Genomic DNA, 55,838 nt, shown 5'->3' with positions numbered 1-55,838 from the left:
CCTTGTTCGGGCGGTGGCCACAGCGTTTGGCGCCAACCTGGTCCTCGATATGGATGGCGGCAGCGCCGAACTTGCTCATCGAGCGCACGGTGCGGGCGACGTTGAAGGCTGACGCACCGAAGCCGGTGTCGACATCCACCAGCAACGGCACGTCGCACACGTCGGTAATCCGGCGCACATCGGTGAGCACGTCGTCCAGGCCGGTGATGCCCAGGTCCGGCAGGCCCAGCGAGCCTGCGGCCACACCGCCACCGGACAGGTAGATGGCCTTGAAGCCGGCGCGCTTGGCCAGCAGCGCATGGTTGGCGTTGATGGCGCCAACCACCTGCAGTGGATGCTCGGCGGCAACGGCATCGCGAAAACGCTGACCGGGGGTGCTCTTCACAGTCATTTCTCACCTCGTGGGCTGTTGTTGTGGGCGTCCAGATAGTGACGCTCGATGTTGCGCTTGGACGCGCCGATGTGGCGGCGCATCAGGAGTTCGGCCAGCTCGCCGTCACGGTCGGCGATGGCATCGAGTATGCGGTGGTGTTCGGCAAACGCCTGGCGTGGCCGATTGGGCGTGGCAGAGAACTGGATGCGATACATGCGCACCAATTGGTACAGTTCGCCGCACAGCATCTTGACCAAGGTCTGGTTGCCGCTGCCCTGGATGATCCGGTAATGGAAGTCGTAGTCGCCTTCCTGCTGGTAGTAACCCAGGCCGGCCTGAAACGCAGCATCGCGCTCATGGGTATCGAGCACCCGGCGCAGTTCGTCGATGTCGCCTTGGCTCATGCGCTCGGCAGCCAGGCGGCAGGCCATGCCTTCCAGCGACTCGCGAATTTCGTAGAGCTCGATCAGCTCGGCGTGGTTCAACGACACCACGCGCGCCCCAACATGCGGCACGCGCACTAACAGGCGCTGGCCCTCCAGGCGGTGGATGGCCTCGCGCAGCGGCCCGCGGCTGATGCCGTAGGTGCGCGCCAGCTCCGGCTCGGAAATCTTGCTGCCGGGGGCGATTTCGCCCTTGACGATGGCCGCCTGAATGCGCCTGAAGACGTTTTCAGACAAGGTTTCCGTTTCGTCTGTCAGCACCGGGCTGGGGGTGGAAAGGTCCTGCATATTGTCGACACCTTGAAAATCTATTCGCCAGAAATTAGCGAACTAAAGCGACCCAGTCAAAGAAAAAATGAATATTGTCGACAATCGTCTAAGAACGAACTAACCCCGCCCAGGTGATGTCAGATCGCGCACCGCTGGCGTCAAGACGTCGGCGTGATAGAATGCCGCGCCTCCGTTGGGGTATGGATAGCCTGTCTGTCATACATTCATGCTTGTTGACAGATACAAGAGGAAGGTTGCGCAGTCGTTGCCAGTCGCCTTGACCAGAACCTTGCCTAGAACCTTGCACTGCACCGCGCCAGGATTATGAGACTTACACCCGTTTTATTGCTGCTATGCCTCACCCTGCTGCCGGCCCTTGGCCAAGCTGCGGGCAAGACCGTCTATGGCCTGAACGAATATGCACGGCTGGGCGACCTGGACCTGGAAGTGGCTGCCAAGCTCGACACCGGTGCCAAGACCGCCTCGCTCAGCGCCCGTGACATCAAGCGCTTCAAGCGCAACGGCGAAAGCTGGGTGCGCTTCTACCTGGCCATCGATGCTGCCCATTCGCACCCGATCGAGCGTCCGCTGGCACGCGTGAGCAAGATCAAGCGCCGGGCCGGCGACTATGATGCCGAATCGGGCAAGGCCTACACGGCACGCCCGGTCATCGAACTTGAAATCTGCATGGGCCAGGCCATGCGCACCATCGAAGTCAACCTCACCGACCGCAGCGCCTTCCAGTTCCCGCTGCTGATCGGCTCCGAGGCGCTCAAGCACTTCGACGCGCTGGTCGACCCAAGCCTTAAATATGCGGCCGGCAAACCTGCCTGTGCCACCGACGCTCCCAAAGCAGAGTAATCCCGATGCGCTCTCTTACCCTCCATCTGAAAGTCCTGATCACCGTACTGGTGCTACTGGGCGTGGCGGTCACGGCCTATCAGATCTTCTTCCTCGGCATTCCGGTGACCGAAGACGAAACCGACGACCTGTGGAACATCGACGCCAAGGTCGAGTTTGTGGCCAGCACCAAGGACCCGGTCAAGGTGCAGATGTTCGTGCCACCACTGAACCGCGACTACGTGAGCCTCAACGAGAGCTTCATCTCCAACAATTACGGGGTGAGCGTCAACCGCGCCGACGGCAACCGCAAGGTCACCTGGTCGGCCCGTCGCGCCAGCGGCAACCAGACCCTCTACTACCGCCTGGTGCTTACCAAGCGCTACAGCAACGAAAAGACCACGGTCAAAGGCCCGACCTTCCGGGACAGCCTGGCTATCGAAGGCCCCGAGAAGATCGCCGCCGAAGCCCTGATGGCGCCGATTCGCCAGCACTCCGCCGACGTCGAGACCTTCGTCAGCGAGACCATCAAGCGTGTCAACAACCTCAACGACGACAACGTCAAGCTGCTGCTGGCCGGCGACACCTCACCGATGAAGAAAGCTCAGGTCATCGACCTGCTGTTGTCGATTGCCCACGTGCCGATGGAAAAGGTGCACACCATCCGCCTGGTGGCTGACACCCCGCAAACCCCGGAGCTATGGCTGCGCAGCTTCAACGGTAACGACTGGCTGTACTTCAACCCCGACACCGGTGAACAAGGCCTGCCCAACGATCGCCTGCTGTGGTGGACCGGTGACGACAACCTGATCACCGTCGATGGCGGCAAGAAGGCCAACGTTACCTTCAGCATGAACAACAGCGAGATGAACGCCATCCGCCTGGCCAAGCTGACCGACGAGAACACCGACGCCGACTTCCTCGAGTATTCGCTGTACGGCCTGCCGTTGCAGACCCAGCAAACCTTCATGATCATGGTAATGATCCCGATCGGCGTGCTGGTGATTCTGGTCCTGCGCAACCTGGTCGGCCTGCAGACCCTGGGTACCTTCACCCCGGTGCTGATCGCCCTGGCGTTCCGCGAAACGCAGCTAGGCTTCGGCATCGTGCTGTTCACGGTGATTACCGCCCTTGGCCTGTCGCTACGCTCGTACCTTGAACACCTCAAGCTGCAAATGCTGCCACGCCTGTCGGTGGTGCTGACCTTCGTCGTGGTGCTGATCGCAGCCATCAGCCTGTTCAGCCACAAGCTCGGCCTTGAGCGCGGGCTGTCGGTGGCGCTGTTCCCGATGGTGATCCTGACCATGACCATCGAGCGCCTGTCGATCACCTGGGAAGAGCGTGGCGGTGGCCATGCCATGAAAGTGGCCATTGGCACCCTGTTTGCCGCCTCGGTGGCGCACCTGCTGATGATGGTGCCCGAGCTGGTGTACTTCGTGTTCACGTTCCCGGCCGTGCTGCTGATCCTGGTGGGCTTCATGCTGGCGATGGGCCGCTATCGTGGCTACCGCCTGACCGAACTTCTCCGCTTCAAGGCATTCCTGAAGAAGGCTGACGCCTGATGTTTGGCCTGATCAAGACGTGGAAAGCCCTGGAGGCCCGGGGCATCATGGGTATCAACCGGCGCAACGCGGACTACGTGTTGAAGTACAACAAGCGCAGCCTGTACCCGATCGTCGACGACAAGATCATCACCAAGGAGCGCGCCCTGGCGGCCGGCATCCATGTGCCGGAAATGTACGGCATCATCGAAACCGAGAAAGAAATCGAGAAGCTCGACCAGATCATTGGCGGGCGCAGTGATTTCGTCATCAAGCCGGCGCAAGGCGCCGGCGGTGATGGCATCCTGGTGATCGCCGACCGCTTCGAGGACCGCTACCGCACGGTATCGGGCAAGATCATCAGCCATGAGGAAATCGAGCACCAGATTTCGAGCATCCTCACTGGCCTGTACTCGCTGGGCGGGCACCGCGACCGGGCGCTGATCGAGTACCGGGTTACCCCCGACCAGATCTTCAAAAGCATCAGTTACGAAGGTGTGCCGGACATTCGCATCATTGTACTGATGGGTTATCCGGTAATGGCCATGCTGCGCCTGCCGACCCGCCAGTCCGGCGGCAAGGCCAACCTGCACCAGGGCGCCATCGGCGTAGGCGTTGACCTGGCCACCGGCGTAACCCTGCGCGGTACCTGGCTGAACAACATCATCAGCAAGCACCCGGATACCACCAACGCAGTGGACGGCGTGCAGTTGCCGAACTGGGACGGTTTCATGAAACTGGCCGCCGGCTGCTATGAACTGTGCGGGCTGGGTTACATCGGTGTGGACATGGTACTGGACCAGGAGAAGGGCCCACTGATTCTTGAGCTCAACGCCCGTCCGGGCCTGAACATCCAGATTGCCAACGACTGCGGCCTGACCCAGCGCACACATGCCATCGAGGCGCACATCGAAGCACTGGCCAAGGACGGCATCACCGAAGATGCCGAACAGCGGGTTCGGGTAGCTCAGGGTTTGTTCGGGCACGTGCCTAACCGCTGAAGTGCCGGGGCTGCCTGGCAGCCCTTTCGCAGCACAAGGCTGCTCCTACAGTTACTGCGCAGGTTTCCAGGGCTGCGTTTCACCTGTAGGAGCAGCCTTGTGCTGCGAATGGGCCAAACCCTCTGTTGAATGTCGCGCCCAGTGCTAGGCGCTTTTCCTGCACAGGTCTACAATCGCCCTCCTCGCTTTTACATCGCCGTCCACACTGATGCCGACCTGTACGCTTTACCCCCTGCCCTACCAGCCCGACCCTGCCGCGTATTTCGCCCGCCTGCGCCAGGCCCCTGGGGCGATTCTGCTCGACAGCGCCCGCCCCGGCGCCGAACGCGGCCGCTTCGACCTGCTCAGCGCGTGGCCGCTGCAGCAGCTTCAAGCGCACCCCGGTGAACAAGGCCGCGCCTTCCTCCAACGCTTGCGCGCCGGCCTGGCGCAACTGGGCCATGCGCAACTGCCCGAAGGCAGCGCGCTACCCTTCGCCGGGGGCCTGATCGGCTACCTGAGCTACGATTTCGGCCGCCGTCTGGAACACCTGCCCAGCCTGGCTGTGGACGACCTTGGCCTGCCCGACGCACAACTGGGTCTGTATGCCTGGGCACTGGTCAGTGACCATATGCATGGCACCAGTCAACTGGTGTTCCACCCAAGCCTGGCAGACAGCGAACGTGAACGCCTGATCACGCTTTTCGAAAGCGCCAGCAGCACCGCAATTGGCGACTTCCAGCTGCTCACGCCGATGGCCGGCGACCTGCAGCCTGAACAGTACCGTGCCGCCTTCGACCAGGTACAACGCTACATCCAGGCCGGCGATTGCTACCAGATCAACCTTACCCAACGCTTCCGCGCACCCTGCCAAGGTGACCCCTGGAGGGCCTATCAGGCCCTGCGGCAAGCCTGCCCGACGCCGTTTTCCGGCTACCAGCAACTGGCCGACGGCAGCGCGTTGCTGAGCTTTTCGCCTGAGCGCTTCATCCGTGTCAGCCAAGGCCAGGTTGAGACCCGACCAATCAAGGGCACGCGCCCACGCGCCCACGACCCGGTTGAAGACAAGCGCAATGCCGAAGAGCTGCTGCACAGCCCCAAAGACCGCTCGGAAAACCTGATGATCGTCGACCTGCTGCGCAACGACCTCGGGCGTAGCTGCAAGATCGGTTCGGTGAAGGTACCGGAGCTGTTCAGCCTGGAGAGCTACCCTAACGTCCACCACCTGGTCAGCAGCATCACCGGCCAGTTGGCCAGCGACAAGGATGCCCTGGACCTGATCGGCGACAGCTTCCCCGGCGGCTCGATCACCGGGGCGCCGAAGATTCGCGCCATGCAGATCATCGACGAGCTGGAGCCGGCGCGCCGGGCGCTGTACTGCGGCTCGCTGCTGTATGTGGACGTGCGCGGCGAGATGGACAGCTCGATTGCCATTCGCAGCCTGCTGGTCAAAGACGGCCAGGTCAGTTGCTGGGGCGGCGGTGCCGTGGTGGCCGACTCCGAGTGGCAGGCCGAATATGAAGAGTCGATCGCCAAGGTGCGGGTGCTGATGCAGACCTTGCAGGGCCTGTGAGTCCGTCTAGCCCGCGTTTTTTTGTTACCATCACCTCACTACGAGCGCACAGCGCCACAGCCAAGATGGAAACCGCCTGATGAGCCAACCCTTCGACGTCGCCGCCCTGGCCGCGACCTACGCCAACAAGTCCCCACAGGATATTCTGAAGCTCGCCTTCGAGCATTTTGGTGATGACCTGTGGATTTCCTTCAGCGGCGCCGAGGACGTGGTGCTGGTCGACATGGCCTGGAAGCTGAACAAGCAGGTCAAGGTGTTCAGCCTCGACACCGGCCGCCTGCACCCGGAGACCTACCGGTTCATCGACCAGGTGCGCGAGCAGTACAACCTGCCGATTGAACTGCTCAGCCCCGACCGTGCCAAACTCGACCCGTTCGTCAAGGAAAAGGGCCTGTTCAGCTTCTACAAGGACGGCCACGGCGAGTGCTGCGGTATTCGCAAGATCGAGCCGCTGCGCCGCAAGTTGGCCACCGTGAGCGCCTGGGCTACCGGCCAGCGCCGCGACCAGAGCCCAGGCACCCGCAGCCAGGTGGCGGCACTGGAAATCGACAGCGCTTTCTCCACGCCCGAGCGCACCCTCTACAAATTCAACCCGCTGGCGCAGATGAGCAGTGAAGAAGTGTGGGGTTATATCCGCATGCTTGAGCTGCCATACAACAGCCTGCATGAGCGCGGCTTCATCAGCATCGGCTGCGAGCCATGCACCCGCCCGGTACTGCCAAACCAGCATGAGCGCGAAGGGCGTTGGTGGTGGGAAGAGTCAACGCAGAAGGAATGCGGGTTGCACGCAGGCAACCTGATCAGCAAGGCTTGAGATAGCCGGGGCTGCTTTGCAGCCCCCTGCAATCGTGGATCAGTGCACCGGCAGCTCAACACCGGCAAACAGCTCTTCGAGCTCTTGCTTGTTATGGCACTGAATGGCTTTGGCCATCACTTCGCGAGTCAGGTGCGGGGCAAACTTCTCGATGAAGTCGCACATGAAGCCACGCAGGAAGGTGCCACGGCGGAAGCCGATCTTGGTGATGCTGGCCTCGAACAGCTCGCTGGCATCCAGGGCCACCAGGTCATTGTCGAGTTTGGCGTCCACGGCCATACCCGCGACGATACCCACGCCCAGCCCAAGCCGCACATAGGTCTTGATCACGTCGGCGTCTGCCGCGGTAAACACCACTTTTGGCGTGAGGCCACGGTGGTTGAAGGCTTCGTCCAGCTTCGAGCGCCCGGTGAAACCAAACACGTAGGTCACGATCGGGTATTCGGCAACTGCTTCGAGGGTGAGTTTCGGCAGCTTGGCCAGCGGATGCCCCTGGGGCACCACAACACAGCGGTTCCACTTGTAGCACGGCATCATGATCAGGTCGCCAAACAGCTCCAGCGCCTCGGTGGCGATGGCGAAGTCGACCGTACCGTCCGCAGCCATCTCGGCAATCTGCATGGGCGAACCCTGGTGCATGTGCAGCGACACTTCCGGGTATTGCTTGATGAAACTGCTGATCACCGGCGGCAAGGCATAGCGCGCCTGGGTGTGGGTGGTGGCGATGGACAGCGTCCCCTTCTTCTCGTTAGAGAATTCCTGGGCGATCTGCTTGATGCTCTCGACCTTGCGCAGGATTTCGCCGGCGGTATTGATGATGCGCTCACCGGCCGGCGTGACACGGGTCAGGTGCTTGCCGCTGCGAGCAAAGACTTCAACACCCAGTTCGTCTTCGAGCAGGCGGATCTGCTTGCTGATACCAGGCTGGGAGGTATACAGGCTCTGCGCCGTCGCGGAGACGTTGAGGTCATGGTGCGCCACTTCCCAGATGTAGCGCAGTTGTTGAAGCTTCATAGGTTCCCCTCGGTTCAGCGATGAGTCCGCGGCAGCAGGCAGCGACGATATATAACTATATTAGTGGTTCTGGAAATAAATCTAGAACTATTTTGTTACATGCCCCCGCAAACAGCCTACGGCCATCTTCACACTTTCCTACGCCCCAGATGCTGCGCCAACGGCACCATGTACACCGGCACCGGCGACAGCTGCAGCAGCCGCACCGCCGTACGCCCCAAGGGCACATCCACACCGGCACCGGCGCTGTGGCTGCCGAAAATCAACAGGTCAACGCTCAACCGCTGCGCCTGGTCAAGGATCACCTGCGCGGGGTCACCTTGGCGTACCCGCACCGCTTTGATCACTGCCAGGTCGGCCTCCTCGCCCAGCTCATCGCGGAAGCTCTCCAGCACGCGCTGCTCAATGTTGGCCATCACCGTGCTCACCCCCTGGCTGTGCAACTGGTCAAGCGTCTGCTCATCGAGATAGCTTTGCAGCAGGGATTCGGCGAATTGCCCCATTGGCTCCACCGCATGGATCACATACAGCTCGGCATTGAACGTGCGCGCCAAGGCCAGCGCGTGCTGCATCACAAAAGGGGCGTAGACACCGAGGTCGGTGGCGTACAGCATGGAGCGGATCATTCGACCTCCTCGACTGCCGCAGCGGCAGAGCAAGCTTCAGCTTAGCAGCGCACCGGACACACGCTTTGCCGTCCGGCGCGCTACCGGCACGGGCTGGAGGCCCCGCAAAATCGCGCCATCGGGGTCAAAGCCAGCTCAGCGGGGTCGATCGCTGTCGTCGAGAAAACTCAGTGCCTGGTACAACGTTTCGGTGCGTGGCAAGCTGCAGCCTGCCGCACGTGCACGCGCCAGCGGTTCAGCATAGATAGCCTGCAGTTCCAACGGGCGCATGAGGGCATAGTCGTGATACATGCTTGGCCAGTAGTCGGGCATGCGCTCAGTCATCTGGAACAGGTGCTCGGCATAGCCCTCGGGCAATACGTGCCCGCAGGCGCCAGCGCCTTGCACCACCTCAGCCATCAAGGCCTGTATCAGGGCACGGCTGTGGCTGCTTGCCATCAGCCCGGTGGTGCCTTCACCCAGCAGCACCGACAGGCCGTTATAAGGCACGTTCCATACAAGCTTCTGCCAGCGCGCCAAGTCCAGGTTCGGCATGGCCTGCGAATCGATGCCCGCCGCCTGGAACAACCCGGCACCTTCCCTGACAACTGCGGCACCACCCTCACGGGCCGGCCCACTGTGATAGCCCAGGTTGACCGCCCCCAGGGCCTGGTGACGAATTACACCCGGCGCGTGGCGGTTGACGCAGATGAAGCACAGGCCGCCGAGCAGGTGCATGTCGCCACGTAATGCCGGACGCAGCTGCTCTTCCACACCCAGGCCGTTTTGCAGCAGTAAAACCTTGGCGCCCGGCGCAGCAGCCTGCACGATCACAGGCGCCAGCTGGTCATTGCTGGTGGCCTTGGCACCGACCAGTAACCAGTCGCAAGCCGGCATATCTGCGGCATTGGCATAGGCCTGCACCTTCATCAGCAGCTTGCCGTGCACCGCACTGTCCAGCGCCAACCCCTGTTCGCGTACAACCTGATACTCGCTGCGCAGCAGAAAATGCACGTCGAAACCCGCGCGAGCCAGCATCACACCATAGAAGCCACCGATAGCCCCACTGCCAATGATGCCAATGCGTGGTGTGTGCGGATGCATGCGGACCTCCCGGGAAATATCAGCCTTCTTTTTACACCGCTTGCGCACTGTCAGGTAGCCCATCGACACCAGCGCGCTAAAGGAGCAGGTAAAACAGCACGCTGACGGGACTTGCGCCCATTGTCGCGCCACCCGTAACGCGCTAAGGTTCGGCTCCCCGCTGCGATTATTCTTGCTGCTGGGCCGCACGGGGATAGTTGGCGGCCGGCACCCGTGACCTGACGAGTAACACGATGGCTGATTTACCGATCGATGACTTGAACGTTGCCTCCAACGAGACCCTGATCACCCCCGATCAGCTCAAGAAGGAAATCCCCCTCAGCGCCAAGGCCCTGCAGACCGTGACTGCCGGCCGTGAAGTGGTGCGCAATATTCTCGACGGCAAGGACCATCGCCTGTTCGTCGTGGTCGGCCCTTGCTCCATCCACGACATCAAGGCCGCCCACGAATACGCCGAGCGCCTGAAGGTACTGGCCGAAGAAGTGTCCGATACGCTGTACCTGGTCATGCGTGTGTACTTCGAAAAGCCGCGCACCACCGTCGGCTGGAAAGGCCTGATCAACGACCCGTACCTGGATGACTCGTTCAAGATCCAGGATGGCCTGCACATCGGCCGTCAGTTGCTGCTGGATCTGGCCGAAATGGGCCTGCCGACCGCTACCGAAGCACTGGACCCGATTTCCCCGCAATACCTGCAAGACCTGATCAGCTGGTCGGCCATCGGCGCCCGCACCACCGAATCGCAGACCCACCGCGAAATGGCCTCAGGCCTGTCCTCGGCGGTCGGCTTCAAGAACGGCACTGATGGCGGCCTGACCGTTGCCATCAATGCCCTGCAGTCGGTGTCCAAGCCACACCGCTTCCTCGGCATCAACCAGGAAGGCGGCGTGTCGATCGTCACCACCAAGGGTAATCCGTATGGCCACGTGGTACTGCGCGGCGGTAACGGCAAGCCTAACTACGACTCGGTCAGCGTCGCCCTGTGCGAGCAGGACCTGGCCAAGGCCAAGATCAAGGCCAACATCATGGTCGATTGCAGCCACGCCAACTCCAACAAGGACCCGGCCCTGCAACCACTGGTAATGGAGAACGTTGCCAACCAGATTCTGGAAGGCAACCAGTCGATCATCGGCCTGATGGTCGAAAGCCACCTGAACTGGGGCTGCCAGTCGATTCCGAAAGATTTGAACGAATTGCAGTACGGCGTCTCGATTACCGACTCGTGCATCGACTGGTCGGCGACCGAGAAGACCCTGCGCAGCATGCACGCCAAGCTCAAGGATGTGCTGCCGCAGCGTAAGCGTGGCTGAGTGATGTAGAAAAAGCGGGGCCGCTTCGCGCCCCATCGCGGCACAAGGCCGCTCCCACAGGTCTATGCGATTTCCTGTAGGAGCGGCCTTGTGCCGCGATGGGGCGCGAAGCGGCCCCGCTTTTTTAGGGGTGCGTCAGGCCTTGCTCGAGTGCCGCTGCTGGCGCTCCATGTAGCGTTCCACATATGAGCAGGACGGGATCACCGTGTAGCCCATCTGTTCAGCGTACTCCAGAGCCCGCTCGGTCAGTGCGGCAGCAATGCCGCGGCCCCGCAAGGCGTTGGGCACGAAGGTGCGATAGATGTCCAGCGTCTGCTTGCCCAGATCCATGTACGTAAGATAGGCACGATGACCGTCCACGTTGGTCTCGAACTGATGACCGGCCTGGTCATGGTGGATGGTCAGCGCTTCGCTCATCACTACTCCTCGCAGGTCTTCTCGGCAGACCCATACCTTAACCGATGGTGGTTTATCCGGCGCAAAATCCTCGACGCCACCTGTTGCCCCTTCGACCTCTGGACGATTGTAATCGTTCGAAGCCTCTGGCACTCACAAGATAGTAGGCGCCGCGAATGGGATTGCTCAAGGTGGCGGTGGCTAAAAAAGGGTGAAAATGCTGAGAGAGCGACTCTTCCCTGTACGCTCAATAGCCGCCGGATGTTGTAGGGCTTAAGACGTCCAAAGACAGTTAAAGTCACCGTTAGTTCAACAAAAAAGTTCCTGTACTACAACAGCTTGGGAACCGTGCACGTTTTTTTCACGTGCGCGTCGCAAATCTTGTCGGGACGGCGTCTAGCCACATTTTTTTTGCAGTTCTTGCGCTCAGTCAGTTTACTTACTACAAGTAATGGGTACTATGTACGCCGGCCAGTTTCTCTTTCCTGAGAGATGGCTCTTTAATAGAAAGTCCTTGAAGGGGAACACGATGAACAACGTTCTGAAATTCTCTGCTCTGGCTCTGGCCGCAGTTCTGGCTACCGGTTGCAGCAGCGTATCCAAAGAAACCGAAGCTCGTCTGACTGCGACTGAAGACGCAGCAGCTCGCGCTCAAGCTCGTGCTGACGAAGCCTACCGTAAGGCTGACGACGCACTGGCAGCCGCTCAGAAGGCTCAGCAGACCGCTGACGAAGCCAACGAGCGCGCTCTGCGTATGCTGGACAAAGCCAGCCGCAAGTAATAATCCTCACGGATTGTTAAGAAGCCGACCCACTTGTGGGTCGGCTTTTTTATTGCCTGCCAGCCAGGCAAACACGCCCGACATTCACGAAAAGGCCCGCACTTAGGCGGGCCGTGATGTGTCGCAATTACCTTACTGCAGTTCAGGCGGAATGCTCGACACCATTGGCGCGCCACCCTGGGTCTCGACCGGCACGGCAATTTCTACCGGCATGCCATCTTCTGCAGCCACCACGTCACGCACCATGTCCCAGTTCATGCGCAGGTTATTGGCCAAGTCTTCACGCTTGAGCAGCGCATTGATAACTGCGGTGTGTTTGTCGACCACCGAAGGGTTACCCTGATCGTCCAGCGGCGTGTGCGCCTCCAGATAGACCTTGCCGCCGCTGATACCGAACTTGTAAGGCTCATTGATGATGCGCACCGGAGTGCCCACAGGCACCATCTTCGACAGTTCCAGCACGTTGTTGTTGAGCATCCGGAAGCAGCCGTGGCTGGTACGCATGCCAATGCCGAACTTCTTGTTCGATCCATGGATCAAGTAGCCCGGCACGCCCAAGGTAAACTTGAACGGCCCCAGCGGGTTATCAGGGCCAGCCGGTACCACAGTCGGCAGGATGTCACCGTCCGCCGCGTGCTCTTTGCGGATCGAAGCGGGTGGCGTCCAGGTCGGATTCGGCGTCTTGGCGGTGATCTTGGTGTTGGCGATCGGCGAACCCCAACCCTCACGGCCAATGCCCAGCGGGAAGGTATGCACCACGTTCTGCCCTTTCGGGTAGTAGTACAGGCGGTACTCGGCCAGGTTGATGACAATGCCTTCACGCGGGCCCGGCGGCAGGACGTAGCGGGTCGGCAGGATGATCTCGGTACCGGCGCCCGGCAGCCAAGGGTCGACACCCGGGTTAGCGGCAATCATTTCCAGGTAGCCGAGGTCGTTGGCGGTGCCGATGTCGGCGAACGTGTCCTCGTACTTTGCCTTGATCACATGCACCTGGCCGACGATGTCTTCACCGGGCGGTGGCAGTGGCAGCTCCAGCGCAGCAGCGGGGCCCGCTACCAGCAGGGCGGCCAGGGACAGGCTACGGGTGACGGCAGGAAAGCGCGGCAACATCCGGTAAATCCTTCGAAAGGTGGGTCAAGAGGATCGATTGTACACCCGCACCGATGCAAGCGGGAGGCATTGGCGCGATGCAAGCGTTTCAGATGATGAAAGGTGCGTGCCGTTCAGCTGGCTTGCAGCTCTGGCCAGACCGGGCGCATGCCGCGCCGTTGAGCGTCGAGGATGGCACGGCACAAGTCACACAGGCGGCTGTCGCGGTAGATCGCGCGCGGCACCCCTGACCAACGCGGCTGCGCTGGCAGCAGACCGCCGCACAAGGTACGGTCTACCGGCACGCCCAGCTCAAGCTGGCGGGCCACCAGGTGGACACGGATTTCCTGGCAGGCGAACAGGTCGAGCTGCTCGTCGGGCTCGATCAGTTGATAGGCATACAGGGACCAGGCAGGGCGCGGCATCGGGTGCACTCGAAACGGGGGGCGCAACATTAGCCGAAAGCCCGCCCCGTTTAAAGCATCACAGCAAGGGTTTTATCGCCGGCCAGGCATTTTCCAGCAGGCGCTGCTGGGCACCCTGGGCCGGGTGGATGCCATCGGCCTGCATCAATTCGGGCACCCCTCCTACCCCTTCGAGGAAAAACGGCACCAACGGCACCTGCATGTCCGCGGCCAGCTGCTCATACACCTTGGCAAAAGCGGTGGTATAGCGCACGCCGTAATTGGGTGGCAGGCGCATGCCCAGCAGCAGCACCTTGGCGCCGGCCTGCCGCGCGCTCCCGATCATCGAGGCAAGATTTTGTTGCAATTGCGCGGGCGGCTGCCCCCGCAGGCCATCGTTGCCGCCCAGCTCCAGCACCACCAGGTCCGGTTTATGCGCGGCAAGCAGCGCCGGGAGCCGCGCGTGGCCACCTGCGCTGGTGTCGCCACTGATTGACGCATTGATCACTTTGTCGTCGAAACCTTCGTCCTTGAGACGGGTCTGCAACAGGGTGACCCAACCCTGGCGGGTATCCAGGCCAAAACCGGCGCTGATACTATCGCCAACAACCAGCAGTGTTCCCGCCGCCGCGCTCTGAGCCAGGCAATACAGGGCCAGACCGGCACTCAACCACCACACTCGCATCGGATTCTCCATGGGCCCCAACATACTCGTTGCGCAGAACCTTAGCAAAGTGGTCCCCAGCGCGGAAGGTGACCTTACCATCCTCCACGCACTCTCCCTCGAGCTGGCCAAAGGCGACAGCCTGGCCATCGTCGGCGCCTCGGGCTCGGGCAAGTCGACCCTGCTCGGCCTACTCGCCGGCCTCGACCAGCCCAGCGCGGGCAAAGTCCTCCTCGCCGGCACCGACCTGGGGCCACTGGATGAAGACCAGCGCGCCCGGGTACGTGCCGAACATGTGGGCTTTGTGTTCCAGTCATTCCAGCTGCTCGACAGCCTGAATGCGCTGGAGAACGTGATGCTGCCACTGGAACTGGACGGCCGCCGCGACGCCCGCGAACAGGCGCGCAGCCTGCTGGAACGGGTCGGCCTGGGCAAGCGCCTGAGCCACACCCCGCGCCAACTGTCGGGCGGCGAACAGCAGCGGGTAGCCATCGCCCGCGCCTTCGCCGCGCAGCCTGCGGTGTTGTTTGCCGACGAACCCACCGGCAACCTCGACAGCCACACAGGCGAGCGCATCAGCGACTTGTTGTTTGAACTGAACAAAGAGCGCGGTACTACCCTGGTGCTGGTCACCCATGACGAACGCCTGGCCCGACGCTGCCGCCGCCAGATCCGCCTGGATGCGGGGCGCTTGGTGGCCCCGGTGGAGGCTTGATGAAACATATGCCGTTGTCCCGCCTGTACGGCCTGGCCCTGCGCCAGTTGCTACGCGACCTTCGCGCCAGCGAAGTACGCGTGCTGTTCTTCGCCCTGCTGGTGGCGGTGGCAGCCAGCACCGCCATCGGCTACTTCGGTGCACGCCTGAATGGCGCCATGCAACTGCGCGCCAGCGAATTCCTGGGCGCCGACCTGGTGCTACAGGGCAGTGCCCCCGCTCGCGAGCAACAGATCGCTACCGGCACGGCACTTGGCTTGCGCCACGCGCAGGTGATCGAGTTCACCAGTGTGGTGGGCGGCGACAACGGCATCCAGTTGTCCAGCGTCAAGGCCGCCGACGCTGCCTACCCATTGCGCGGGCAGGTACGCAGCGCACCGGCGCCCTATGCAGAGGAAATACCTGGTGGCGGCCCGGCACCTGGCGAGGCGTGGGTCGAGCCCCGCCTGTTGGCGGCGCTGGGGCTGGCGATTGGCGACAGCATCGACGTAGGCATGAAAACCCTGCGCATGAGCCGTGTGCTTACTTACGAACCGGACCGCGCCAACAACTTCTACAGCCTTACCCCAAGGGTGATGATGAACCTGGCCGACCTGGAAGCCACCGGTGTTATCCAGCCTGGCAGCCGGGTTACCTACCGCGACCTGTGGCGCGGCGATGCCGAGGCACTGGCCCAATACCGCCAGGCCGTGGAAAAAGACCTGGCCGCCAACCAGCGCTTGCGCGACACACGCGATGGCAACCAGCAGATCGGTGGCGCCTTGGGCAAGGCCGAACGCTACCTGAACATGGCGAGTCTGGTGGCGGTGCTGCTGGCCGGGGTCGCCGTGGCCCTGTCGGCCAGCCGTTATGCCGCTCGGCGCCTGGATGCCAGCGCGCTGCTGCGCTGCCTGGGGCTCTCACGCCGCCAGGCACTGGGCCTGTATTGCCTGCAGTTGGCCATGCTCGGCCTGGTCGCCGCCTTTGCCGGCGCCCTGCTCGGCTGGCTGGCACAGCTGGGCCTGTTCCGCCTGCTGCACGGCCTGCTGCCGAGCGTGGTGCCGGCCGGCGGCATCGTCCCTGCCCTGGCTGGCATCGGCACCGGGCTGGTTGCACTGGCCGGCTTCGCCCTGCCGCCGATTGCTGCCTTGGGCCAAGTCCCGCCACTGCGGGTGCTGCGCCGTGATCTGTTGCCGATACCACCGAGCAGCTGGTTGGTGTACGGCGCCGCACTGTTTGCCTTGGGCCTGATCATGTGGCGCCTGAGCCTTGACCTGCTGCTCACCTTCGCCCTGCTCGGTGGCGGGCTGGTCGCCGCGCTACTGCTCGGTGGCTTGCTTTTGCTCGGCTTGCGCAGCCTGCGCCGGCTGTTGGCCGGCGCACCACTGGCCTGGCGCCTGGGGCTGGGCCAGTTGCTGCGCCACCCCACGGCAGCCGCCGGCCAGGCCTTGGCCTTCGGCCTGATCCTGCTCGCCATGGGGTTGGTCGCCCTGCTACGCGCAGAACTGCTCGACACCTGGCAAGCTCAGTTGCCAAAGGATGCCCCCAACCACTTCGCCCTGAACATCCTGCCGGATGACCGTGAACCGTTCGCTGAACGGCTGCATCAGGTCAATGCCACTTCAGCACCGCTATACCCGGTAACGCCCGGGCGCCTGGTGCAAATCAACCAGCAACCGGTACAGCAAATCGTCAGCAAGGATTCGGCGGGTGAGCGCGCCGTGCAGCGCGACCTCAGCCTGACCTGGGCCGCCGAGCTGCCCGAAGGCAATGCACTGACCGCCGGCAACTGGTGGCAAGCCTTGCCCGCCGACGACGAGACCCCTGGCGTTTCGGTGGAGGCCGAGCTGGCCAGCAGCCTGAAGCTTAAAATGGGCGACCTGCTGACCTTCGACATCGGCGGCCAGCAGCGCCAAGCGCGGGTCAGCAGCCTTCGCAGCGTGCACTGGGACAGCTTCCAGCCAAACTTCTACATGATCTTCCAACCCGGCACGCTGCAGGGGCTACCGACCACCTACCTGACCAGCTTCTATCTGGCGCCGGGCCACGACCTGGACGTGGTGGCGCTGTCACGGGCATTCCCGGCAGTGACCATCTTGCAGGTGGATGCCTTGCTCGACCAACTGCGCAGCATCCTCGCCCAGGTGACCCTGGCAGTGGAGTATGTACTGGTCTTTGTGCTGGCTGCCGGGCTGGCGGTGCTGTTTGCCGGTTTGCAGGCAACGCTGGATGAACGCATTCGCCAGGGTGCCTTGCTCCGTGCGCTGGGGGCCGGGCGGCCATTGCTGGTCAAGGCACGGCGTATCGAGTTCGGCTTGCTGGGGGCAACCAGCGGATTGTTGGCCGCAGTGGGCTGTGAACTGATTACCCTGGTGCTGTACCGCTATGCCTTCGACTTGCAGTGGAGCCCGCACCCGTGGCTGCTGGCGTTGCCGCTGGCGGGGGCGCTGCTGGTGGGCGGTGCCGGAGTACTGGGCACGCGGCGGGCGTTGAATGCCAGCCCGTTGACGGTGTTGCGCGAGGGTTGAGGGTTACCTGCACCGGCCCCTTCGCGGGCGTGCCCGCGAAGGGGCCGGTGCAGGTAACATCAATTTATTGGCCGTAACTGATACTGTTGACATACCAGGTCGCTTCACCGGTAGGCGTGTGCACCACTACCTCATCGCCCTCCTCCTTCTTGAGCAAGGCGCGCGCCATGGGCGAGTCGATCGAGATGTAATCGTTGCGCCCGTAGATCTCGTCATAGCCGACAATGCGAAATTTCATGGTCTCGCCATCGTCATTCTCGACTTCGACCCAGGCACCGAAAAATACCTTGCCTTCCTGCTGAGGTGAGTAGGCCACCACTTTTACATCTTCAAGACGCTTGCGCAGGTAACGCACCCGGCGGTCGATTTCGCGCAACAGCTTCTTGTTGTACTGATAGTCGGCATTCTCGCTGCGGTCGCCCAGCGACGCGGCCCAGGCAACCTTCTGGGTGATCTCCGGGCGATATACCCGCCACAGGTGGTCCAGTTCTTTCTTCAGCGCCTCATGGCCTTGCGTGGTGATGATGTTGGTACTCAACAGCGCACTCCTCAGCGGCGGGTAATAAGGCCTTGGCGCGCGATGCGAGTGAGGTGGCCAATGACTTCTGCGGCCTCGCCCGGCGCCGGGGCCTGAATTACGGCCAGGTCGAAACGGTCATTGCCGTATTGCGCCAGGTGGCAGCCGATTTCAGCGAACTGGATCAGAAAGGCACGCGCCTGGCCCTTGCGCCGGGACAGGCCTTCGAGATGACGCAAAAGGGTGGGCTGATGCTGACCACCGAGCAGAATGCGCGGTGTGCGGGTGGCCTGGCTGGCAGGCAAAGGGCTCAAACAGACACTGGTACGTGGACAACTCATGGAGCTTCTCTCCGCCTCGCGAATCCCGCTGGGCAGCGGTGGGAGGCGTCACCGAACCAGCGCTTTAGCGGTATTTCGGATGGCCCGGAGGTGGGGCTTTCCTGCGCCCCGCAAGTAGCTGTTTAAATCGGCGCAGGCGGTATGCTAGAGCGATGAGCTACAAGTTGCAAGCTGCAAGCTGCAAGCTGCAAGCTGCAAGCTGCAAGCTGCAAGCTGCAAGCTGCAAGCTGCAAGCTGCAAGCTGCAAGCTGCAAGCAAAAGCACGCCAGCAAAATCATTTATCAACGCTTCGCTACGCGCTCCAGCACGGCCCGCTCGCGGTTGAATGCCAAAAAGTACTTGTTGACACTGTTGACGAAGTTGACCGGCCCCATGCCTACCTGCTCCATGGCGATGCGTTCGGTCTGGAAGAACCACTGATTGCCGTTAAGGCCGCGCCGCCGGGCTTCGGCGCGCATGGCCTGAACGCGCTCGGGGCCGAGGTTGTAAGCCGCCAGCACAAAGGCCATGCGCTCACGCTCGTTGATTCTGGGGCTGGCAAAGAACTTACGCCGAATCAGGGCCAGGTAGCGTGCGCTGGCCTGTACATTGCCATCTACCGTGGCGGTGTTGCTTACCCCCACGCGCTGGGCCGCCGAAGGGGTAATCTGCATCAGGCCATGGGCACCGCCCGTGCCGCGTGCGGCCGGGTTGAGCGTCGATTCCTTGAAAGCCAGCGCCGCCAGGTTGAGCCAGTCGATCTGCTGCGCCTGACCATGCTTCTGCAGCACTGCCCGCACCGAGGCCAGCCGCTGGCGGTCCTTGCTGGCCAATGGGTTGTGCACCCGGTACTGGCGCCGGTAGATGCGCTCGAACGCGGCATCCTGATTGTCTGGCGCGCGGTAACCTCGCAGAAAGTGATCCACCGTGGCCAACAGCTGCGGCGCATCGCGCCCCACATACCAGCGCATGGCTTGCGGTGGCCCCAGGCGCACACGGCTGTCCAGCCGCAGGCGCGGCATAACCCGCGCCCAGCGCCGGGCAATCGGCTGTTCGACAACGGTAAGGTGGTAGATGCCTGCCTGCACCATTTCCAGTACATCCTCCACCGCCAACGTGGAGTCAACCCACTCCACCTTGATCGGCGGCCGCTTGCGCAGCGCCAGTTGCTGGTTGACCTGCTGGATCAGCGGGCCGGCGGCACTCGCGCTGGTCAAGGCCACGGTACGCCCGGACAGCTGTTCGACCTTGCTGAAGCTTCGCTCGCCTTTGCGCCCCACCAGCGTCAACGGCACCTGGTCGAGTATCGGCGCAGTGCTGCTGACGCCGCGTACCGTGCCAGGGTCGAGCAGCTCGCCCGGCGCAGCCAGGTCACCCTCCCCGCGGGCCAGAGCGCCCAGCAACTGCTCCTTGGCACGTGGGATGAGCTTTAGCTGGATCTGCTGGTCGTCCGCGTTGCGGGCATTGAGGTAATGCTCCAGGGCACGCAGGCGATAGTACTCGATGCCAACTGGCTCGCCCTTGACCTCGCCAGAGCTGTTACGGCTCTGGTTGACCAGCACCCGCAGCACTTTGCTGGTGCGAACCTGCTGCAGGTCACGCACCTTGGCGGGTGGTATGTTCTGCTGCGGCCCCGGCGCGCGCGCCTGGGCCGGGCCGGTCAGGGTCAGGCCCAGCGTCAGCAGAAAAACAAGCCAGCATCGCAGCATGCCAAAACGTGTCCGTGGTGGTTGGGCGGTATCCATGGGTTGAGCCGCCAAGTGAGAAATGACGGTAAAAGACCACGGCAACAGCATGAAGTTCTTGGTTTTTTCAGAAAAACGCGGATTTTGCTATGCTGGCCGCCCCGCGGCACGAGATAGCACCATGCAACTGATCGATATCGGCGTCAACCTGACGAACAGCAGTTTCCACGACCAGCAGGCGGCAATCGTCGAGCGCGCCCTTGAGGCCGGGGTCACACAAATGGTGCTGACAGGCACCAGCCTGGCAGTCAGTGAACAGGCGCTGGAGCTGTGCCAGCAGCTGGATGCAAGCGGTGCGCACCTGTTCGCCACAGCGGGCGTGCACCCCCACGATGCCAAGTCCTGGGATGCCGGCAGCGAGCGCCAGTTACGCCAGTTGTTGAATGAGCCGCGCGTGCGCGCCGTGGGCGAATGCGGCCTGGATTTCAACCGCGACTTCTCCCCTCGCCCACTGCAGGAACAAGCCCTGGAAGCCCAGTTGGCGCTGGCCGCAGAGCTGCGCCTGCCGGTGTTCCTGCACGAGCGCGACGCCAGCGAGCGCTTGCTTTCGATCCTCAAGCATTACCGCGACCACCTGAGCGGCGCGGTGGTGCACTGCTTTACCGGCGAGCGCGAGGCGCTGTTCGCCTATCTGGACATGGACCTGCACATTGGCATTACCGGCTGGATCTGCGATGAACGCCGTGGCACCCACCTGCATCCACTGGTAGGCAACATTGCCGAAGGGCGGCTGATGCTGGAGAGCGATGCCCCCTACCTGCTGCCACGCAGCCTGCGGCCCAAGCCGAAGAATGGGCGCAACGAGCCAGCATTTCTGCCGGAGGTGTTGCGCGAAGTGGCGCTGCATCGGGGCGAATCGGTCGAGCACACGGCGGCGCATACCACCGCAACGGCGCGGGCGTTTTTCCGGCTCCCCTGAGCCCTGTGCGCGGGCTGTTGATATGGGTCAACATCCGGCTGAGTAGATGCAGGCACAATGATGGCACCTTGCGAATACTGTTTCCGCTCAACTCAGAGAAGACCTGCCCATGGGTGCCTGGCTTAGCAATGTTTCCCTGAAGTACAAATTCTGGGCCGTCAATGCGGTGGCCTTTGTCACGACCCTGCTGCTGGTGCTCTACGCCGTACACCTTGAGCAACGCGCCCGCGCCGAAGCGGCGCAGGCGCAGGCGGCAGCGCAAGCCCAGCTGCTGGCTGCCTGGCCTGCCGGGCAAGCATTGCCACGCACGGCCAACGTCATCAGCTGGTCGGCCGGGCAAACGCCGATTTTCGCCGGTGAAGCGCTCGATAGCCTGCGCAGCGGCCAAGGTTGGGTCGAGCTGCCGAGCGCCTGGATCCTCGGCGAAAACCCGTTGCGCGGTGCGCAGGTCTTGCGCAACGGCGACCAGCAGGTGGCCGTACTGGCGCAGTCGCCAAGCCTGCGTCAGGTATTTTTCGACCGCTTCAGCAACTACGCGGTGTGCGTCCTGATCCTGATGCTGGCCATGCTCGGCGCCTCGCAGTTGCTGATCCGCTTCCTGCTCAGCCAGCTCAATACGTTGAAGGATGTGATGCTGCACGTGGAAAAGACCGGCGACCTTGCTGCCCGTGTGCCGCTGGCCTGCGGCGACGAGGTCGGCCAGATGGCCGGCGCCTTCAATGCCATGCAGGCCACCTACCACCGCGTGGTCAGCACCGTCGCCCACACTGCGGCACAGCTGGACTCGGGCGCCGCACGCCTGGCCGCCAGCATGAGCAACGTCCGCCACGGCATGCTCGGCCAGCAGAGCGAGACTGATCAGGCCGCCACCGCCATCAACGAAATGTCGGCGACGGTGCACCATATTGCCCAGCATGCCGGTGCCACCCGTGACCTGTCACAAACCGCCGACACCTTGGCCGGCAGCGGCCAAGAGGTGGTCAGCCGGGTGCAGGATTCGATTTCCGGGCTTTCCAGCGGTGTTCAGCAAACCGCTGAAATGATTCGCCAACTGGCTGACGACAGCCAGAAAATCAACAGCGTGGTCGGTGTGATCCACAGCATCGCCGAGCAGACCAACCTGTTGGCGCTCAACGCGGCCATCGAAGCGGCGCGCGCCGGGGATCTGGGCCGCGGCTTTGCTGTGGTGGCCGATGAGGTACGTAACCTGGCCAAGCGCGTGCAAACCTCAACCGACGAAATCACCACCATGGTCTCTGCCCTGCAATCAGGCACCCGCGATGCCGTGGAATTCATGCAGGAAAGCTCGTTCAAGGCAGACGATTGCGTGCGCCAGGCCAAGGAGGCCGGCGAAGCACTGGCCGAGATTACCGGAGCTGTGGCGCAAATGCGCGAAAGCAATACCCAGATTGCCGTGGCGGCCGAGCAGCAAAGCCAGGTGGCCGAGGAAATGAACCGGGCGGTGGTGAGCATCCGCGATGTCACCGAACAGACCGTGCAGCAGACGGTGGGCTCGGCGAATACCAGTAGCGAATTGGCGACCCTGGCCGGCGAACTGAACAGGGCCATTGGCCAGCTCAAGCTATAGTCGCCATAGCCTGCCTCGATTGGCCTGCGCCCGGCAACCGCACTAGACTTTGGGCATGACCGAGAGGAATTGCCCATGAGCAAACGCCTGCCCAACCTGCCCGCCTGGCAATGGCGCGGCTATCACAATAACCACCGTCACCCCGCCAATCTGGTGCTGCACCTGATTGCGGTGCCGCTGTTCATACTGGGCGCCCTGCTGATTTTGTCGGGCCTCTTCGCCCTGGACCTGGGCCAGATCGCCGTTGGCGTGATCGCCCTGATTGCCGGCCTTGGCTTACAGCGCCATGGCCACCGCCTGGAGGTAGAGCAGCCCGAACCCTTTGCCAACCGCCAGGATGCCGTGCAGCGCCTGCTGACAGAGCAGTTCATTACCTTTCCGCGCTTTGTGCTGAGCGGGGCGTGGTGGAAAGCCTGGCGGGAGCGGCACAAACACCGCCATTGATGCCATGGGGCTGCTTTGCAGCCCAGTCGCGACGCAAGGCCGCTTCCACAGGAATCACGCGCAATCTGAAAATTGCGAGATCCTTGTGGGAGCGGCCTTGTCTCGCGAAAGGAGCGCGCAGCGCTCCCAAGATTGATCAGGCAAACACGGTCACAGTCTGTCGGCTCAGGGCAAGCAATTCGCCTTCCGCCGTCCACAACGCCGCCGCAGCATGCCCATAACCCTCCCGCGCATGCTCGGTCTCCACGCAGTAGCGGCACCAGTCCAGGGTCGACAGCTTCGCCGTGGGCTGAATGAACTCGATGGTCCAGGTCAGGGTGCTGCCTGCTGCGGGCTGTTTGAGAAAGGGCATCAGGCTGGGTGGCCAGGCATCGACCAACGCCAGCAAATGCGCCTCATTGACCTGTTCTTCAGCCACATCGCGCAAGCGCACCCAACCGCCCATCTTGCGCGACTGATTGCCACTGAATGGCAACCCACCCACTGCCCAGCGCAAGGCCACGTGCCGCATGAACTCCGGAGTAACGCCTTTGATATACGGCAACTCGGGCGCTGCGTCATCGAGTGCTGGCATTTCCATCGCCGGTAACGCTGGCACCTCGACCACCGAAGGCCGGCCTGCACCGAAATTACCCTGCACCAGGGTCACCACCTGGCCATCCTGCACGGCGCGGCCGAGCAATGTGCTGACCGCCTTGCCTTCGCGCAGCACCTCCACTTCGAAACGGATTGGCACATCGGCAGCAGCAGGCGCGACGAAACTGATGGCCAGCGAGCGCACAGGGCGGCTGTCGGACAGTTTCAGGCACATGGCCTCATAAACCATGGCCGCCATGAGGCCGCCAAAGGCGGCGCGACCCTGGGCCCAGCCAGGCGGGATACTGACGGCATCCGGATTGGCCCGCACGGCGTCAAGCAGTTGGTTGAAGTTCATTGGCTGGCTCCTGCCCACAGCGATAAGGTCTGCCCATCGTAGCCAGCAAACTCCAGGCGATCAGCCCGCATATCGGTCAATGTTCGGGCTAGCGACGCGCCAGCGCGCGCAGCAGGGCATCCAGCGTCACATCCGCCGTGCGTTCCGCCTCGTGCAGTTCCTGCTCCCACGCGGCCTTGCAAGGGGCCAGGTCAGCATGGTCGCGTGCCTGCAGCAACCACTGCAGGCGGTCATGCCAGCCGCCCAGGTCTGCCTGTGCCTTTTTCAGCAGGCGCTGCAGTTTTTTCCCGGCATGGTCGAGCTGCGGGTAGGCTTCGTCGCCATAGCGCGCACGCTTGATCAGCAAGCGCAGGCGGTGGCGGTCGTGAGCAGGGTCTTGCAGGGCTTCGTGCAGCCTACGCCACTGCTTGACCAGGCGCTTGTCAATGCGCTTGTCCAGCGACTTGACCAGCCCCTCACGGCCTGCCGCCCGCAAGAACAACGGAAACGCGTCCACAATCGCCAGCACCCGGGTCAGTTGTGGGCTGGCAGCCACACTGGCAAAGGTCCTGCTACGCCCTTCCAGGCGCCGCTGCCCTGCTGCAGTATGGCCGCGCCCGATCAGTTCCGCTGCCAGCACCTCGCGGTCACGCAATGGCGTGGTCAGGGTACCCAACGCGCTGGCGGCCTCCTCCAACTGCTCCACACCAGGCAGCCCGCGCAGGGGCCTCAGCAGGCTGCGCAAGCGCCGCAGGCTGATGCGCAGGTCGTGCAAGGCCTCGCTGTCAGTATCAGCGGCCAGGCGTTCCCGGCAAGCCAGCAGCCGCACCTGCACCGCCAGGATCTGTGCAACGACATGGTCTAGCATGGCAGACATACGACGCTCCTCGGTCAGCGCCCAGCGCGCGACTCACGAATGTAGAAGCGCGCCTTTTCGGCTTTGCGCGTGCAGCTTTCATAACCTTCGAACTGCTGCTGGGTCTTGGCCCCGGTCAACAGCGACAAAGCCTTGGAGTAACTGACAGCACCGGCAAAGCCTTCGGCCTTGGCCAGGTCCAATTCCTTCCAGGCGGCATCCAGCTGGGTCGCGCAGCTGTCACGGTAGGCCGTCTTGCCTGCGCAGCCAGCAAGGGCCAAGGCAATCAGTGGAAGGCAGATCCAGGCTTTCATCAGTAATACCTCAATGGAAAAAACAGTGGCTGTTCGACGCCCCGGCAGCTGAAAAGTGCCCTGCCCGACCAACTGTGCCTGGCCGGTTTTATTACAGTAGCTCAGCGCGATCGACATTGAAGCACAGCCTGTGATGGGTGCATTGTAGGACCATGGTTGCACTGGACGGGGAATATTCATGAGCAAACGCGTGGCACTGGTACTGGGCTCAGGCGGAGCCCGGGGGTATGCACACATCGGTGTGATTGAAGAAATCGAGCGGCGCGGCTACGACATTGCCTGCATTGCCGGCTGCTCCATGGGTGCAGTGGTTGGCGGCATCTATGCCGCCGGCAAGCTGAGCGACTATCGCAACTGGATCGAGAGCCTCGATTACCTGGATGTACTGCGCCTGGTCGACGTCAGCTTTCGCCTCGGTGCCATTCGTGGCGACAAGGTGTTCGGGCAAATCCGCAAGATCGTCGGCGAAATCAACATCGAGCAATTGCGCATCCCCTATACAGCGGTTGCAACCGACCTCACCAACCAACAGGAAATCTGGTTCCAGGAAGGCTGCCTGCACCAGGCCATGCGCGCCTCGGCGGCCATCCCAAGCCTGTTCACCCCTGTGATGCAGGGCAACCGTATGCTGGTCGACGGGGGCATCCTCAACCCGCTGCCGATTGTGCCTGTGGTATCCAGCCACTGCGACCTGATCATCGCGGTCAACCTCAACGCCACCAATCAGAAGCAATACCAGTTGCCGGTGATTGAGCGCCCTGCGGCGTTCAAGATGCGTTTTGACTCCTTGCTGAGTTCATTGGGCTCTCGCCTGCCGTTCCGGCGCAAGCCGGCGGAAGAGCTGATGCGTATCGAACAGGAGATCGCTGCCGATGGCCTGGCACCGCCAAACCCTTGGCTGGCAGATGCCGCCGACCCGGAAGGCCAACAACCGGCGGCGGCACCGGAACGCGAGGGCGCGCCAAAATCGGCGACCGGCTCGTTCATCATCGACAACGTGGGGCCTGCTTCGCTGCTGGACCTGATCAACCAGAGCTTCGAGGTCATGCAGACTTCGCTGGCGCAATACAAGATCGCCGGCTACCCACCGGACGTGCTGATCAACGTGCCCAAACGGGTGTGCCGATTCTTCGAGTTCTACAAGGCGCCCGAGCTGATTGCCCTGGGACGGGAAATTGCGCGGGATACGCTGGATAACCACGAAGGGGTGAAGCGCTAAGCGCTATAGCACCTGTGCCGCTCTCTTCGCGGTAGCCCGCCCCCACAGGTACTGAAACGAAACAGGCCGCACGAGGCGGCCTGTTCCTTCATGCAGCAACCACCTCAGTAACGGGTGATGTCAGCATTGGCTTCCAGCTGCTTGCGGTACGCCGCGAAGTCCTGCTGACCAGCACGCGATGCGAGGTAGCGGCGGATCTGCTGCTTCTCTTCGTCGGTGGCGGTAGCGCCTTCGTTGACACCCTTGAGCTGCAGCACCACCAGGCTACCGTCACGCAGCACTACGCTGCCATACACCGGCTTGTCCTTGGCTTGCGGCTTGCCCAGGCGGAACAGCGCCTGCAGTTCGGCCGGATCAATACCGTCCTCGCCACGGGTGACTGCTTCATGGGCCTTCCAGCCTTGCCCTTCGTGCACGCTGCCTGCGGCGATGGAGCCATCACGCAGGCCGGCAATCAGCTTGTCCGCCTTGGCCTTCAGCTCGGCAGTCGCCTTCTCTTTGGCCAGGTGTTCGCGGATGTTGCTGGCCACCGCTTCCAGCGGCAGTTGCTCCGGCTTGCGGTGCTCCTTGACGCGCAATACCACGGTGGTCTCCGGGTCGAGCTCGATCGCGGTGCTGTTGGCAGCCTCCTCCAGCACTTCTTCGGAGAACGCAGCCTGCACCACCGAACGGTTGGCGGTAATGCCTTCACCACCCTCGCGCCCAAAGGCTGCAGAGGTCTGCACCTTGAGGTTCAGGTCCTGAGCCGGCTGGGCCAGGTCGGAAGCCTCGTAGGCAGCATCCTGCAGCTGCTTGCTGGCATCGACGTAACGCTGCTCGACCAGCGGGATTTTCAGGTCACGGGTCAGTTTGTCCTTCAAGCTGGCGAAGCTCGGCACCTCAGGCGCCTGCACACCCAGCAGCTTGATCAGGTGGTAGCCAAACTCGGTGCGCACTGGCGCCGAGACCTGGCCGTCCTGCAGCTTGTACAGCGCGTCCTCGAACGCCGGGTCGTAGACACCCGGGCCGGCAAAGCCGAGGTCACCACCGCTGCTGGCCGAACCCGGGTCCTGGGAGAACTCCTTGGCCAACGCGGCAAAGCTTTCACCCTTGGCCAGGCGCTGCTCGATCTCTTCGGCACGGGCCTTGGCCTGGGCGTCGGTGACCTTGTCGTTGACCTCGATGAGGATGTGCGCGGCATGGCGTTGCTCGGCCAGGTTGGCGATTTCCTTCTCGTACTGGGCCTTGAGCTCTTCGTCGGTCACCTTGACCTGGTCGAAGAACGCCGACTTCTTCAGTTCGATGTAGTCGATCACCACCTGGTCAGGCGACATGAACTCCTTGGCGTGCTGCTCGTAATGCGCCTTGACCTCTTCGTCGCTGACCTTGACCGCAGCCGGGTCGGCCTTGAAGGTCAGGGAGGCGAAGTCACGGGTCTGCTTCTCCAGGCGAACGAAGGCATCGACCTGCTGGTCGGTGACAAAACTGCTGCCGGCCAGGCCGGTGCGCAGCTGGCCGATGAGCATTTCCTCGGCGAGCATGTCGCGGAACTGCATGCGGCCGTAACCCATTTGGCGGATGACCTGGTCGAAGCGGTCAGCACTGAACTTGCCGTCCACCTGGAACTCCGGGGTTTGCAGGATCACCTGATCCAGCGCAGCCTCGGAGAAGGCAAACTTGGCATCTTCGGCGCCTTGCAGCAGCAACTTGCGGCTGATCAGGCCCTTGAGCGCCTCTTCACGCAGCAATTTGTCATCCAGCAGCGCTGGGTCGAAATCCTTGCCCAACTGTTGCATCAACTGACGGCGCTGCATGTCGGCAGCCTGCCCCAGCTCGTTCTGGCTGATGGTCTGGCCGTTCACCTTGGCGGCGTCCTGGCTATGGGTGGCGGCCTGGAAAATGGCTTCGAAACCGGTCAACGCCATCAAGACGACGATAAGGCCGATGATGGTCTTGGCAATCCAACCTTGTGAATTGTCCCTGATATTTTGCAGCATGCGTCCCCCAGAAACGGCTGTACCACTGCGTCGACAACCGCGGAGCGTGGGTAGAATCCTGATAAAAGAAAGGCGCATCCGAGGATGCGCCTTTTCTTAGCAAACGTGTCAGGCGGGAACGTTTGCGCCCCGCCTTCAGCGTGCTCGGACCCGGCAAGGCCGGGGCCGGCTGAAAGACGACTTAGTTGACGGCGTCTTTCAGGCCTTTGCCAGCCTTGAAACCTGGAACCTTGGCGGCTTCGATCTTGATGGCCTTACCGGTTTGAGGGTTGCGGCCAGTACGTTCGGCGCGGTCCTTGACCGAGAAGGTACCGAAGCCAACCAGAACGACGTCGTCGCCTGCTTTCAGGGCACCGGTTACGGAGTCGATCACAGCGTCCAAAGCCTTACCTGCGGTAGCTTTGGAAATGTCAGCCGATGCAGCGATAGCGTCAATCAGTTCCGACTTGTTCACTCTAAGTCCCCTTATTTCTCTAATGAGTTTGTTTCTAAGTATGTAATGAAAAGCTTATGAAACGTGCGCTGGGTGGCCTGATGACAATAGCGTGCCGCTTTATAGCAAGGGCCCGAAAAAACTGTCAAGGAAAGCCCCCCAGCCAAAAACTACTAATGCGTGCTGATTCTTTCCTTAGCATCGCCGTCGCGCTTTTCATCTTTCGCGACAATCTCAGGAGCCACATCTGGCAAGGGCTCCGGGGCGTATTGCAGCGCAATTTGCAGGACTTCGTCAATCCATTTGACCGGTTTGATCTGAAGATCCTGTTTGATATTTTCCGGAATCTCCTTCAGATCGCGAACATTCTCCTCTGGAATGATCACCGTCTTGATGCCGCCACGGTGTGCCGCCAGCAGTTTTTCCTTCAACCCGCCAATGGCCAGTACCTGGCCACGCAGGGTGATTTCGCCGGTCATGGCCACGTCGGCACGTACCGGAATCTGCGTCAGCGCCGACACCAGTGCAGTGCACATGCCGATACCCGCGCTTGGGCCGTCCTTCGGCGTGGCGCCTTCCGGCATGTGAATGTGCACGTCGCGCTTCTCGTGGAAGTCGGCGGCAATCCCCAGGCTGCGGGCGCGGCTGCGCACCACGGTCTGTGCGGCGGTGATCGACTCGACCATCACATCGCCCAGCGAGCCGGTCTTGATCAGTTGGCCCTTGCCAGGAATGACCACGGCCTCGATGGTCAGCAGCTCGCCACCCACCTGGGTCCAGGCCAGGCCGGTGACCTGACCGATCTGGTCCTGCTGCTCGGCCAGGCCGTAACGGAACTTGCGCACACCCAGCAGGTGCTCCAGCTGCTCGCTGGCCACCTTGACCTTGACCAGCTTCTGCCCGGTATGTTCCTTGACGACCTTGCGGCAGACCTTGGCAATTTGCCGCTCCAGCCCACGCACACCGGCTTCGCGGGTGTAATAGCGGATGATGTCGCGGATCGCCGAGACATCGACCTCCAGCTCGTCCTTCTTCAGGCCGTTGGCCTTGACCTGCTTGGGCACCAGGTATTTGACCGCGATGTTGATCTTCTCGTCTTCGGTGTAGCCCGGCAGGCGGATGACTTCCATCCGGTCGAGCAGCGCCGGCGGGATATTCATCGAGTTCGAGGTGCACAGGAACATCACGTCCGAGAGGTCGTAGTCGACTTCCAGGTAGTGGTCGTTGAAATTGTGGTTCTGCTCAGGGTCGAGCACTTCAAGCAGTGCCGAGGCCGGGTCGCCACGCATGTCGCTGCCCATCTTGTCGATTTCGTCGAGCAGGAACAGCGGGTTGCGCACCCCCACCTTGGTCATCTTCTGGATCAGACGGCCAGGCATGGAGCCGATGTAGGTACGGCGGTGGCCACGGATCTCTGCCTCGTCACGCACGCCACCGAGGGCCATGCGCACGAACTTGCGGTTGGTGGCAGCAGCGATCGATTCAGCCAGCGAGGTCTTGCCGACGCCAGGCGGGCCAACAAGGCAGAGCACCGGGCCGCGGATTTTCTTGACGCGCTTCTGCACGGCAAGGTACTCGAGAATGCGTTCCTTGACCTCTTCCAGGCCGTAGTGGTCGGCATCGAGGATTTCCTCGGCCTTTGTCAGGTCCAGACGCACCTTGCTCTGGGCTTTCCAAGGCACCTGCACGAGCCAGTCGAGGTACGAGCGCACCACAGTGGCCTCGGCCGACATTGGCGACATCTGCTTGAGCTTGTTCAGCTCTGCCTGGGCCTTGGCCAGGGCATCCTTGGGCAGGCCAGCGGCTTCGATGCGCTTTTTCAGCTCTTCGACTTCGTTGTGGCCTTCATCGCCATCACCGAGCTCTTTCTGAATGGCCTTCATCTGCTCATTCAGGTAGTACTCGCGCTGGCTGCGCTCCATCTGCTTCTTGACCCGGCCGCGGATGCGCTTTTCAACCTGCAGCAGGTCGATTTCAGCATCCAGCAGCGCCAATACGTGCTCGACACGGGTAGTCAGATCGACAATTTCGAGAATTTCCTGCTTCTGCTTGATCTTCAGGGCCATGTGGGCGGCCATGGTATCGACCAGACGCCCTGGCTCCTCGATGCTGTTCAGCGAAGACAGCACTTCGGCAGGGACTTTCTTGCCCAGTTGCACGTACTGCTCGAATTGCGACAGCAAGGTGCGCACGAACACTTCCGACTCGCGCTCGGCGGCGTCGGTTTCGTCGATCAGGGAGACTTCGGCACGGATGTGCCCTTCTACTTCGGTGAAACGTTCGACGGCGCCGCGCTGCTCGCCCTCGACCAGCACCTTGACGGTGCCATCAGGCAGTTTCAGCAGTTGGAGTACGGTGGCAACGGTACCGACACGATACAGGGCGTCCTCGCCCGGGTCGTCGTCGGCCGGGTTTTTCTGGGCAAGCAGGAGGATCTGCTTTTCGCCCGTCATCGCTGCCTCGAGGGCTTCGATGGACTTTTCGCGCCCCACGAACAGCGGGATAACCATGTGCGGGTAAACAACGACATCGCGCAATGGCAAAAGAGGCAAGTCGAGGGTTGTCTTCATGATTTCGCCTCTACAGCGGCCTTATGGCCGGAAACCGGTGGAAATGATGCTTGGACCTAATGTGGGGGCATGCCTGGGAAATTACAAGCGCTAGCGCAGGAAAAGCAGAAAGGGGCCCGTAGGCCCCCCTTCTTGCTTGCAACCGCCACCGGCCATTGCCTGAATCAGGCGTCTGGCGCGGCCTTGGCTTGCGGCTCGCTGTTTTCGTAGATCATCAGCGGCTGCGAGGTGCCTTCGATGACGCTCTCGTCGATCACCACCTTGCTGACATCCTTTTTGGAAGGGATCTCGTACATGGTGTCGAGCAGCACGCCTTCGAGGATCGAACGCAGGCCACGGGCGCCAGTCTTGCGCTCCAGGGCCTTGCGGGCAACGGCCTTGAGCGCATCGCTGCGGAACTCGAGGTCGACGCTTTCCATCTCGAACAGCTTGGCATACTGCTTGGTCAGAGCATTCTTCGGCTCGGTGAGGATCTGCATCAATGCAGCCTCGTCCAGCTCGTCGAGGGTAGCCAGCACCGGCAGACGGCCGACGAATTCCGGAATCAGGCCAAACTTGACCAGATCGTCCGGCTCGACCTCACGCAGGGACTCGCCAACCTTCTTGCCCTCTTCCTTGCTGCGCACTTCTGCGCCAAAACCGATGCCACCCTTGGTGGAGCGGCCCTGGATGACTTTTTCCAGACCCGAGAACGCGCCACCGCAAATGAACAGGATATTGCGGGTATCAACCTGCAGGAATTCCTGTTGCGGGTGTTTACGCCCGCCTTGCGGCGGCACCGAGGCCACAGTGCCCTCGATCAGTTTCAACAGCGCCTGCTGCACGCCCTCGCCCGAGACGTCACGGGTGATGGACGGGTTGTCCGACTTGCGCGAGATCTTGTCGATTTCGTCAATGTAGACAATGCCCATCTGGGCCTTTTCCACATCGTAGTCGCACTTCTGCAACAGCTTCTGAATGATGTTCTCGACGTCCTCACCCACATAACCGGCCTCGGTCAGGGTGGTGGCGTCAGCAATGGTGAACGGTACGTTCAACAGGCGTGCCAGGGTTTCGGCGAGCAGGGTCTTGCCCGAGCCGGTCGGCCCGATGAGCAGGATGTTGCTCTTGCCCAGTTCGACTTCGTCACCCTTCTTGTCACGCTGGTTCAGGCGCTTGTAGTGGTTATACACCGCTACGGCAAGCACCTTCTTCGCGCGCTCCTGACCAATCACATACTGGTCAAGGATGCCGCTGATTTCTTTCGGCGAAGGCAATTTGTGCGCGCTGCTCTCGGCCTGGGCTTCCTGCACCTCCTCACGGATGATGTCGTTGCACAGGTCGACGCACTCGTCGCAGATAAATACCGAGGGCCCGGCAATCAATTTGCGCACTTCATGCTGGCTTTTGCCGCAGAAGGAGCAATAGAGCAATTTGCCGCTGTCCTCGCCGTTACGGGTGTCAGTCATTCGATCGATCCAATCCGGTAGGCTTGCAACACAAGATGAAGGCAATTGCGGGCTTTTTCAAGTCCGCAGGCAGGCGGTTTGCGCGCCTGCCTGCTCTGGCGCCCCGGTTCAGGAGGCCAGTTGCCGCTTGTCGTAGACCGAGTCGATCAGGCCGTACTCGGCCGCGCGCGAGGCGCTCATGAAGTTGTCACGCTCAGTGTCACGCTGGATGGTCTCGAGGTCCTGGCCGGTGTGATAGGCCAGCAGCTCGTTGAGACGCGCCTTGATGCTGAGGATTTCCTGGGCGTGGATCTGGATGTCGGTAGCCTGGCCCTGGAAGCCGCCCAGCGGCTGGTGAATCATCACCCGCGAGTTAGGCAGGCAATGACGCTTGCCCTTGGCACCGGCGGTCAACAGGAAGGCACCCATGCTGCAGGCCTGGCCGATGCAGATGGTCGAGACATCCGGCTTGATGAATTGCATGGTGTCGTAGATCGACATGCCAGCAGTCACCGAGCCGCCTGGGGAGTTGATGTAAAGATGGATATCCTTGTCCGGGTTTTCCGCTTCCAGGAACAGCATCTGCGCCACTACCAGGTTGGCCATGTAGTCTTCTACAGGACCGACCAGGAAGATCACTCGCTCCTTCAACAGGCGCGAGTAAATGTCGTAGGCACGTTCGCCACGGGCGGACTGCTCGATAACCATCGGGACCAGGCCGCCTGCGGCCTGGATGTCAGAGCTCTGCTGAATATAAGAATTGCGGGACATGTCCTGCGCTCACTCCCAAATAGTCATGGCTTGAATACGCACAAGCCAGCTCGAAGGCTGGCTTGTGGGGGTTTCCTACGAGAGAAGCCCGTTACTCAGCAGCGGCAGGTGCCTCAGCTGGTTTTACGGCTTCTTCGTACGAGACCGACTTGTCGGTCACAGTCGCTTTCTGCAGGACAGTATCTACAACTTGCTCTTCCAGCACAACCGAACGGACTTCGTTCATCTGCTGGTCGTTCTTGTAGTACCAGGCGATGACCTGCTCAGGCTCTTGGTAAGCCGAAGCCATTTCTTCGATCATCTCGCGAACCTTGGCGTCATCAGGCTTCAGCTCGAACTGCTTGACCACTTCGGCCACGATCAGGCCCAGCACTACGCGGCGCTTGGCTTGCTCTTCGAACAGCTCAACTGGCAGCTGCTCAGGCTTGATGTTGCCACCGAACTGCTGAACGGCCTGCACGCGCAGACGGTTGACTTCGTTTTCCAGCAAAGCCTTTGGCACTTCGATCGGGTTGGCGGCCAGCAGACCGTCCATGACCTGGTTCTTCACCTTGGTCTTGATCGCTTGGCGCAGTTCACGCTCCATGTTCTTGCGAACTTCGGTGCGGAAGCCTTCCAGGGTCGACTCTTTGATCCCGAACTGGGCGAAGAACTCTTCGTTCAGCTCTGGCAGCACAGGGGCGGCAACGCTGTTGACGGTGATGGTGAACTCGGCAGCCTTGCCAGCCAGGTCCAGGTTCTGATAGTCCTCTGGGAAGGTCACGTTGACAACGCGCTCTTCGCCAGCCTTGGCGCCAACCAGGCCTTCTTCGAAGCCCGGGATCATGCGGCCGGAACCCAGCACCAGCGGAGTGCCCTTGGCCGAACCACCCGCGAACACTTCACCGTCGACCTTGCCGACGAAGTCGATGTTGACCTGGTCGTCGTTCTGCGCGGCGCGCTCGACAGCCTCGAAACGGGTGTTCTGCTTGCGCAGCACTTCCAGCATGTTGTCCAGGTCGGCGTCAGCCACTTCGGCGCTCAGGCGCTCGACGCTGATCGACTCGAGGCCGGCAACGGTGAACTCCGGGAACACTTCGAAGATGGCGACGAATTCCAGGTCCTTGCCCTTTTCGAAGGACTTCGGCTCTACAGCGGGGGCGCCGGCCGGGTTCAGCTTCTGCTCGACGATGGCTTCGTAGAAGGATGCCTGGACCAGGTCACCGAAAGCCTCTTGACGGGCGTCAGCTTCGAAACGCTGACGGATCACGTTCATCGGCACTTTACCAGGACGGAAGCCCGCAATCTTGGCGCGCTTGGCAGTCTGCTGCAGACGCTTGTTGACTTCGTTCTCGACGCGCTCGGCCGGAACGGCGATGGTCATGCGGCGCTCGAGAGCGGAAGTGTTTTCAACAGAAACTTGCATGGATATTCCTCGTTGCACAGACGTTAGCCGGCGTTAGCCCGACTCCAGAATCAAGGGCAAGCATTCTAGTGAGTCGCGCAGCAGAAGTCACCCCACTCGGGACGACGGGAAACCACGCCGGTCGATTAACTTTCATGGCCCGCACGGCATACCGCCAGGCCTGCTTCCAATAGGGGCCGCACGGCGCCCGTAGCGCCCTGTAGCCGAAATACCTTGTCAAACAACTGCCAGTGGCGAAATCGCTGCCTTTATTCAGGTTCGATTTCGTTGAACTGGCAATATTCTTCCCACTCCATCCCCAGCGCCTCGGCCACCTCGCGGTGCGTCTCCAGGCGCATGGCCTGCAGCTGCTCCGGGGTTTCGGCAATCAATTGCAGCGCCAATTCCCAGGGCTGAACGCCCTGCTCCTCGGCCGCGTCCTCGAACGCCCACTCGATTTGCTGGGCCTGCTCGCGCGCATCCAGCTCGCGGATCTCCTCGAGCAACTGCGGGTTGGCCTCTGCGAAGCGCTGTAGCGCCAGGGCCTGACGGGATTCTTTTGCGATCATTCGGCTGTTCCTCTGCCGGCCAAAAGACCGGTGTTTCAACCGGCTGAAATCTAACAGCTTTTATTGGGATGCCACTAGAGGATTGCAAGGGGGCGGATGTGAATTGACGGTGAGGGCGTTCGCCACGACATTTTCAGCGCATGGAAGGCACGCACAGCGCCAAAACAAAAAGGCGCCCGATCTCACGATCAAGGCGCCTTTTCTGAAATATGGGGTGGACGATGGGAATCGAACCCACGACAACTGGAATCACAATCCAGCGCTCTACCAACTGAGCTACGCCCACCATATTGCGGTCTTGCGATGTTGCGGTACAGCTTTACAGAAGCATGGTGCGGACGAAGAGACTCGAACTCTTACAGCTTGCGCCGCTGGAACCTAAATCCAGTGTGTCTACCAATTTCACCACGTCCGCGTAACGCTTAAAACAAAGGCGCCAGAAGCTATCGAGGCGCCTTTGAAGAATATGGGGTGGACGATGGGAATCGAACCCACGACAACTGGAATCACAATCCAGCGCTCTACCAACTGAGCTACGCCCACCATATTGCATTACAACTTTACTTGCTTGCCCAAGCTGCCTAATGGCGCACCCGGCAGGACTCGAACCTGCGACCATCCGCTTAGAAGGCGGATGCTCTATCCAGCTGAGCTACGGGCGCTTAAGCTTGAAGCCTAACCGAACAAGTCATTAACAGGTAACTGCTAAACCACTCATTCTGCCCGACTTAGCCAACCAGTGCTAGGCTGTGCCCGACAAGTGCGGCGAATCTTATAGGCGACCCCGAAAGTCGTCAACACCTTTTTCAAAAAAATTTAAATTATTTAAGGGGTTAGGGGATTTGCCCGACCACCCGCCTTTGCCCTTGGCGCGTGTCGTGCGAGAATACGCGTTCTTTATTGTTTCCTTCTCGATGGTTAATCACGCGTCTATGACTGCACACCTAATCGATGGCAAGGCGATCGCCGCCAGCCTGCGCAAGCAGATCGCTCAACGTGTCGTGGAGCGTCGCCAGCAAGGCCTGCGTACGCCGGGCCTGGCAGTGATCCTGGTCGGCACCGACCCCGCCTCGCAAGTCTATGTCTCGCACAAGCGCAAGGACTGCGAAGAGGTCGGTTTCATTTCGCAGGCATTCGACCTGCCCAGCGACACTTCGCAGCAGGCCCTGACCGAGCTGATCGATCGCCTCAACGACGACCCGGCCGTAGATGGCATCCTGCTGCAACTGCCGCTGCCGGAGCACCTGGACGCCTCGCTGCTGCTCGAGCGCATTCGCCCGGACAAGGACGTGGACGGCTTCCACCCGTACAACGTAGGCCGCCTGGCCCAACGCATCCCGCTGCTGCGCCCATGCACACCGAAAGGCATCATGACCCTGCTGGAAAGCACTGGTCAGGACCTGTACGGCATGGATGCGGTCATCGTCGGCGCCTCCAACATCGTGGGTCGCCCGATGGCCATGGAGCTGCTGCTGGCCGGCTGCACCGTGACCGTCTGCCACCGCTTCACCAAGGACCTGGCCGGCCATGTCGGGCGTGCCGACCTGGTGGTTGTGGCTGCCGGCAAGCCGGGCCTGGTCAAGGGGGAGTGGGTCAAGGAAGGCGCCATCGTCATTGACGTGGGCATCAACCGCCAGGAAGACGGCAAGCTGGTGGGCGACGTGGTCTACGAGACCGCCCTGCCGCGCGCTGGCTGGATCACCCCGGTGCCGGGTGGCGTCGGGCCGATGACCCGGGCCTGCCTGCTGGAAAACACGCTGTATGCGGCGGAAGAGCTGCATAAGTAACAGTACGTGATGTGAAAACGGCACCTCTGGCAGGTGCCGTTTTTTTTGCCCATAAGCAATGCGCTGGCAGCACGCTGGCAGGCCTGAGTCTTTACCACCCTCCGCGGGTGGCCGCTCAGGGCTGGCGCCACTGCACCGGCTGCCGGTAGGCCTGCGCCCAGGCTTGCACTTCGCCGGCCGGCATCGGCCTGGCAATGCAATAACCTTGCGCCAGCTCGCAGCCCAGGCCCATCAGCACCCTGCCGTGCTCCACACTCTCCAGCCCTTCGGCTACCACCTCGCGACCGAAGGCTCGCGCCAGGCCGATGACGGCGGCGGTCAGCGCAAGGTCGTCCTGGTCGTGCAGGATGTCGCGCACGAACGACTGATCGATCTTGATCGTCTGGGTGGGCAAGCGTTTCAGGTAACTCAACGACGAATAGCCGGTGCCGAAATCGTCCAGCGAAAAGCGCACGCCCAGTGCACGACAGGCATCCAGGCAGCGGCTGACGTGCTGCAGGTTGTCGATGGCCACTGACTCGACGATTTCCAGGTCAAGCCGGGACGGGTTCACCTCCGGGTACTCTGCCAACAGCTGCTGCAGCCGCTCGGTAAAGTCACTGCGCTGTAAATGCCGCGCCGCAATATTCACACTCAATGACCAAGGCTGCCCCTGCCGCCCCCAGGCCTGCAACTGACTCAGCGCCTGGCCGATCACCCACTCGCCGATTTCAACGATCAGGTCGGTCTGCTCAACCCAAGGCAAAAAGTCGCCGGGCGGCACCACGCCCCGGCCAGGCCGCTGCCAGCGCAGCAAGCCCTCGAAGCCCAGCACCTGACCACTGCGCAGGTTCACCTTGGGCTGGTAATACAGGCACAGCTCGCGGTCGGTCAGTGCCCGTCGCACCCGCGCCACCGTCTGGTGGGTAGCCTTGAGCTCCTGCTCCTGCGATACGTCGAACAGGTGATAGCGGTTGCGCCCGCGCTGCTTGGCCAGATACATGGCCTGGTCGGCGTGGCGTACCAGCGTATCGGCATCTTCGTCATCCTGCGGGTACAGGGTCACGCCAATACTGGCGCTGAGCGACAGCGTGTGTTCACGTACCACACAGGGCGCCGCCAATGCCCGCAACACCCGCCTCAGGGCTGCATGCAGCTGGCGCTCATCATCAACATGGCGCAGGATCAGCACAAACTCGTCACCCGACAACCGGGCCACGGCATCACCCCCTCGCAGGATACCCTTCAAGCGCTGCGCCACTTCCACCAGCAGCAGGTCGCCCACGGCATGCCCGTAACCGTCGTTGACCGCCTTGAAGCCATCCAGGTCGAGCATGCACACCGCCAGCGAGATGTCTTCGCGGCGTGAGTAGGCCAAGGCCTGGTTCAGCAGGTCGGAGAGGTAGGCACGGTTGGGCAGGCCCGTCAGCACATCGTGACCCACCCGCCACTGCAAGGTATGCAGCAACTGGCGCTTCTCGGTGACGTCAAAGCGGATCGACACATACTTGCGCACCTGGCCAGTCAGCGGATCGACCAGTGGCACCATTGTGCTGTCGACCCAATACAGCGAACCGTCTCTGGACCGGTTGCAGATCTCCCCCTTCCACACCCGCCCGGCGGCGAGGGCGCGCCACATGCCGACAAAGAACGCCGGCTCGTGCAGGCCGGAGTTGAGGATGCGGTGGTTGGCGCCCAGCAGCTCCTCACGGCTGTAGCCCGAGATGCTGCAGAACTGCTGGTTGACGTAGGTGATGTTCCCACGCAGGTCGGTTTCGGAAAAGATCGCGGCCGCATCTACGGCCGCGCGATAGTTATCATCCATAAAGCATCCTGCCTTAGCGGTTGAAGCGCTCCACCAGGGCGCGCAATCCGGCGCACACCTGTTCCAGTTCGGCGCCGCGCGAGGCGGCGGCGTTGGCGCTGTGAGCGCTATGCTGGGCAATTCCGGCTACGCCGTTGATCTGCCGCGAAACGTCTTCTGCCACCGCCGACTGCTGCTGCGAGGCGGTCGCCATCTGCTGGCTCATGTCACTGATACGCTGCACCGCGTCACGAATGCCATGCAATGCCTGCCGGGCTTCCTGGACCTGAGCAACACCTTGCTCGGCGCCAATGATGCCTTGGCTGGCAATGGCCACGGCCTCCTCGGCGCCAGTGCGCAAGGTGTCGATGATGGCCTGGATGTGCAGTGTTGACTGGCGGGTCTTGTCAGCCAGTGCACGTACCTCGTCGGCAACCACGGCGAAACCACGGCCTTGTTCGCCCGCACGCGCAGCTTCAATGGCTGCGTTGAGGGCCAGCAGGTTGGTCTGTTCGGCAATACCGCGGATCATCCCGGCAGCTTCGGCGATGGCACCGGTCTGACCGGCCAGGTGGCTGACCGCCTGGTTGATCTGGGTTACGGTGCTGGCCAAGGTGCGAATCGCCGCGCCACTGGCATCGGCCACCTGGCTACCCTGTTCGGCCAACTGGTGCGCAGTGCGGGCTTCGGCAGCAGTCAAGTGCACGTGGTTGGCCACTTCACCGATGGAGGCCGCCATCTGGTTCATCGCTGTGGCACTCAGATCGGTTTCTGCGCGCTGCTCCAGCGACGCCGCCTCAGTGCTGCGTGACAACTGCCCGGCATCGTGGGCCGCCACGGCCATTTGCCCGGCCAGGTCGCTCAACCGCGTCAACGCGGTTTTCAGGCGCGCTTCTTCGCTGATCAGCATCAGTTGCAGTTGCCCGGCAGCGCCAGGCAGGTCGCTGTAGGTCAAGGCCGCGACCGGGTCGGCGAAGGTACCTTCGGCACCCTCGACCACCTGTTGCATCCGGCGTCCGATGGCGTTGTGCGCCCACAGCCCGTAGGCCAGGAACAACCCCACGGTCAGCCCCTGCCCCACCAGGCCAGGCCACAGCTGGTTGGCGCCCAGCGCCAGCAGCCCGCCGGCCAGTGGCAAGGCCAAGGCCTGCACCAGCATGCTCAGCCGGCGCGGTACCGACAGTGCCGCCTGGCCGGCACGCATCCGCGCATACAGGGCCTCGGCGCGTGCCACCTGCTCACGCGTGGGGCACACCCTTACCGACTCATAGCCCACCACCCGCCCACCTTCGAGAATCGGCGTGACATAGGCGTTGACCCAGTAGTAGTCGCCGTTGCGGCAGCGATTCTTGACGATACCCATCCAGCTCTTGCCAGCCTTCAGGTAGCGCCACATCAGTTCGTACACCGCCGGCGGCATGTCCGGGTGGCGCACCAGGTTGTGCGGGCTGCCGATCAGTTCAGCGTCGCTGTAGCCGCTGATGGCGGCGAATTCGGGGTTGCAATAGGTGATCAGGCTGGCGGTATCGGTAGCGGAAATGAGCCGCTGATCAGAGGGAAAACGTTGCTCGACCGGGGTTACCGGCAAGTTGAGACGCACAGTGAGACTCCATTCATGGGGGGTGCCAGGCGGCTGCTACCGAGCGTTTTGCGGGATAAATAATCCCGCAAACACCTGCTTGGTGACTGCCCAGTCAGGCGCGGATTCTACGAGCCCCAACACATAAAGCAAATAAACCTTACGGATCATGGCGTTATCTATTATTCAAGGCCCTTGGCTGGGCTTGGCAAGCTGATTGCAAAGCCCTTGAGGCGCTGGTCAAGCCCTGCACAATTTCGTACGAGCCACCTGCATGGCGCGCACCGAACTAGAGCCTGGCAAGCCAGAGTGCCCCATAACTGGTCAGACCGGTAAGGCCAAAAACCCTTGCAATGTCGGATTTTTCGCGCTTTTATGGCTTCGCGCTGAACAAACCGGTAAGACCACAATAATTAAGTCCTGCGCTCTTTCGCCCCGTGCGGCTACCGAAGCAAGGACACCGATCAGAGACTCCCCCCATGCTCAAATGGTGCTCGCGTTCGATATTCCTGCAAGTCGTGCTCGGCCTTGCCCTCGGCATCGCCTGCGGTCTCAGTTTTCCCGACCTTTCCCTGCAACTCAAACCCCTCGGCGACGGGTTCATCAAGCTGATCAAGATGCTCATCGGCCTGATCGTGTTCTGTGTGGTGGTGAGCGGCATCTCGGGCGCGGGCGACCTGAAAAAGGTCGGACGCATCGGCCTGAAGTCGGTGATCTACTTTGAAGTGCTGACCACTCTGGCGCTGGTGATCGGTCTGGTGTTCGCTTTCAGCAGTGGCATCGGCAGCGGTGCCAACATCCACCTGGACCAGTTATCCAGCGCCGATGCCAATGGCCTGGCCGAGCGCGGCCAGCACATCCATGGCGCCACGGCGTTCTTCATGGACCTGATCCCCACCTCCGTGGTAGGTGCCTTCGCCGACAACAACATTCTTCAGGTATTGCTGTTCTCGGTGCTGTTCGGTAGTGCACTGAACCTGGTAGGTGACTCGGCCGCCGGTATCTCGCGGCTTATCAACGAGCTGAGCCATGTGATCTTCCGCATCATGGGCATGATCGTACGCCTGGCCCCCATCGGCGTATTCGGCGCCATCGCCTTTACCACCAGCAAGTACGGCCTGGAATCGCTGCAACACCTGGGCGGCTTGGTGGCATTGTTCTACCTGACCTGCGCCGGCTTCGTGCTGATTGTGCTGGGTACGGTGATGCGCCTGTCGGGGCTGAAACTGCTGCCGTTGATCAAGTACCTGCGAGAGGAGCTGACCATCGTCCTTGGTACCGCGTCTTCCGACGCTGTGCTTCCCCAGATCATGCGCAAGCTGGAGCACCTGGGCATTGGCAGTTCCACGGTCGGCCTGGTGATCCCCACCGGCTACTCGTTCAACCTCGACGGTTTCTCCATCTACCTGACCTTGGCCATCGTGTTCATCGCCAACGCGACCGGCACGCCGCTGGAAATGACCGACCTGCTGACCATCCTGCTGGTGTCGCTGGTGACTTCCAAGGGGGCTCATGGCATCCCAGGCTCGGCACTGGTGATCCTCGCCGCCACCCTGACTGCCGTGCCGGCAATCCCGGTGGTAGGCCTGGTGCTGGTGCTGGCGGTGGACTGGTTCATGGGCATCGGCCGGGCGCTGACCAACCTGATTGGCAACTGCGTGGCCACCGTGGCCATCGCCCGCTGGGAAAAGGATATTGACCTGGAACGCGCGCAGAACGTGCTCGACGGCAAGCTCGGCTTTACCCCAACCCCGCGCAAACAGCCCAATACGCACCATCAACAGGAATTTTGACCGAAAGTGGCCGGCGATGACGCCGGCCCTTGCAGGAGCGAACCGTGATCAGCTCATCGACCGTCGTCAACTCAGTGGTGGAAAAACTGCGCCAGGCCCTGGCCCGGGGCCAATGGCGCACCGGCGACATGCTGCCGGGCCAGCGCGAGCTGGCCGAACAGCTGGGCATCAGCCGGCCCAGCCTGCGCGAAGCGGTGACCGTACTGGAAACCTTGGGCCTGGTGCGCTCGCTGCCGGGCAAGGGCGTCCTGGTGCTGGATGCCGACGCCGTCACTCAGGAACAGGGCATGGACACCGGTGCTGCGGCCAGCCTGGCCGATGTGCTGGAGCTGCGCTACACCCTCGAGCCTTTCATCGTCGGGCTGGTGGCGCAGTCGGCCAATAGCCAGGACGTCGGCCAGTTGCGCCTCACCTTGATGGACATGCGTGAAGCGCTGGAGGCCGATGACAGCGAAGCCGGGGTAAAAGCCTACATCGCTTTCCATGAGGCGCTGTTCACCCTGACCACCAACCCGATCTTCCAGAGCGTGGTGCAACAGACCGGTAATGCCTTGAAGCAAAGTGCCGACATGCTGCGCAATTCGCCCGAACACCTGGCAGCACGGCTCAAGGAAAACGAAGCCGTGGTACGCGCCATTCGCGAACGCAACAGTGCCCAGGCCAGCGCCCAAATGCGCCAGCACATTCTGGCCGAAGGCCAACGCATGGGCATCCCGCTGAACATCCCGGACGAACACCCGCGCCCATGACCCCAGGAGAGCGACCATGAATGCCGCCCCCCACCTGCCAGCCCTGCTGGCTGCTGGCGAAACCCGTCTGTCGGCCGAGCAAATCTACCCTCGGCTGTTCGACGCCATTCTCGAACAGCGCCTGCCACCGGGCGCCCTGTTGCCCGAGCAGGCGCTGGGCCATGCCTTTGGCGTCAGCCGCACCGTGATACGCCGTGTGCTTGGGCGCCTGTCCGACCAGCAGGTGGTGGTGCAGCGGCCCAGCCACACCGCGCACCTGGCGGCGCCCGACCCGGACCAGGCGCGCCAGGTACTCAGTGCCAGACGCCTGGCCGAAACCACGCTGATCACCTTGGCCGCCCAACGCGCTCGGCCGGCGCAGGTGCGCCAGCTGCGGCAACTGGTGGAACGCGAACGCCAGCACCATGAAAGCGGCGAACGGTGCGCGGCAATCCGCCTGGGCGGCGAGTTTCACCTCAAACTGGCGCAGGTGGCAGCCAATGCGCCACTGGCGCGGTTTCTCAACGGCCTGGTTCCAATGACCTCGCTAATCATTGCCCGCTACGAATCGCCGTGCTGCGACCACTGCGCCTGGCAAGAACATGCGGCGATCATCGATGCCGTGGAGCAAGGCGATGCCGAGGCGGCGCTTGGGCTGATGCACAAGCACCTGGACCGCCTGGAACAAAAGCTCGACCTGAACTAGCCGCTCATGCTGACGCGGTCCCTGTAGGACCGCGATGACCGGGCGATGGGCTGCACAGCAACCCCACTCACCCGGCCCTATACTGCGAGAACCACCCCAGCCTCTACCAGGGAGGCGGCCGCGTGAGTTCTCGAATCCTTCTGTTGCTGTGCCTTCTGCTGGCCCTCACCGGTTGCGCGGGCAAGCGCCCACCAGCCCCGCCGCCCCCTGCGGTGCTCACCCCGGCCACCTGGCAACGCATCGATCAGGAATTGATCGACGCCTCGGTCGGCGCAGCCGGCTCGGCCAATGACTATGCACGGCGCTCCATGCGGGTGTGGCGGGAACAGGTACAACAGCGCACCGAAAGTGACTTCATCCCCTGGTTCACCGGCTACTGGACCCAACAGTGGCTGACCCTCAAGGTGGCCTGGTACAAACTCGACAGTGGCACAGGCCGGGAGCCGGCAGAAAAGCGCCTGGCCCTGTACCTGCAGGAGCAATACCACGTGCGGGTGATCGAGCCGGTGGCCGAACAGATCAACCCCGAGGGCATCCGTGACCGGGCCTGCGAGCTGTACCTGCAACTGTTCGGCCAGCAACTGCCAGCCATCATCAGCCGCTACAACGCGCCGCCCGAGCAGCTCAGCCAGCGCCTCAACCGCATCCCCGCCATCGCCCTGGGGCCACCGGATGCCCGCAATGCCAGCCTGTATCAACTGCTACGGGCCAAGCCGCTGGACCAGCAGCCGGCCTGGCAAGCCATGCGCCAGCACCTTCATCAACTGGCCAGCAAGGGCCCCGGGAGAACCGATGTCGGGCTTAATTCGGTGGCCACCCAGGCGAGCGACAAGCTCGGCGCTACCCTGGCCCCACGCGGCATCGCCAGCGCCGTCGCATCAGCAGTCGGCAAAGTGGCAGGAGCGATGATTTCAATCGCCGCGGCCGGCTACGGCATGATGACCCATGACCGCGAACAGCCGCAGATGGTCGAGCAGTTGCGGGTGATCCTCAACGTGGCACTGAACCAGGAATGGCAGGAGTTGATGGAGAACCGCCAGAGCGGGGCAATGGCGGGGGTGTATTACCTGTCGGGGCAGGTTGAGGACAGCTTGCTCGCCAGCGCACCACGGCCAGTTGAACAACCGGTGGAACAGCAGGTAAAGCAGCAGCAAGAACCTTTGATCATCCGCCTGCCGCCTTAGTGGGTACAGGCTGGATCAAGCAGCAGCCATGGCAGAACGTGGCAGCCCAAAGACCCGGTCGAACGCCCAGTTGTAGGCGAAGGTGTAGCACGGCACCAGAATGATGAACGCCATATCGACCAGCAACGCCTCCATCAGCGTCATGTCCAGCCACCAGGCAATCAGCGGGATCAGGTACACCACCAAGGTCAGCTGGAAACCGATGGCATGCGCCACTCGGCGCGCCACGCTGCGCCCGCGCCTGGCCTGGCGGCTCTCCCAGTACTCGAACAGGGTGTTGTAAATCAGGTTCCAGAGCATGGCGATGGTGGTGATCATGACCGCCAGTGGCCCGGTATGCGACGCCTGGGTGTCCGACAGGTAGGCCAGGCCGAGGGTCGACATGCACAGCCCGATCAGCTCATAGAAAGTCACGTAGACCAGTTTGCGTTTTAGTCCCTGCATCGGGATTACTCCAATGACAAAAGCGATGGGGCGCGATCATGCGTCATCATGCTTGACAGCAAAAGTCAGCGGCTGTCAGATCTACTGACAGGAGGCTGCCATGAATTTTTCCAGCGACAACATCCAGCTGTTTCTTGCCGTACTCGACCGCGGCTCGTTTTCCGCCGCCGCACGCGCCCTCCAGCGGGTGCCTTCGGCCGTGAGCATGGCCATCGGCAATCTTGAGGCCGAGCTGGGCTACAGCCTGTTCGAGCGCGGCTCACGTGAGGTTCGCCCTACCGCAAAGGCTTTGGCCCTGGAGCCACACGCCAGGCTGATTGCCGAACAACTGGGGCTGCTACAAGTGCATGCCCTGGAGCTGTCCCAGGGGTTGGAAAGCAGCCTGAGCGTGGCCGTTGTGCCAGACATCGACCACCGCCCGTTGCTGGCGGCCATCGCCAGCCTGGGCGAGCGCCACCCGTTGCTGGATATCGCCCTGCTCAGCGCCCCGCAGGAAGAAGCCCTGCACTTGCTGGACAGCGGGCGGGCCGACCTCTGCGTGGCCTTTGCCGGCCTGCAGGTCGATGCCCGCCGAAGCTTCCAGCACATCGGCGTGGAGTCGCTGGTGGCCACGCTGTCGCCCACCCACCCGGCCTTGCGCGAGGGGCGCATTCACTACCTCGAAGACCTGACCCGGGTGCGTCAGATTCTGGTGCGCAGCCGCGACCTGCCGCTGGCTGACCCGCGCCCGCTGATCGGCGCCACACACTGGTCCACCGACAGCTTCGACCTGGCGTTGCAAATGGTGGAAGCCGGCCTGGGCTGGGGCGACCTGCCACTGTCACGGGTCGCGCCGCGGCTGGCCAACGGGCGCTTGGTACGCCTGGATTTTCGCAATACCCGCAACGAGTTGCAGTTGCCGGTACACATTTTGTGGCGCAAACAACAACCGCTGCAGCAGGCCGCACGGCTGTTGATCGAACAGCTGACGAATCAGTGACTGCCGTCTGTCGAAACGCCCAGAAGAAATTACTGTAAGTGCTTCAATCTTTTACCCCTTGAGCCGATATCTCGGTCGACAGGCACCGCATCGCGTCATGAGCGTGCTGCGCCCTCCCCTCATTGGCTCAAGGTCTCGAAACATGAACCTGAAATTTCGCCACAAGATCCTGCTCAGCGCCTGCGGCGTCGTGGTCCTGGCATTTGCCCTGTTCACGCTCTACAACGACTACCTGCAACGCAACACGATCCGCCAGAACATCGAAGCCTCGGTACAGCAATCCGGCGCACTGACTGCCAGCAGCGTGCAAAACTGGATGAGCGGGCGCATCCTGGTGCTGGAAAACCTGGCCCAGGATATCGGCCAGCAAGGCACCGGCGAGACCCTGGCCGGGCTGATCGAGCAGCCTTCCTACACGCGCAATTTCCTGTTCACCTACCTGGGCCAGGCCAACGGTGTGTTCACCCAGCGCCCGGATACCCAGATGCCTGCCGGTTACGACCCTCGCCAGCGCCCGTGGTACGGCGCCGCCGCCAGCGCCGGGCAGACTGTGCTGACAGCCCCCTACCAAGGCGCTGTCGGTGGCCTGATGGTGACCATCGCCACCCCGGTGAAGCGCAAGGGCGATGGTGAACTGATGGGTGTGGTCGGTGGCGACGTGACTTTGGACACGCTGGTCGAGATCATCAACTCGGTCGATTTCGGCGGCATCGGCCACGCCTTCCTGGCCGACGCCAACGGCCAGGTGATTGTCAGCCCCGACAAAGACCAGGTGATGAAGAACCTCAAGGACATCTATCCGGGCAGCAACCTGCGGGTTGCCGCCGGCATGCAGGATGTCATCCTCAACGGCCAGGACCGCATCATTTCCTTCGCCCCGGTGGCCGGCCTGCCGTCGGCACAGTGGTACATCGGCCTGTCCATCGATAAAGACAAGGCTTACGCGGCGCTCAGCCAATTCCGCACCTCGGCGATCATCGCCATGCTCATTGCCGTGGCTGCCATCGCCGGCCTGCTGGGCCTGCTGATCCCGGTGCTGATGCGCCCGCTGACCACCATGGGCCGCGCCATGCGCGACATCGCCGAAGGTGAAGGCGACCTGACCCGCCGCCTGACCGTGCAAAACAAGGACGAATTCGGCGAGCTGGCCACCTCGTTCAACCGCTTTGTCGAACGCATCCATGCCTCCATCAGCGAAGTGTCCTCGGCCACCCGCCTGGTGCATGACCTGTCGGAAAAAGTGGTCAGCGCGTCCAACGCGTCAATCAGCGGTTCTGAAGAACAGAGTATGCGCACCAACAGTGTGGCCGCGGCCATCAACGAACTGGGGGCTGCCACCCAGGAAATCGCCCGTAACGCCGCCGATGCCTCGCAGCATGCCAGCGGCGCCAGCGAGCAGGCCCACGGCGGGCGTGCAGTGGTCGAGGAAGCGATCAGCGCCATGACCGCCCTGTCCCAGCGCATCAGCGAGTCCTGCGCGCAGATCGAAACGCTTAACGCCAGCACCGACGAAATCGGCAAGATCCTCGATGTGATCAAGGGCATCTCGCAGCAGACCAACCTGCTGGCACTGAACGCCGCGATCGAGGCCGCCCGTGCCGGTGAGGCCGGCCGTGGTTTTGCCGTGGTGGCCGACGAAGTGCGCAACCTGGCACACCGCACCCAGGAATCGGCCGAAGAGATCCACCGCATGATCACCAGCCTGCAGGTAGGCTCGCGCGAAGCGGTGCACACCATGAACACCAGCCAGGTTTCGAGCGAGCAGACCGTGCAGGTGGCCAACCAGGCCGGCGAACGCCTGGCCAGCGTGACCCAGCGTATTGGCGAAATCGATGGCATGAACCAGTCGGTGGCGACCGCCACCGAAGAGCAGACTGCCGTAGTCGAGAGCCTCAACCTGGACATCACCCAGATCAACGCCCTGAACCAGCAAGGCGTCGAGAACCTGAACGAGACACTGCTGCACTGCGATCAACTGGCTCAACAGGCTGGCCGCTTGAAGCAGCTGGTAGGCAGCTTCAGGATCTAAGCCATGTCATAGACGGCAACAGCCACTGCCTGTTGCCGCCTCTTAGAAAAAATGGGTTATTGATTTGCAAGGGACTCAGCTCGGTCAGGCTTCGCCGACAAACGCCTGCACTTCAATTTCCACATCCACCCCCAGCGCCAACGCCGAGGCCACAGTCGAACGCACTGGCAGCGCCGCGCCAAAAAACTCCTTGTAGACCTCGTTGAAACCGGCAAAGTGGCTCATGTCCGACAGCCAAACCGTGGCCTTGACCACTTGATCGAAGCGCGCGTCGCAGGCCGCCAGGCTTTCGGCGATGCGCTCGCAGGCTGCGCGGGTCTGGGCCTGGATATCACCGCGCACTACTTCACCACTGGCGCTCATCGGCACCTGGCCGGAGAGGAACAGAAACCCCCCGGCCTTCACTGCACGGGAAAACGGAAACGGCAGGCTACTGGGGAAACGCTGGATGTCATTGCTCATGGGATGCTCCTTTCGAGGTTGCTGGAAACGGGCCGGGGAAGGTGGGGGCGCTGCGCCGGCAAGGTGACAGGCCGACCCTCGCCATGCCGCACTGATCGGCTCCGGTCCAAGCCCGGATTATCGCCCGCGAACGGGCGCCAGTTCGACGATTTTATCTGCAACCCCGGGCAAGCGTTCGCCCGGGGCCTGAACACATGCCGGTTATAACCTAATAACGAACAAGTCTATTTGGCTATAAAAAAATCTATATGCTGGCTGCATCCGATAACGGGCAAAGATGGGCAGTCGAGTAGCGTATGGATGTAGGTTCTTTCGGTTTCACCATTGCGGGCCTGGTCGTGGGTTTCATCGTCGGCATGACCGGCGTCGGTGGCGGCTCGCTGATGACCCCGATCCTGTTGTGGTTTGGCATCAACCCGGCTACGGCCGTTGGTACGGACCTGCTCTATGCAGCCATCACCAAGGCCAGTGGCGTCTGGGTGCATGCGCGCCACAAGAACATCGACTGGAAGATCACCGGGCTGCTCAGCCTGGGCAGCGTGCCCGCCGCAGCACTGACCCTGTGGTTCCTCAGCACCCTGCACACCGACACCTCGGCGCTTAACGCCATCATCAAGCAAGGCCTGGCAGTGGTGCTGATCCTCACCGCGCTGGCCATTCTGTTCAAATCGCGTCTGCAGGCCTTTGCCAGCCGCCATGCCAGTGACCACTATCACCTCAGCGACCGCAGCCTGAACACCCTCACCGTAGTCACCGGCGTGGTGCTGGGGGTTATGGTCACCCTCACCTCCATCGGTGCTGGCGCCCTGGGCACCGTGGCGCTGTTCCTGCTGTACCCGTTTCTGGTCACCCGCCGCCTGGTCGGTACGGAAATCGCTCACGCGGTGCCGCTCACCCTGGTAGCAGGCCTGGGCCACGCGGGCATGGGCAACATGGACTGGTCGCTGTTGGGCTACCTGCTGCTGGGCTCGCTGCCGGGCATCTACCTGGGCAGCCACCTCACCGGACGGATCTCGGACCGCGTACTGCGCCCGTGCCTGGCGGCGATGCTGCTGCTGATCGGCTACAAGCTGGCGTTCTGACCCTCAGCCCAGGCGCAGGCGCCACTGCCCGGTAAAGCTCAACTCGAGGCGCGAAAGCGGCGGCACGTCGACACGCTGGCTAGCCTGCATCGGGCACCCCAACACCTCTACCAACACGGCGCGCATCACCATCGGGTGAGTCACTGCCAGCCACTCACCCGGCGTGTCGAAGGCCGCCAGCCAAGCGGCCACACGCTGGCATACTCTCGCGAAAGATTCCCCCCCATGCACCGCACTGGCCGGGTCCTGCAGCCACTGCGCCAACGCCTGCGGTTGTTCGGTTTGCAACTGCTTCAGCGGCAAACCCTGCCAACGCCCCAGGTCGCAATCGGCCAATGCCGGCTCGATCTGCACCGGCCCCGACCACCACGCCGCCGTCTCGCAGGCTCGCCGTTCTGGCGCAGTCAGCATTTGCACGCCGGGCACGATGGCGTCGGGCTCTTGGGTCAACGGCAAGATGGCGTCATCTGCACGGTGCAGGCGCCCGGTCTTCTGGGCCTGGGTCAGGGCATGGCAGATCAGGGTCAGGCGGACGGCTTTCACCGGGGCTCTCTCGCAGCAGGCAGGGGCCCATGGTTTAGCATGCTGCGAGGCGTTTGGCTGCAACATTGTCGCCACCCGCACAAACGCGTATCCCTTGTAGGCGCGCTCAGTTCATAGATAGGTAACCACCTGCGCCAAACCCCACACCGGCAGCGCCCCCACCAATCCCACCGCCAGCCGTGGCCAGTACGGCAGTAACATCACCAGCACCAACCCCGCCAGCGACAACACGCCGAACCAGGCCACCGGCCCCATGGCCCAGCCCCAGGACTGGGCGCACAGCGTCAGGCTCGCCAGCAACGCCAACCAACCGGCACTGCGCAGGCTGATACTCCAAACGCGCGGGCAGGTGCGATTCCACACCTGTTTGTAATGCCGCTCCAGCCCCTGGCACAGCCCGAGCATACCGGCATAAGCGAACAGCACTGCGCCTGCAATCCACATCATCATGCCTCGGCCTCCTGTTGCCGGCCTGCCCGGGCCTTGCGCTGCACCGGTTGTACTTGCCGCACCCGCCAGGCCACCAGCCCAATCAACACGCCCAGCACCAACGCACAGGCCGCTACGCCCAGGCGCATGGCGTCTTCGAGGCCGCCAAACGCACCCAGGCCGATGCACAGCAATGCCGTCAGCAACAGTTGCTCGGCCCATGCACGGCGTGCCGGCCTGACACCCGCATGCAACAGCGCCAGCAGCCATACACCAAAGAACGCACGTACTTCCCAGCTCTCCCGCTGTAGCAGTTCCACCGGCAACAAGCGGCTGGCCCACAGCAGCCCGACGCATGCCAGTAGCAAACCGCTGATGAAGCCCACGTTGCACACCTCGGCCACCCGGTACCAGCGCCGTGCCGAAGCATCGGCAGTGGCACTGACATACTTGCGCCCGCGCTTTACGCAGAACAGCACCAGGCCGCTGGCGATCATCAGGCAGCTGACCAGCCCGCACACGAAGTACAACCAACGCATCGGGTAGCCGCCAAATTGGGCAAAGTGCAGCCCGACCATGACCCGCTGGGTCAAAGGCACCGCGCGCCACTCAGGTACGTCGCTGAGCAGTTGCCCGCTGACGCCATCGAAGACCATGGCCTGCCCCTTGGCCAGGGCAATCCGGTTGCCCAGCTCGGGGCGGATTTCAACGCGCGCCGCCGCCGTGTTCGGGTTGCGGATGTTCAAGCCGCCGATCGGCCCCAACCGCGCCTCGGCCTGGGCCAACAGCGGGGCTACATCCACCAGCGCGGCCGGCTGCCTGGCCAGGCCACGGGGCTGTTCCACGCGGGCATTGCCTTGGGCCTGGAAGTAGGCGCGTGCGTCGCCGGCAAAGAGCGCATCGACCCCGGCGGGGATGTAGATGAGCATGAAGATCACCAGGCCGGTGTAGGTGATCATCAGGTGGAACGGCAGCAACAGCACCGCGCTGGCGTTGTGGAAATCCAGCCACGAGCGCTGGCCCTTGTTCGGCCGGAAAGTAAAGAACTCCTTGAAGATCTTCTTGTGGATGACGATGCCGGTCACCAGTGCCGCAAGCATCACCAGCGCCAGCGCACCGACCACGAAAATACCCCAGTTGCGTGGCAGGTCGAGGGTGAAGTGGAAGCGGAAGAAGAAGTTGCCGCCGACACTGTCACGCACCTCGATGGCCTCGCCGGTGCGCGGGTCGAGCTGCACGCCACCGCCGTGGCGGCGCTCGCCGGTAGAAACGCGCAGCCCTGGCGCGCGTTCGCTCGGCAGGCTGATGCCCCAGTTGCCTGCTTCTGGTTCATGGGCCTGCAGGTAGTTGATAGCGCGCCGGGCAGCGTCGGCCTGGGGCACCTGGGTGGCCGGGATTTCCGGCTGCATCCAGTGGTTGAGCTCCTTGTCGAACACCGCCAGGGTGCCGGTGACGAAGATGGCGAACAACAGCCAGCCGAAGATCAGCCCGGCCCAGGTATGCAGCCAGGCCATCGATTGGGTGAAGGTATTCTTCATGTCAGCCGCTCCATTACCTGGGGCCAGAAACCGATCAGGGCAAAGGGCGCGGCCAGTGCCAGCGGCGCCCAGGCGCGCAGGGCATCACGGCAGGCGAAGGCCCAGAGGATGGCAACGGTGTAAAAAATGAACGCCGGCAGGGTCGCGACGATGACCGCATCGGCGGCAGATAGCGGCAGGATGCGGGCCAGGCAGGCACTGGCGGCGTAGCTGAGGGCGTAACCGCCGAGCAACGCGGCGGCGCTGCGAGAGAGTAGTTGTAGCCAGGCAGGGGCTTTGATCATCGGAGGGTTCCTTGAGGTCCGGTGATGAGGCCAGGGCTGTGCGCAGCCCAATCGCCGGCAAGCCAGCTCCCACAGGCCCCGCACAGCATTCGAGGGCTGTGCGGTACCTGCAGGAGCGGCCTCGTGTCTCGATCGGGCCGCGAAGCGGCCCCCGCTGTCAGAAGTTGATATTCAGCGCAGCAAACACCGCCCTGCCCGGCTGGTTATACGTGTTGGCCCCCGAACTGCTGGCGTTGCCGCCACGCAGGATCTGCTTGTCGAACACGTTGTTCACGCCCACCCGCACGTCGTAGTTGGCGTTGAACTTGTACCCGGCGCTCACATCCACCAGGCCATAGGCCTCGACGTCCTGCTGCGCGGCCTTGTCGTAGTCTTGCTGGGTGCGGTAGTTGTAGGTCGGCGATTTCTGCTTGCCAAAGTAGGTGCCCGCCACCTGGAACGACAGCTGCTCGGTGGCGCGCCAGTCCAGGGTGGTGTTGACGGTATATTCCGGGATCACCGACAGCGGTTCGCCAGTCTCGCGATTGTCGTTGTCGAGCATCCAGGTCAGGTTGGTGTTCCAGTCCAGGGTCGGCGTCAGCTCGATGAAGACGTTGCCTTCGATCCCTTCCACCCGCGCCTTGCCGGCGTTTTCCCACTGGGTCACGCGGCGGCCGCTGTTGATGGCATAGAGCACATCGGTACCGCCGATGATCTTGTTCTTGTAGTCATTGCGGAAGTAGGTGGCGCTGGTACGCCAGGTGCCGCGGTCGTACAGCAGGCCAATCTCCTTGTTGACGCTGATTTCCGGCTTGAGGTCGGCGTTACCCTGCAGGTAGCAACCACCGGAGTTGGTCTGCCCCACACTGCAACCTTGGCCGCGGCTGTAGAGCAGGTAATTGGGGTTGGACTGGTACAGGTTCGGCACCTTGTAGGCGCGAGCAATGCCGCCTTTGACCGACAGCGCCTCGGTGAGCTTGTGCGACAGGTTCAGGCTGGGGCTGAAGTTGTCGCCAAACATCTCGTGATGGTCAAAACGCAAGCCAGGCGTCACCGTCGTGTCGCCGATGACGATATTGTCCTCGACGAACAACGCGTAGCTTCTGGCGGTCATCTTCGATTCGCTGCGGTCGAAACCGCTGATCGCGTCATTGCCCGACCCACTCGGGTCGAAGCTCTGCGGACGGAACGAGCCTTGGTCGTTGAGCGACTCGTACAGGTACTCGCCCCCCAGGGTCAGCACATGCTCGGTGCTGCCCAGGGCGAACGGCAAGTTGACCTCACTGTTCAAGCGCGTGTTACGCAACCGCGACATCGCCGCGCCGCTGTCGTTGATCGCCCCTTCCGGGCCACCAGCCAAACCCTCGTTGAGGCGCCAGTTGCGCACGTATTCGTAGGCCAGTGTGGTCTTGCTGGTACCCCAGGTGAAGTCGCCCAGGTGGGTCAGGTCGTAGGTGCTGCGCTGCATGACGTTGGTTTCGTGGCCATACAGGCTGGAAATCAGTGCGACGTCGCTGCCGCCGTTGCTGTTCATGGTGTCGCCCGCGTAGATATTGCCTTGGCGGCTGTAGCCGGCACTGGCTTCGAAGCGGTGCTCGTCGTTCAACTTCCAGCTGAGCAGGCCGTTGATGTCCTTGTTGCGCACCCCCTCGCGCCCGGCAACCAGTGCGCTGTTGGCGTGGCTGGCGTTGATATCGAGGTCGTCAGCGTCAGACTTGGCCAAGCCGCCGAACAGCCGGAAACCAAGGTTATCGGTGAGGCCGCCACCGAGGTTGAAGTTGGCGCGCCGGCTGGCACCCTCGGCACCGTCTTCCGGCAACTGGGTGAACAGGCTGACGCTGCCCTTGAGCTCGTCGGTGGGGCGTTTGGTGATGATATTCACCACCCCGCCCATGGCGCCGGAGCCGTAGCGAGCGGCGGCTGGGCCACGCAAGATCTCGATACGCTCGACGGCCTCGGCGGGCACCCAGTTGGTTTCACCACGGGTATCACGGTCACCGTTCCAGCCATAACGCACAGCGTTGCGGGCGCTGGAGGGCTTGCCGTCGATGAGGATCAGGGTGTTTTCCGGGCCCATGCCGCGCAGGTCGATCTGGCGGTTGTTGCCGCGCGCGCCGCTGGCGCTGTTGCCGGTCAGGTTGACGCCGGGCTCGCGGCGGATGATATCGGACAGGTCATTGGACGGCGGGTGGCGCTTGATGTCGTCGGCGGTGATGATCGACGAACCCAAGGCCTGACGCGCCTCGCGCTCGGCGGTGATCAGGGTGTCCTGAATCACCAGCGCGTTGTCGGCAACCGGCACTTCCAGCACCTCACCCGTACGCTGCTCTTCAGCCTGGGCCGCGGTGGCCACCATGGCCGGTGACGCCAGCGCCACGAACGCCAGGGCCAGGCTGTTGGGTGAAGTTCTGCACTGCATGGGTACATCTCCTGCGATTCATGAGCGAAACGGCACATCCCTGTCGCAAACCGGGAGCCCTCGCCCACCGGCCTCGCAAACACAGTCTGGTGGCCAACAGGGGTGGTAAATATAGGGAATTGCAAATGAGAGTAAATCGTATTTACGAAGTTTACATGTTTGTAACCGAACTTTGCTGAAGCGCGCGGTAGAGCGCCGTATTCCCGCTCACACAGAATCCTGGCCATGCTGCAGTAATTGGCTGCTGCACTGGCTACACTGGCCTTCCTCTAACCCGAGCCATCTGTTCATGCTCCCAGCCACGCTGATTTTCCTGTTCACCCTGACCCTGGTCATCTGGCAACCCAAAGGCCTTGGCGTCGGCTGGAGTGCCTCCTTCGGTGCGCTTCTGGCCCTGCTGTGCGGCGTGGTGTCACTGCACGATATCCCCACCGTCTGGGCAATCATCTGGAACGCCACCGCCACCTTCATCGCCCTGATCGTCATCAGCCTGTTGCTGGACGAAGCCGGTTTCTTCGCCTGGACGGCGCTGCATGTGGCGCGTTGGGCCCGAGGCGACGGGCGTCGCCTGTTTGCCTTCATGGTGCTGCTGGGGGCAGCGGTATCCGCGCTGTTCGCCAACGATGGCGCAGCCCTGATCCTCACCCCCATCGTCATGTCGATGCTGCTGGCGCTGCGCTTTTCCCCCACGGCAACCCTGGC

Annotated in this window: 52 protein-coding genes, 4 tRNA genes and 2 pseudogenes (2 of these 58 running past the window's edge); 22 read left to right on the top strand and 36 right to left on the bottom strand. The window is 62.3% G+C overall.

Translation table 11 applies throughout. The features are described from left to right. On the bottom strand, nucleotides 1-391 hold the 5' portion of the coding sequence (prpB, locus tag OZ911_RS09835) for a methylisocitrate lyase (protein WP_016485912.1). It extends 500 nt beyond the left edge of the window; the window shows 391 of its 891 coding nt (coding positions 1-391); the start codon lies at nucleotides 389-391; its stop codon lies beyond the left edge, outside the window. Further along, a complete protein-coding gene (locus OZ911_RS09830) occupies nucleotides 388-1,104 on the bottom strand; it encodes a GntR family transcriptional regulator (protein ID WP_016485911.1) in 717 nt (238 codons plus the stop codon). Before OZ911_RS09830 ends, prpB begins: the two co-directional genes overlap by 4 nt. 306 nt (nucleotides 1,105-1,410) lie before the next feature. On the opposite strand from OZ911_RS09830, the gene rloA reads away from it, so the two are divergent. From rloA to OZ911_RS09805, 5 genes are all read left to right on the top strand, one after another. Continuing rightward, nucleotides 1,411-1,947: a retropepsin-like aspartic peptidase RloA gene (rloA, locus tag OZ911_RS09825; protein ID WP_016485910.1), complete on the top strand. Its 537-nt coding sequence runs from the start codon at nucleotides 1,411-1,413 to the stop codon at nucleotides 1,945-1,947. A 5-nt stretch (nucleotides 1,948-1,952) separates the two neighbouring features. After that, on the top strand, nucleotides 1,953-3,488 hold the full coding sequence (gene rloB / locus OZ911_RS09820) for an osmotic stress tolerance membrane protein RloB (RefSeq protein ID WP_016485909.1): 1,536 nt from the start codon (nucleotides 1,953-1,955) through the stop codon (nucleotides 3,486-3,488). Further along, complete coding sequence (locus OZ911_RS09815) at nucleotides 3,488-4,468, top strand: alpha-L-glutamate ligase-like protein (RefSeq protein WP_023048389.1); 981 nt, start codon at nucleotides 3,488-3,490, stop codon at nucleotides 4,466-4,468. Before rloB ends, OZ911_RS09815 begins: the two co-directional genes overlap by 1 nt. 208 nt (nucleotides 4,469-4,676) lie before the next feature. Further along, nucleotides 4,677-6,020 carry an aminodeoxychorismate synthase component I gene (pabB, locus tag OZ911_RS09810; RefSeq protein WP_070086793.1) on the top strand — a complete coding sequence of 448 codons (1,344 nt, stop codon included), beginning with the start codon at nucleotides 4,677-4,679 and terminating at the stop codon, nucleotides 6,018-6,020. A gap of 79 nt (nucleotides 6,021-6,099) precedes the next feature. Further along, nucleotides 6,100-6,834, top strand: coding sequence for a phosphoadenylyl-sulfate reductase (locus OZ911_RS09805; protein WP_016500538.1), 735 nt, complete (start codon nucleotides 6,100-6,102; stop codon nucleotides 6,832-6,834). Between the two features lie 39 nt (nucleotides 6,835-6,873). Here the strand turns inward: OZ911_RS09805 and cysB are convergent, their stop codons facing one another. From cysB to OZ911_RS09790, 3 genes are all read right to left on the bottom strand, one after another. Continuing rightward, nucleotides 6,874-7,848 (bottom strand): HTH-type transcriptional regulator CysB, encoded by a 975-nt coding sequence (gene cysB, locus OZ911_RS09800; RefSeq protein ID WP_016485905.1) that lies wholly within the window; start codon nucleotides 7,846-7,848, stop codon nucleotides 6,874-6,876. A 128-nt stretch (nucleotides 7,849-7,976) separates the two neighbouring features. Beyond that, nucleotides 7,977-8,474: a universal stress protein gene (locus OZ911_RS09795; RefSeq protein WP_016485904.1), complete on the bottom strand. Its 498-nt coding sequence runs from the start codon at nucleotides 8,472-8,474 to the stop codon at nucleotides 7,977-7,979. A gap of 135 nt (nucleotides 8,475-8,609) precedes the next feature. After that, a complete protein-coding gene (locus OZ911_RS09790; protein ID WP_070086794.1) occupies nucleotides 8,610-9,557 on the bottom strand; it encodes a putative 2-dehydropantoate 2-reductase in 948 nt (315 codons plus the stop codon). Between the two features lie 233 nt (nucleotides 9,558-9,790). On the opposite strand from OZ911_RS09790, the gene OZ911_RS09785 reads away from it, so the two are divergent. Then, nucleotides 9,791-10,867 (top strand): 3-deoxy-7-phosphoheptulonate synthase, encoded by a 1,077-nt coding sequence (locus OZ911_RS09785; RefSeq protein WP_016485902.1) that lies wholly within the window; start codon nucleotides 9,791-9,793, stop codon nucleotides 10,865-10,867. Nucleotides 10,868-11,002: 135 nt separating this feature from the next. Here the strand turns inward: OZ911_RS09785 and OZ911_RS09780 are convergent, their stop codons facing one another. Further along, entirely contained in the window at nucleotides 11,003-11,284 is a 282-nt protein-coding gene (locus OZ911_RS09780) for a GNAT family N-acetyltransferase (protein WP_003250290.1), read from the bottom strand. Between the two features lie 508 nt (nucleotides 11,285-11,792). On the opposite strand from OZ911_RS09780, the gene oprI reads away from it, so the two are divergent. Then, nucleotides 11,793-12,044, top strand: coding sequence for an outer membrane lipoprotein OprI (oprI, locus tag OZ911_RS09775; protein WP_003259780.1), 252 nt, complete (start codon nucleotides 11,793-11,795; stop codon nucleotides 12,042-12,044). 132 nt (nucleotides 12,045-12,176) lie between these two features. On the opposite strand, the gene OZ911_RS09770 is transcribed toward oprI, so the two are convergent. The 3 genes from OZ911_RS09770 to OZ911_RS09760 all read right to left on the bottom strand — a co-directional run bounded on the left by OZ911_RS09770 (nucleotide 12,177) and on the right by OZ911_RS09760 (nucleotide 14,222). Next, complete coding sequence (locus tag OZ911_RS09770) at nucleotides 12,177-13,154, bottom strand: L,D-transpeptidase family protein (protein ID WP_016485901.1); 978 nt, start codon at nucleotides 13,152-13,154, stop codon at nucleotides 12,177-12,179. 113 nt (nucleotides 13,155-13,267) lie between these two features. Next, nucleotides 13,268-13,558 (bottom strand): hypothetical protein, encoded by a 291-nt coding sequence (locus OZ911_RS09765; RefSeq protein WP_016485900.1) that lies wholly within the window; start codon nucleotides 13,556-13,558, stop codon nucleotides 13,268-13,270. A gap of 58 nt (nucleotides 13,559-13,616) precedes the next feature. Beyond that, nucleotides 13,617-14,222, bottom strand: a complete 606-nt coding sequence (locus tag OZ911_RS09760; RefSeq protein ID WP_023049048.1) for an arylesterase — start codon at nucleotides 14,220-14,222, stop codon at nucleotides 13,617-13,619. A 10-nt stretch (nucleotides 14,223-14,232) separates the two neighbouring features. Between OZ911_RS09760 and OZ911_RS09755 the strand changes: the two genes are divergently transcribed. Together OZ911_RS09755 and OZ911_RS09750 are read left to right on the top strand one after the other, a co-directional pair. Then, nucleotides 14,233-14,916, top strand: coding sequence for an ABC transporter ATP-binding protein (locus OZ911_RS09755; RefSeq protein WP_016485898.1), 684 nt, complete (start codon nucleotides 14,233-14,235; stop codon nucleotides 14,914-14,916). After that, nucleotides 14,916-17,423: an ABC transporter permease gene (locus tag OZ911_RS09750; RefSeq protein WP_016485897.1), complete on the top strand. Its 2,508-nt coding sequence runs from the start codon at nucleotides 14,916-14,918 to the stop codon at nucleotides 17,421-17,423. The genes OZ911_RS09755 and OZ911_RS09750 overlap by 1 nt, the downstream gene beginning before the upstream one ends. Nucleotides 17,424-17,487: 64 nt before the next feature. Here OZ911_RS09750 and greB read toward each other — a convergent pair whose 3' ends face one another. The 3 genes from greB to OZ911_RS09735 form a co-directional block, all read right to left on the bottom strand. After that, complete coding sequence (greB, locus tag OZ911_RS09745; protein ID WP_016485896.1) at nucleotides 17,488-17,961, bottom strand: transcription elongation factor GreB; 474 nt, start codon at nucleotides 17,959-17,961, stop codon at nucleotides 17,488-17,490. 11 nt (nucleotides 17,962-17,972) lie between these two features. Next, nucleotides 17,973-18,281 carry a hypothetical protein gene (locus OZ911_RS09740; protein WP_016485895.1) on the bottom strand — a complete coding sequence of 103 codons (309 nt, stop codon included), beginning with the start codon at nucleotides 18,279-18,281 and terminating at the stop codon, nucleotides 17,973-17,975. A gap of 281 nt (nucleotides 18,282-18,562) precedes the next feature. Next, a complete protein-coding gene (locus OZ911_RS09735) occupies nucleotides 18,563-19,969 on the bottom strand; it encodes an MltF family protein (protein WP_016485894.1) in 1,407 nt (468 codons plus the stop codon). Nucleotides 19,970-20,126: 157 nt separating this feature from the next. Here OZ911_RS09735 and OZ911_RS09730 point away from each other — a divergent pair, with 157 nt between their 5' ends. The 3 genes from OZ911_RS09730 (at nucleotide 20,127) to OZ911_RS09720 (ending at nucleotide 22,956) form a co-directional block, all read left to right on the top strand. Then, on the top strand, nucleotides 20,127-20,924 hold the full coding sequence (locus OZ911_RS09730) for a TatD family hydrolase (RefSeq protein WP_016485893.1): 798 nt from the start codon (nucleotides 20,127-20,129) through the stop codon (nucleotides 20,922-20,924). Between the two features lie 109 nt (nucleotides 20,925-21,033). Then, nucleotides 21,034-22,512, top strand: coding sequence for a methyl-accepting chemotaxis protein (locus tag OZ911_RS09725; RefSeq protein ID WP_060518920.1), 1,479 nt, complete (start codon nucleotides 21,034-21,036; stop codon nucleotides 22,510-22,512). 75 nt (nucleotides 22,513-22,587) lie between these two features. Further along, nucleotides 22,588-22,956, top strand: coding sequence for an Mpo1-like protein (locus tag OZ911_RS09720; RefSeq protein ID WP_016485891.1), 369 nt, complete (start codon nucleotides 22,588-22,590; stop codon nucleotides 22,954-22,956). 136 nt (nucleotides 22,957-23,092) lie between these two features. On the opposite strand, the gene OZ911_RS09715 is transcribed toward OZ911_RS09720, so the two are convergent. From OZ911_RS09715 to OZ911_RS09705, 3 genes are all read right to left on the bottom strand, one after another. Continuing rightward, on the bottom strand, nucleotides 23,093-23,890 hold the full coding sequence (locus tag OZ911_RS09715; RefSeq protein ID WP_016485890.1) for an acyl-CoA thioesterase: 798 nt from the start codon (nucleotides 23,888-23,890) through the stop codon (nucleotides 23,093-23,095). A gap of 88 nt (nucleotides 23,891-23,978) precedes the next feature. Next, nucleotides 23,979-24,746, bottom strand: coding sequence for a CHAD domain-containing protein (locus OZ911_RS09710; protein WP_031312233.1), 768 nt, complete (start codon nucleotides 24,744-24,746; stop codon nucleotides 23,979-23,981). Nucleotides 24,747-24,760: 14 nt separating this feature from the next. Further along, on the bottom strand, nucleotides 24,761-25,039 hold the full coding sequence (locus OZ911_RS09705; protein ID WP_003250254.1) for a lipoprotein: 279 nt from the start codon (nucleotides 25,037-25,039) through the stop codon (nucleotides 24,761-24,763). 178 nt (nucleotides 25,040-25,217) lie between these two features. On the opposite strand from OZ911_RS09705, the gene OZ911_RS09700 reads away from it, so the two are divergent. Next, nucleotides 25,218-26,258: a patatin-like phospholipase family protein gene (locus OZ911_RS09700; RefSeq protein WP_016485889.1), complete on the top strand. Its 1,041-nt coding sequence runs from the start codon at nucleotides 25,218-25,220 to the stop codon at nucleotides 26,256-26,258. 104 nt (nucleotides 26,259-26,362) lie between these two features. Here OZ911_RS09700 and OZ911_RS09695 read toward each other — a convergent pair whose 3' ends face one another. From OZ911_RS09695 to OZ911_RS09645, 11 genes are all read right to left on the bottom strand, one after another. Then, nucleotides 26,363-28,234 (bottom strand): SurA N-terminal domain-containing protein, encoded by a 1,872-nt coding sequence (locus OZ911_RS09695; protein WP_023048655.1) that lies wholly within the window; start codon nucleotides 28,232-28,234, stop codon nucleotides 26,363-26,365. A gap of 181 nt (nucleotides 28,235-28,415) precedes the next feature. After that, a complete protein-coding gene (gene hbs / locus OZ911_RS09690) occupies nucleotides 28,416-28,688 on the bottom strand; it encodes a non-specific DNA-binding protein Hbs (RefSeq protein WP_016485887.1) in 273 nt (90 codons plus the stop codon). A 152-nt stretch (nucleotides 28,689-28,840) separates the two neighbouring features. Further along, entirely contained in the window at nucleotides 28,841-31,237 is a 2,397-nt protein-coding gene (gene lon / locus OZ911_RS09685) for an endopeptidase La (protein ID WP_268968641.1), read from the bottom strand. A 164-nt stretch (nucleotides 31,238-31,401) separates the two neighbouring features. Beyond that, nucleotides 31,402-32,685 carry an ATP-dependent Clp protease ATP-binding subunit ClpX gene (gene clpX, locus OZ911_RS09680; RefSeq protein WP_016485885.1) on the bottom strand — a complete coding sequence of 428 codons (1,284 nt, stop codon included), beginning with the start codon at nucleotides 32,683-32,685 and terminating at the stop codon, nucleotides 31,402-31,404. 108 nt (nucleotides 32,686-32,793) lie between these two features. Continuing rightward, entirely contained in the window at nucleotides 32,794-33,435 is a 642-nt protein-coding gene (gene clpP / locus OZ911_RS09675) for an ATP-dependent Clp endopeptidase proteolytic subunit ClpP (protein ID WP_012271562.1), read from the bottom strand. Nucleotides 33,436-33,526: 91 nt separating this feature from the next. Next, entirely contained in the window at nucleotides 33,527-34,840 is a 1,314-nt protein-coding gene (tig, locus tag OZ911_RS09670; RefSeq protein WP_016485884.1) for a trigger factor, read from the bottom strand. Nucleotides 34,841-35,088: 248 nt separating this feature from the next. Then, entirely contained in the window at nucleotides 35,089-35,388 is a 300-nt protein-coding gene (locus tag OZ911_RS09665) for a DUF6388 family protein (RefSeq protein WP_016485883.1), read from the bottom strand. A 210-nt stretch (nucleotides 35,389-35,598) separates the two neighbouring features. Continuing rightward, a tRNA-His gene (locus tag OZ911_RS09660) sits at nucleotides 35,599-35,674 on the bottom strand. A 44-nt stretch (nucleotides 35,675-35,718) separates the two neighbouring features. Then, nucleotides 35,719-35,803 (bottom strand) — tRNA-Leu (locus tag OZ911_RS09655). A gap of 52 nt (nucleotides 35,804-35,855) precedes the next feature. Further along, nucleotides 35,856-35,931: transfer RNA gene (locus tag OZ911_RS09650), tRNA-His, on the bottom strand. Nucleotides 35,932-35,973: 42 nt separating this feature from the next. Continuing rightward, nucleotides 35,974-36,050: transfer RNA gene (locus OZ911_RS09645), tRNA-Arg, on the bottom strand. A 270-nt stretch (nucleotides 36,051-36,320) separates the two neighbouring features. Here OZ911_RS09645 and folD point away from each other — a divergent pair. Beyond that, complete coding sequence (folD, locus tag OZ911_RS09640) at nucleotides 36,321-37,175, top strand: bifunctional methylenetetrahydrofolate dehydrogenase/methenyltetrahydrofolate cyclohydrolase FolD (protein ID WP_016485882.1); 855 nt, start codon at nucleotides 36,321-36,323, stop codon at nucleotides 37,173-37,175. 115 nt (nucleotides 37,176-37,290) lie between these two features. On the opposite strand, the gene OZ911_RS09635 is transcribed toward folD, so the two are convergent. From OZ911_RS09635 to OZ911_RS28955, 3 genes and pseudogenes are all read right to left on the bottom strand, one after another. Then, on the bottom strand, nucleotides 37,291-38,979 hold the full coding sequence (locus OZ911_RS09635) for a putative bifunctional diguanylate cyclase/phosphodiesterase (RefSeq protein WP_016485881.1): 1,689 nt from the start codon (nucleotides 38,977-38,979) through the stop codon (nucleotides 37,291-37,293). Between the two features lie 13 nt (nucleotides 38,980-38,992). Next, nucleotides 38,993-39,478: pseudogene (locus tag OZ911_RS28960) on the bottom strand (methyl-accepting chemotaxis protein); the annotation flags it as partial. Between the two features lie 798 nt (nucleotides 39,479-40,276). Next, nucleotides 40,277-40,558 (bottom strand): annotated as a pseudogene (locus OZ911_RS28955) (PAS domain-containing protein); the annotation flags it as partial. Nucleotides 40,559-41,016: 458 nt separating this feature from the next. Between OZ911_RS28955 and OZ911_RS09625 the strand changes: the two are divergent. From OZ911_RS09625 to OZ911_RS09610, 4 genes are all read left to right on the top strand, one after another. Then, complete coding sequence (locus tag OZ911_RS09625; RefSeq protein WP_016485879.1) at nucleotides 41,017-42,330, top strand: C4-dicarboxylate transporter DctA; 1,314 nt, start codon at nucleotides 41,017-41,019, stop codon at nucleotides 42,328-42,330. 44 nt (nucleotides 42,331-42,374) lie between these two features. Next, nucleotides 42,375-43,079: a FadR/GntR family transcriptional regulator gene (locus OZ911_RS09620; protein ID WP_016485878.1), complete on the top strand. Its 705-nt coding sequence runs from the start codon at nucleotides 42,375-42,377 to the stop codon at nucleotides 43,077-43,079. 16 nt (nucleotides 43,080-43,095) lie between these two features. Next, nucleotides 43,096-43,764, top strand: a complete 669-nt coding sequence (locus OZ911_RS09615) for a GntR family transcriptional regulator (protein WP_016485877.1) — start codon at nucleotides 43,096-43,098, stop codon at nucleotides 43,762-43,764. A gap of 122 nt (nucleotides 43,765-43,886) precedes the next feature. After that, nucleotides 43,887-44,948 carry a hypothetical protein gene (locus tag OZ911_RS09610; RefSeq protein ID WP_016485876.1) on the top strand — a complete coding sequence of 354 codons (1,062 nt, stop codon included), beginning with the start codon at nucleotides 43,887-43,889 and terminating at the stop codon, nucleotides 44,946-44,948. A 15-nt stretch (nucleotides 44,949-44,963) separates the two neighbouring features. On the opposite strand, the gene OZ911_RS09605 is transcribed toward OZ911_RS09610, so the two are convergent. Beyond that, a complete protein-coding gene (locus tag OZ911_RS09605) occupies nucleotides 44,964-45,392 on the bottom strand; it encodes a PACE efflux transporter (RefSeq protein WP_016485875.1) in 429 nt (142 codons plus the stop codon). A 100-nt stretch (nucleotides 45,393-45,492) separates the two neighbouring features. On the opposite strand from OZ911_RS09605, the gene OZ911_RS09600 reads away from it, so the two are divergent. Beyond that, nucleotides 45,493-46,371 (top strand): LysR family transcriptional regulator, encoded by an 879-nt coding sequence (locus tag OZ911_RS09600; protein WP_016485874.1) that lies wholly within the window; start codon nucleotides 45,493-45,495, stop codon nucleotides 46,369-46,371. Between the two features lie 142 nt (nucleotides 46,372-46,513). Continuing rightward, nucleotides 46,514-48,400, top strand: coding sequence for a methyl-accepting chemotaxis protein McpA (mcpA, locus tag OZ911_RS09595; RefSeq protein ID WP_023047831.1), 1,887 nt, complete (start codon nucleotides 46,514-46,516; stop codon nucleotides 48,398-48,400). Nucleotides 48,401-48,484: 84 nt separating this feature from the next. Here mcpA and OZ911_RS09590 read toward each other — a convergent pair whose 3' ends face one another. Continuing rightward, a complete protein-coding gene (locus OZ911_RS09590; protein WP_023047830.1) occupies nucleotides 48,485-48,862 on the bottom strand; it encodes a RidA family protein in 378 nt (125 codons plus the stop codon). A 296-nt stretch (nucleotides 48,863-49,158) separates the two neighbouring features. On the opposite strand from OZ911_RS09590, the gene OZ911_RS09585 reads away from it, so the two are divergent. After that, a complete protein-coding gene (locus tag OZ911_RS09585) occupies nucleotides 49,159-49,944 on the top strand; it encodes a sulfite exporter TauE/SafE family protein (protein ID WP_016485871.1) in 786 nt (261 codons plus the stop codon). Between the two features lie 3 nt (nucleotides 49,945-49,947). Here the strand turns inward: OZ911_RS09585 and OZ911_RS09580 are convergent, their stop codons facing one another. From OZ911_RS09580 to OZ911_RS09560, 5 genes are all read right to left on the bottom strand, one after another. Then, nucleotides 49,948-50,487, bottom strand: a complete 540-nt coding sequence (locus tag OZ911_RS09580; RefSeq protein WP_023047829.1) for a histidine phosphatase family protein — start codon at nucleotides 50,485-50,487, stop codon at nucleotides 49,948-49,950. Nucleotides 50,488-50,598: 111 nt separating this feature from the next. After that, nucleotides 50,599-50,937 carry a DUF3325 domain-containing protein gene (locus OZ911_RS09575; protein WP_023047828.1) on the bottom strand — a complete coding sequence of 113 codons (339 nt, stop codon included), beginning with the start codon at nucleotides 50,935-50,937 and terminating at the stop codon, nucleotides 50,599-50,601. Then, complete coding sequence (locus OZ911_RS09570) at nucleotides 50,934-52,454, bottom strand: PepSY-associated TM helix domain-containing protein (protein ID WP_070086479.1); 1,521 nt, start codon at nucleotides 52,452-52,454, stop codon at nucleotides 50,934-50,936. Before OZ911_RS09570 ends, OZ911_RS09575 begins: the two co-directional genes overlap by 4 nt. After that, nucleotides 52,451-52,738: a hypothetical protein gene (locus tag OZ911_RS09565; RefSeq protein WP_023047827.1), complete on the bottom strand. Its 288-nt coding sequence runs from the start codon at nucleotides 52,736-52,738 to the stop codon at nucleotides 52,451-52,453. Before OZ911_RS09565 ends, OZ911_RS09570 begins: the two co-directional genes overlap by 4 nt. A 157-nt stretch (nucleotides 52,739-52,895) precedes the next feature. Then, nucleotides 52,896-55,136, bottom strand: a complete 2,241-nt coding sequence (locus tag OZ911_RS09560; protein ID WP_023047826.1) for a TonB-dependent siderophore receptor — start codon at nucleotides 55,134-55,136, stop codon at nucleotides 52,896-52,898. A gap of 289 nt (nucleotides 55,137-55,425) precedes the next feature. Here OZ911_RS09560 and OZ911_RS09555 point away from each other — a divergent pair, with 289 nt between their 5' ends. Continuing rightward, nucleotides 55,426-55,838 carry the start of an arsenic transporter gene (locus OZ911_RS09555; RefSeq protein ID WP_070086480.1) on the top strand. It continues 871 nt past the right edge of the window, so the window shows 413 of its 1,284 coding nt (coding positions 1-413); the start codon lies at nucleotides 55,426-55,428; its stop codon lies off the right edge, out of view.

The sequence above is a fragment of the Pseudomonas fortuita genome (assembly GCF_026898135.2).
In the GTDB taxonomy this organism is placed as follows: Bacteria; Pseudomonadota; Gammaproteobacteria; order Pseudomonadales; family Pseudomonadaceae; genus Aquipseudomonas; species Aquipseudomonas fortuita.
This window is presented reverse-complemented; position numbering and strand designations above follow the sequence as displayed.

Coding starts and splice junctions, on each gene's coding strand:
- OZ911_RS09830 (WP_016485911.1), bottom strand. CDS start 1,104: ATGCAGGACCTTTCCACCCCCAGCCCGGTGCTGACAGACGAAACGGAA.
- rloA (WP_016485910.1), top strand. CDS start 1,411: ATGAGACTTACACCCGTTTTATTGCTGCTATGCCTCACCCTGCTGCCG.
- rloB (WP_016485909.1), top strand. CDS start 1,953: ATGCGCTCTCTTACCCTCCATCTGAAAGTCCTGATCACCGTACTGGTG.
- OZ911_RS09815 (WP_023048389.1), top strand. CDS start 3,488: ATGTTTGGCCTGATCAAGACGTGGAAAGCCCTGGAGGCCCGGGGCATC.
- pabB (WP_070086793.1), top strand. CDS start 4,677: ATGCCGACCTGTACGCTTTACCCCCTGCCCTACCAGCCCGACCCTGCC.
- OZ911_RS09805 (WP_016500538.1), top strand. CDS start 6,100: ATGAGCCAACCCTTCGACGTCGCCGCCCTGGCCGCGACCTACGCCAAC.
- cysB (WP_016485905.1), bottom strand. CDS start 7,848: ATGAAGCTTCAACAACTGCGCTACATCTGGGAAGTGGCGCACCATGAC.
- OZ911_RS09795 (WP_016485904.1), bottom strand. CDS start 8,474: ATGATCCGCTCCATGCTGTACGCCACCGACCTCGGTGTCTACGCCCCT.
- OZ911_RS09790 (WP_070086794.1), bottom strand. CDS start 9,557: ATGCATCCGCACACACCACGCATTGGCATCATTGGCAGTGGGGCTATC.
- OZ911_RS09785 (WP_016485902.1), top strand. CDS start 9,791: ATGGCTGATTTACCGATCGATGACTTGAACGTTGCCTCCAACGAGACC.
- OZ911_RS09780 (WP_003250290.1), bottom strand. CDS start 11,284: ATGAGCGAAGCGCTGACCATCCACCATGACCAGGCCGGTCATCAGTTC.
- oprI (WP_003259780.1), top strand. CDS start 11,793: ATGAACAACGTTCTGAAATTCTCTGCTCTGGCTCTGGCCGCAGTTCTG.
- OZ911_RS09770 (WP_016485901.1), bottom strand. CDS start 13,154: ATGTTGCCGCGCTTTCCTGCCGTCACCCGTAGCCTGTCCCTGGCCGCC.
- OZ911_RS09765 (WP_016485900.1), bottom strand. CDS start 13,558: ATGCCGCGCCCTGCCTGGTCCCTGTATGCCTATCAACTGATCGAGCCC.
- OZ911_RS09760 (WP_023049048.1), bottom strand. CDS start 14,222: ATGCGAGTGTGGTGGTTGAGTGCCGGTCTGGCCCTGTATTGCCTGGCT.
- OZ911_RS09755 (WP_016485898.1), top strand. CDS start 14,233: ATGGGCCCCAACATACTCGTTGCGCAGAACCTTAGCAAAGTGGTCCCC.
- OZ911_RS09750 (WP_016485897.1), top strand. CDS start 14,916: ATGAAACATATGCCGTTGTCCCGCCTGTACGGCCTGGCCCTGCGCCAG.
- OZ911_RS09740 (WP_016485895.1), bottom strand. CDS start 18,281: ATGAGTTGTCCACGTACCAGTGTCTGTTTGAGCCCTTTGCCTGCCAGC.
- OZ911_RS09735 (WP_016485894.1), bottom strand. CDS start 19,969: ATGCTGCGATGCTGGCTTGTTTTTCTGCTGACGCTGGGCCTGACCCTG.
- OZ911_RS09730 (WP_016485893.1), top strand. CDS start 20,127: ATGCAACTGATCGATATCGGCGTCAACCTGACGAACAGCAGTTTCCAC.
- OZ911_RS09725 (WP_060518920.1), top strand. CDS start 21,034: ATGGGTGCCTGGCTTAGCAATGTTTCCCTGAAGTACAAATTCTGGGCC.
- OZ911_RS09720 (WP_016485891.1), top strand. CDS start 22,588: ATGAGCAAACGCCTGCCCAACCTGCCCGCCTGGCAATGGCGCGGCTAT.
- OZ911_RS09715 (WP_016485890.1), bottom strand. CDS start 23,890: ATGAACTTCAACCAACTGCTTGACGCCGTGCGGGCCAATCCGGATGCC.
- OZ911_RS09710 (WP_031312233.1), bottom strand. CDS start 24,746: ATGTCTGCCATGCTAGACCATGTCGTTGCACAGATCCTGGCGGTGCAG.
- OZ911_RS09705 (WP_003250254.1), bottom strand. CDS start 25,039: ATGAAAGCCTGGATCTGCCTTCCACTGATTGCCTTGGCCCTTGCTGGC.
- OZ911_RS09700 (WP_016485889.1), top strand. CDS start 25,218: ATGAGCAAACGCGTGGCACTGGTACTGGGCTCAGGCGGAGCCCGGGGG.
- OZ911_RS09695 (WP_023048655.1), bottom strand. CDS start 28,234: ATGCTGCAAAATATCAGGGACAATTCACAAGGTTGGATTGCCAAGACC.
- lon (WP_268968641.1), bottom strand. CDS start 31,237: ATGAAGACAACCCTCGACTTGCCTCTTTTGCCATTGCGCGATGTCGTT.
- clpX (WP_016485885.1), bottom strand. CDS start 32,685: ATGACTGACACCCGTAACGGCGAGGACAGCGGCAAATTGCTCTATTGC.
- clpP (WP_012271562.1), bottom strand. CDS start 33,435: ATGTCCCGCAATTCTTATATTCAGCAGAGCTCTGACATCCAGGCCGCA.
- tig (WP_016485884.1), bottom strand. CDS start 34,840: ATGCAAGTTTCTGTTGAAAACACTTCCGCTCTCGAGCGCCGCATGACC.
- OZ911_RS09665 (WP_016485883.1), bottom strand. CDS start 35,388: ATGATCGCAAAAGAATCCCGTCAGGCCCTGGCGCTACAGCGCTTCGCA.
- folD (WP_016485882.1), top strand. CDS start 36,321: ATGACTGCACACCTAATCGATGGCAAGGCGATCGCCGCCAGCCTGCGC.
- OZ911_RS09635 (WP_016485881.1), bottom strand. CDS start 38,979: ATGGATGATAACTATCGCGCGGCCGTAGATGCGGCCGCGATCTTTTCC.
- OZ911_RS09625 (WP_016485879.1), top strand. CDS start 41,017: ATGCTCAAATGGTGCTCGCGTTCGATATTCCTGCAAGTCGTGCTCGGC.
- OZ911_RS09615 (WP_016485877.1), top strand. CDS start 43,096: ATGAATGCCGCCCCCCACCTGCCAGCCCTGCTGGCTGCTGGCGAAACC.
- OZ911_RS09605 (WP_016485875.1), bottom strand. CDS start 45,392: ATGCAGGGACTAAAACGCAAACTGGTCTACGTGACTTTCTATGAGCTG.
- OZ911_RS09600 (WP_016485874.1), top strand. CDS start 45,493: ATGAATTTTTCCAGCGACAACATCCAGCTGTTTCTTGCCGTACTCGAC.
- mcpA (WP_023047831.1), top strand. CDS start 46,514: ATGAACCTGAAATTTCGCCACAAGATCCTGCTCAGCGCCTGCGGCGTC.
- OZ911_RS09590 (WP_023047830.1), bottom strand. CDS start 48,862: ATGAGCAATGACATCCAGCGTTTCCCCAGTAGCCTGCCGTTTCCGTTT.
- OZ911_RS09585 (WP_016485871.1), top strand. CDS start 49,159: ATGGATGTAGGTTCTTTCGGTTTCACCATTGCGGGCCTGGTCGTGGGT.
- OZ911_RS09575 (WP_023047828.1), bottom strand. CDS start 50,937: ATGATGATGTGGATTGCAGGCGCAGTGCTGTTCGCTTATGCCGGTATG.
- OZ911_RS09570 (WP_070086479.1), bottom strand. CDS start 52,454: ATGAAGAATACCTTCACCCAATCGATGGCCTGGCTGCATACCTGGGCC.
- OZ911_RS09565 (WP_023047827.1), bottom strand. CDS start 52,738: ATGATCAAAGCCCCTGCCTGGCTACAACTACTCTCTCGCAGCGCCGCC.
- OZ911_RS09560 (WP_023047826.1), bottom strand. CDS start 55,136: ATGCAGTGCAGAACTTCACCCAACAGCCTGGCCCTGGCGTTCGTGGCG.